General features: G+C 69.4%; 45 protein-coding genes and 11 pseudogenes (2 of these 56 cut by a window edge). 33 read left to right on the forward strand and 23 right to left on the reverse strand.

What is annotated here, in order from left to right:
• The 7 genes and pseudogenes from BTZ20_RS13555 to BTZ20_RS13585 form a co-directional block, all read right to left on the reverse strand.
• Positions 1 to 75: pseudogene (locus tag BTZ20_RS13555) on the reverse strand (nickel-dependent hydrogenase large subunit) (it extends 1,720 nt beyond the left edge of the window).
• Between the two features lie 24 nt (positions 76 to 99).
• Positions 100 to 1,153: pseudogene (locus BTZ20_RS13560) on the reverse strand (hydrogenase expression protein HypE).
• A 133-nt stretch (positions 1,154 to 1,286) separates the two neighbouring features.
• Positions 1,287 to 2,074 (reverse strand): annotated as a pseudogene (hypB, locus tag BTZ20_RS13565) (hydrogenase nickel incorporation protein HypB).
• Positions 2,075 to 2,077: 3 nt separating this feature from the next.
• On the reverse strand, positions 2,078 to 2,407 hold the full coding sequence (locus BTZ20_RS13570) for a hydrogenase maturation nickel metallochaperone HypA (RefSeq protein WP_077043697.1): 330 nt from the start codon (positions 2,405 to 2,407) through the stop codon (positions 2,078 to 2,080).
• Positions 2,407 to 3,663 (reverse strand): HoxN/HupN/NixA family nickel/cobalt transporter, encoded by a 1,257-nt coding sequence (locus BTZ20_RS13575; protein WP_083742670.1) that lies wholly within the window; start codon positions 3,661 to 3,663, stop codon positions 2,407 to 2,409. The genes BTZ20_RS13570 and BTZ20_RS13575 overlap by 1 nt, the downstream gene beginning before the upstream one ends.
• A 113-nt stretch (positions 3,664 to 3,776) precedes the next feature.
• Positions 3,777 to 5,201 (reverse strand): MFS transporter, encoded by a 1,425-nt coding sequence (locus tag BTZ20_RS13580; RefSeq protein ID WP_223263333.1) that lies wholly within the window; start codon positions 5,199 to 5,201, stop codon positions 3,777 to 3,779.
• Positions 5,202 to 5,362: 161 nt separating this feature from the next.
• Positions 5,363 to 5,725 carry a nuclear transport factor 2 family protein gene (locus BTZ20_RS13585; protein ID WP_077041733.1) on the reverse strand — a complete coding sequence of 121 codons (363 nt, stop codon included), beginning with the start codon at positions 5,723 to 5,725 and terminating at the stop codon, positions 5,363 to 5,365.
• 133 nt (positions 5,726 to 5,858) lie between these two features.
• Here BTZ20_RS13585 and BTZ20_RS13590 point away from each other — a divergent pair, with 133 nt between their 5' ends.
• On the forward strand, positions 5,859 to 6,647 hold the full coding sequence (locus BTZ20_RS13590) for a helix-turn-helix domain-containing protein (RefSeq protein WP_077041734.1): 789 nt from the start codon (positions 5,859 to 5,861) through the stop codon (positions 6,645 to 6,647).
• On the opposite strand, the pseudogene gdhA reads toward BTZ20_RS13590, so the two are convergent.
• A pseudogene (gene gdhA, locus BTZ20_RS13595) lies at positions 6,640 to 8,006 on the reverse strand (NADP-specific glutamate dehydrogenase). The gene BTZ20_RS13590 and the pseudogene gdhA overlap by 8 nt on opposite strands.
• A 205-nt stretch (positions 8,007 to 8,211) precedes the next feature.
• Here gdhA and BTZ20_RS13600 point away from each other — a divergent pair.
• On the forward strand, positions 8,212 to 9,621 hold the full coding sequence (locus BTZ20_RS13600; protein WP_077041735.1) for an NAD(P)/FAD-dependent oxidoreductase: 1,410 nt from the start codon (positions 8,212 to 8,214) through the stop codon (positions 9,619 to 9,621).
• Here the strand turns inward: BTZ20_RS13600 and BTZ20_RS13605 are convergent, their stop codons facing one another.
• Genes BTZ20_RS13605 through BTZ20_RS13635 form a run of 7 tightly spaced genes read right to left on the reverse strand, consistent with a single transcriptional unit; the run spans position 9,622 to position 14,374 of the window.
• Positions 9,622 to 9,972 carry an ArsR/SmtB family transcription factor gene (locus BTZ20_RS13605; protein WP_027501474.1) on the reverse strand — a complete coding sequence of 117 codons (351 nt, stop codon included), beginning with the start codon at positions 9,970 to 9,972 and terminating at the stop codon, positions 9,622 to 9,624.
• Entirely contained in the window at positions 9,969 to 10,640 is a 672-nt protein-coding gene (locus BTZ20_RS13610; RefSeq protein WP_077041736.1) for an urease accessory protein UreD, read from the reverse strand. Before BTZ20_RS13610 ends, BTZ20_RS13605 begins: the two co-directional genes overlap by 4 nt.
• A gap of 4 nt (positions 10,641 to 10,644) precedes the next feature.
• The gene (ureG, locus tag BTZ20_RS13615) at positions 10,645 to 11,322 is read right to left on the reverse strand and encodes an urease accessory protein UreG (RefSeq protein WP_077041737.1); all 678 of its coding nucleotides are present in this window, start codon (positions 11,320 to 11,322) and stop codon (positions 10,645 to 10,647) included.
• A 52-nt stretch (positions 11,323 to 11,374) separates the two neighbouring features.
• Positions 11,375 to 12,013, reverse strand: a complete 639-nt coding sequence (locus tag BTZ20_RS13620; RefSeq protein ID WP_077041738.1) for an urease accessory protein UreF — start codon at positions 12,011 to 12,013, stop codon at positions 11,375 to 11,377.
• Positions 12,014 to 12,029: 16 nt separating this feature from the next.
• Positions 12,030 to 13,751, reverse strand: a complete 1,722-nt coding sequence (locus tag BTZ20_RS13625; RefSeq protein ID WP_027501478.1) for an urease subunit alpha — start codon at positions 13,749 to 13,751, stop codon at positions 12,030 to 12,032.
• Positions 13,751 to 14,062: an urease subunit beta gene (locus tag BTZ20_RS13630; protein ID WP_077041739.1), complete on the reverse strand. Its 312-nt coding sequence runs from the start codon at positions 14,060 to 14,062 to the stop codon at positions 13,751 to 13,753. The genes BTZ20_RS13625 and BTZ20_RS13630 overlap by 1 nt, the downstream gene beginning before the upstream one ends.
• Before the next feature lie 9 nt (positions 14,063 to 14,071).
• A complete protein-coding gene (locus BTZ20_RS13635; RefSeq protein WP_077041740.1) occupies positions 14,072 to 14,374 on the reverse strand; it encodes an urease subunit gamma in 303 nt (100 codons plus the stop codon).
• Between the two features lie 182 nt (positions 14,375 to 14,556).
• Here BTZ20_RS13635 and BTZ20_RS13640 point away from each other — a divergent pair, with 182 nt between their 5' ends.
• From BTZ20_RS13640 to nuoN, 15 genes and pseudogenes are all read left to right on the forward strand, one after another.
• Positions 14,557 to 14,973, forward strand: coding sequence for a response regulator transcription factor (locus BTZ20_RS13640; RefSeq protein ID WP_077041741.1), 417 nt, complete (start codon positions 14,557 to 14,559; stop codon positions 14,971 to 14,973).
• A gap of 288 nt (positions 14,974 to 15,261) precedes the next feature.
• On the forward strand, positions 15,262 to 15,630 hold the full coding sequence (locus tag BTZ20_RS13645) for an NADH-quinone oxidoreductase subunit A (protein WP_077041742.1): 369 nt from the start codon (positions 15,262 to 15,264) through the stop codon (positions 15,628 to 15,630).
• Positions 15,631 to 15,693: 63 nt separating this feature from the next.
• Positions 15,694 to 16,221 (forward strand): annotated as a pseudogene (locus BTZ20_RS13650) (NuoB/complex I 20 kDa subunit family protein); the annotation flags it as partial.
• Between the two features lie 73 nt (positions 16,222 to 16,294).
• Complete coding sequence (locus BTZ20_RS13655; protein ID WP_077043698.1) at positions 16,295 to 17,014, forward strand: NADH-quinone oxidoreductase subunit C; 720 nt, start codon at positions 16,295 to 16,297, stop codon at positions 17,012 to 17,014.
• Entirely contained in the window at positions 17,014 to 18,345 is a 1,332-nt protein-coding gene (gene nuoD, locus BTZ20_RS13660; RefSeq protein ID WP_077041743.1) for an NADH dehydrogenase (quinone) subunit D, read from the forward strand. Before BTZ20_RS13655 ends, nuoD begins: the two co-directional genes overlap by 1 nt.
• A pseudogene (nuoE, locus tag BTZ20_RS29475) lies at positions 18,345 to 19,151 on the forward strand (NADH-quinone oxidoreductase subunit NuoE); the annotation flags it as partial. The gene nuoD and the pseudogene nuoE, both read left to right, overlap by 1 nt.
• 54 nt (positions 19,152 to 19,205) lie before the next feature.
• A pseudogene (gene nuoF, locus BTZ20_RS29480) lies at positions 19,206 to 20,557 on the forward strand (NADH-quinone oxidoreductase subunit NuoF).
• Positions 20,557 to 22,962 (forward strand): NADH-quinone oxidoreductase subunit G, encoded by a 2,406-nt coding sequence (locus tag BTZ20_RS13675; RefSeq protein ID WP_077041744.1) that lies wholly within the window; start codon positions 20,557 to 20,559, stop codon positions 22,960 to 22,962. The pseudogene nuoF and the gene BTZ20_RS13675 overlap by 1 nt, the downstream one beginning before the upstream one ends.
• A complete protein-coding gene (gene nuoH, locus BTZ20_RS13680; protein ID WP_077041745.1) occupies positions 22,962 to 24,296 on the forward strand; it encodes an NADH-quinone oxidoreductase subunit NuoH in 1,335 nt (444 codons plus the stop codon). Before BTZ20_RS13675 ends, nuoH begins: the two co-directional genes overlap by 1 nt.
• On the forward strand, positions 24,289 to 24,900 hold the full coding sequence (gene nuoI, locus BTZ20_RS13685; RefSeq protein ID WP_083742671.1) for an NADH-quinone oxidoreductase subunit NuoI: 612 nt from the start codon (positions 24,289 to 24,291) through the stop codon (positions 24,898 to 24,900). The genes nuoH and nuoI overlap by 8 nt, the downstream gene beginning before the upstream one ends.
• Positions 24,897 to 25,708: pseudogene (locus tag BTZ20_RS13690) on the forward strand (NADH-quinone oxidoreductase subunit J). The gene nuoI and the pseudogene BTZ20_RS13690 overlap by 4 nt, the downstream one beginning before the upstream one ends.
• Entirely contained in the window at positions 25,705 to 26,004 is a 300-nt protein-coding gene (gene nuoK, locus BTZ20_RS13695) for an NADH-quinone oxidoreductase subunit NuoK (protein WP_077041746.1), read from the forward strand. The pseudogene BTZ20_RS13690 and the gene nuoK overlap by 4 nt, the downstream one beginning before the upstream one ends.
• A 12-nt stretch (positions 26,005 to 26,016) precedes the next feature.
• A complete protein-coding gene (nuoL, locus tag BTZ20_RS13700; RefSeq protein ID WP_077041747.1) occupies positions 26,017 to 27,894 on the forward strand; it encodes an NADH-quinone oxidoreductase subunit L in 1,878 nt (625 codons plus the stop codon).
• Positions 27,891 to 29,525, forward strand: a complete 1,635-nt coding sequence (locus BTZ20_RS13705; protein WP_077041748.1) for an NADH-quinone oxidoreductase subunit M — start codon at positions 27,891 to 27,893, stop codon at positions 29,523 to 29,525. The genes nuoL and BTZ20_RS13705 overlap by 4 nt, the downstream gene beginning before the upstream one ends.
• Positions 29,522 to 31,144 carry an NADH-quinone oxidoreductase subunit NuoN gene (nuoN, locus tag BTZ20_RS13710; protein ID WP_077041749.1) on the forward strand — a complete coding sequence of 541 codons (1,623 nt, stop codon included), beginning with the start codon at positions 29,522 to 29,524 and terminating at the stop codon, positions 31,142 to 31,144. The genes BTZ20_RS13705 and nuoN overlap by 4 nt, the downstream gene beginning before the upstream one ends.
• A gap of 14 nt (positions 31,145 to 31,158) precedes the next feature.
• Here nuoN and BTZ20_RS13715 read toward each other — a convergent pair whose 3' ends face one another.
• Together BTZ20_RS13715 and BTZ20_RS13720 are read right to left on the reverse strand one after the other, a co-directional pair.
• Positions 31,159 to 31,596: a PaaI family thioesterase gene (locus tag BTZ20_RS13715; RefSeq protein ID WP_411269149.1), complete on the reverse strand. Its 438-nt coding sequence runs from the start codon at positions 31,594 to 31,596 to the stop codon at positions 31,159 to 31,161.
• A 198-nt stretch (positions 31,597 to 31,794) separates the two neighbouring features.
• The gene (locus BTZ20_RS13720; protein ID WP_411269072.1) at positions 31,795 to 32,523 is read right to left on the reverse strand and encodes a hypothetical protein; all 729 of its coding nucleotides are present in this window, start codon (positions 32,521 to 32,523) and stop codon (positions 31,795 to 31,797) included.
• 335 nt (positions 32,524 to 32,858) lie between these two features.
• On the opposite strand from BTZ20_RS13720, the pseudogene BTZ20_RS13725 reads away from it, so the two are divergent.
• The 3 genes and pseudogenes from BTZ20_RS13725 (at position 32,859) to BTZ20_RS13735 (ending at position 36,212) form a co-directional block, all read left to right on the forward strand.
• Positions 32,859 to 34,252 (forward strand): annotated as a pseudogene (locus tag BTZ20_RS13725) (FecCD family ABC transporter permease).
• Positions 34,249 to 35,340: a FecCD family ABC transporter permease gene (locus BTZ20_RS13730; protein ID WP_077041751.1), complete on the forward strand. Its 1,092-nt coding sequence runs from the start codon at positions 34,249 to 34,251 to the stop codon at positions 35,338 to 35,340. The pseudogene BTZ20_RS13725 and the gene BTZ20_RS13730 overlap by 4 nt, the downstream one beginning before the upstream one ends.
• Positions 35,340 to 36,212, forward strand: coding sequence for an ABC transporter ATP-binding protein (locus BTZ20_RS13735; RefSeq protein WP_077041752.1), 873 nt, complete (start codon positions 35,340 to 35,342; stop codon positions 36,210 to 36,212). Before BTZ20_RS13730 ends, BTZ20_RS13735 begins: the two co-directional genes overlap by 1 nt.
• Position 36,213: 1 nt before the next feature.
• On the opposite strand, the gene BTZ20_RS13740 is transcribed toward BTZ20_RS13735, so the two are convergent.
• Both BTZ20_RS13740 and BTZ20_RS13745 read right to left on the reverse strand, forming a co-directional pair.
• The gene (locus BTZ20_RS13740; RefSeq protein WP_077043700.1) at positions 36,214 to 38,781 is read right to left on the reverse strand and encodes a DUF2156 domain-containing protein; all 2,568 of its coding nucleotides are present in this window, start codon (positions 38,779 to 38,781) and stop codon (positions 36,214 to 36,216) included.
• Positions 38,778 to 40,087 (reverse strand): annotated as a pseudogene (locus tag BTZ20_RS13745) (alpha/beta hydrolase). Before BTZ20_RS13745 ends, BTZ20_RS13740 begins: the two are co-directional and overlap by 4 nt.
• A 153-nt stretch (positions 40,088 to 40,240) precedes the next feature.
• On the opposite strand from BTZ20_RS13745, the gene BTZ20_RS13750 reads away from it, so the two are divergent.
• Positions 40,241 to 40,663 (forward strand): BlaI/MecI/CopY family transcriptional regulator, encoded by a 423-nt coding sequence (locus BTZ20_RS13750; protein WP_077041753.1) that lies wholly within the window; start codon positions 40,241 to 40,243, stop codon positions 40,661 to 40,663.
• A 27-nt stretch (positions 40,664 to 40,690) separates the two neighbouring features.
• Entirely contained in the window at positions 40,691 to 41,635 is a 945-nt protein-coding gene (locus BTZ20_RS13755; protein ID WP_077041754.1) for a M56 family metallopeptidase, read from the forward strand.
• A gap of 18 nt (positions 41,636 to 41,653) precedes the next feature.
• Here BTZ20_RS13755 and BTZ20_RS13760 read toward each other — a convergent pair whose 3' ends face one another.
• On the reverse strand, positions 41,654 to 42,202 hold the full coding sequence (locus tag BTZ20_RS13760; protein WP_077041755.1) for an OsmC family protein: 549 nt from the start codon (positions 42,200 to 42,202) through the stop codon (positions 41,654 to 41,656).
• Positions 42,203 to 42,697: 495 nt separating this feature from the next.
• Between BTZ20_RS13760 and BTZ20_RS13765 the strand changes: the two genes are divergently transcribed.
• The gene (locus tag BTZ20_RS13765) at positions 42,698 to 44,713 is read left to right on the forward strand and encodes a DEAD/DEAH box helicase (protein ID WP_145982296.1); all 2,016 of its coding nucleotides are present in this window, start codon (positions 42,698 to 42,700) and stop codon (positions 44,711 to 44,713) included.
• A gap of 168 nt (positions 44,714 to 44,881) precedes the next feature.
• Entirely contained in the window at positions 44,882 to 46,339 is a 1,458-nt protein-coding gene (gene gndA, locus BTZ20_RS13770) for an NADP-dependent phosphogluconate dehydrogenase (RefSeq protein WP_077041757.1), read from the forward strand.
• A gap of 81 nt (positions 46,340 to 46,420) precedes the next feature.
• Here the strand turns inward: gndA and BTZ20_RS13775 are convergent, their stop codons facing one another.
• Positions 46,421 to 46,906, reverse strand: a complete 486-nt coding sequence (locus BTZ20_RS13775; protein WP_077043701.1) for a DUF4262 domain-containing protein — start codon at positions 46,904 to 46,906, stop codon at positions 46,421 to 46,423.
• Between the two features lie 206 nt (positions 46,907 to 47,112).
• On the opposite strand from BTZ20_RS13775, the gene BTZ20_RS13780 reads away from it, so the two are divergent.
• The 6 genes from BTZ20_RS13780 (at position 47,113) to BTZ20_RS13805 (ending at position 54,417) form a co-directional block, all read left to right on the forward strand.
• On the forward strand, positions 47,113 to 48,465 hold the full coding sequence (locus BTZ20_RS13780) for a DEAD/DEAH box helicase (protein ID WP_077041758.1): 1,353 nt from the start codon (positions 47,113 to 47,115) through the stop codon (positions 48,463 to 48,465).
• A gap of 3 nt (positions 48,466 to 48,468) precedes the next feature.
• Positions 48,469 to 49,350, forward strand: coding sequence for a DMT family transporter (locus BTZ20_RS13785; protein WP_077041759.1), 882 nt, complete (start codon positions 48,469 to 48,471; stop codon positions 49,348 to 49,350).
• 3 nt (positions 49,351 to 49,353) lie between these two features.
• Positions 49,354 to 50,790: a GuaB1 family IMP dehydrogenase-related protein gene (locus BTZ20_RS13790; RefSeq protein ID WP_077041760.1), complete on the forward strand. Its 1,437-nt coding sequence runs from the start codon at positions 49,354 to 49,356 to the stop codon at positions 50,788 to 50,790.
• A gap of 264 nt (positions 50,791 to 51,054) precedes the next feature.
• Positions 51,055 to 52,428 (forward strand): hemolysin family protein, encoded by a 1,374-nt coding sequence (locus tag BTZ20_RS13795; RefSeq protein ID WP_077041761.1) that lies wholly within the window; start codon positions 51,055 to 51,057, stop codon positions 52,426 to 52,428.
• Entirely contained in the window at positions 52,421 to 53,509 is a 1,089-nt protein-coding gene (locus tag BTZ20_RS13800; protein WP_077041762.1) for a hemolysin family protein, read from the forward strand. Before BTZ20_RS13795 ends, BTZ20_RS13800 begins: the two co-directional genes overlap by 8 nt.
• The gene (locus BTZ20_RS13805) at positions 53,506 to 54,417 is read left to right on the forward strand and encodes a 3-methyladenine DNA glycosylase (RefSeq protein WP_077041763.1); all 912 of its coding nucleotides are present in this window, start codon (positions 53,506 to 53,508) and stop codon (positions 54,415 to 54,417) included. Before BTZ20_RS13800 ends, BTZ20_RS13805 begins: the two co-directional genes overlap by 4 nt.
• Here BTZ20_RS13805 and BTZ20_RS13810 read toward each other — a convergent pair.
• Positions 54,401 to 54,940, reverse strand: a complete 540-nt coding sequence (locus BTZ20_RS13810) for a PadR family transcriptional regulator (RefSeq protein WP_077041764.1) — start codon at positions 54,938 to 54,940, stop codon at positions 54,401 to 54,403. The genes BTZ20_RS13805 and BTZ20_RS13810 overlap by 17 nt on opposite strands.
• Before the next feature lie 72 nt (positions 54,941 to 55,012).
• Here BTZ20_RS13810 and BTZ20_RS13815 point away from each other — a divergent pair, with 72 nt between their 5' ends.
• On the forward strand, positions 55,013 to 55,957 hold the full coding sequence (locus BTZ20_RS13815; RefSeq protein WP_077041765.1) for a hypothetical protein: 945 nt from the start codon (positions 55,013 to 55,015) through the stop codon (positions 55,955 to 55,957).
• A gap of 60 nt (positions 55,958 to 56,017) precedes the next feature.
• Here the strand turns inward: BTZ20_RS13815 and BTZ20_RS13820 are convergent, their stop codons facing one another.
• The gene (locus BTZ20_RS13820) at positions 56,018 to 56,386 is read right to left on the reverse strand and encodes an STAS/SEC14 domain-containing protein (protein ID WP_077041766.1); all 369 of its coding nucleotides are present in this window, start codon (positions 56,384 to 56,386) and stop codon (positions 56,018 to 56,020) included.
• A gap of 103 nt (positions 56,387 to 56,489) precedes the next feature.
• Between BTZ20_RS13820 and BTZ20_RS13825 the strand changes: the two genes are divergently transcribed.
• Both BTZ20_RS13825 and BTZ20_RS13830 read left to right on the forward strand, forming a co-directional pair.
• A complete protein-coding gene (locus BTZ20_RS13825; protein WP_077043702.1) occupies positions 56,490 to 57,107 on the forward strand; it encodes a PaaI family thioesterase in 618 nt (205 codons plus the stop codon).
• Between the two features lie 142 nt (positions 57,108 to 57,249).
• A pseudogene (locus tag BTZ20_RS13830) lies at positions 57,250 to 57,671 on the forward strand (malate synthase G) (it continues 1,761 nt past the right edge of the window).

Below are 57,671 nucleotides of genomic sequence, written 5' to 3' on the forward strand. Positions count from 1 at the left end.
CGGATCCCAGGCCATCTCCACGAGGCCGCCGGGGTCCGTCTGCTTGTGCGACGGCTCGGGGATGATCTCTGTCATCGAATTGCCTCTCGACAGGTCGGGCTACCAGGTACGTACTGCTCCCGTTTCGAGCGTGGAACCCGGATTGCGCCAACGCGGTTCCTTCTCGACCGTTCGTGCGGTCACGTGACGCAGGCGCCGGATGACGGAGCCGTAGAGCCCGGACGCCGTGCTCGAGACCAGGCCGCCGGGCGGCTCGTCCATGAACGGCATGAACTTGTCGGGGAAACCGGGCATGGTGCACCCGATGCAGATGCCGCCGACGTTCGGACATCCGCCGAGGCCGTTCATCCAGCCGCGCTTGGGGACGTTGCACTTGACCACAGGACCCCAGCACCCCAGCTTCACAAGGCATGTCGGCGACCCGTACTCGGTGGCGAACTCACCCTGTTCGTAGTAGCCACCGCGGTCGCAACCCTCGTGCACCGTGGCGCCGAACAGCCACTGCGGGCGCAGCGCCTCGTCGAGCGGGATCATCGGGGCCTGATCGGTCGCCATGTACAGCAGGTACGTCAGCGTCTCGGACAAGTTGTCCGGTTGGATCGGGCAGCCGGGACGCAGACGATCGGGATCCCGGCCTTGGACTTCCATTCCCAACCGAGGTAGTCGGGCACACCCATCGCACCGGTCGGATTTCCCGCCATCGCGTGGATTCCGCCGTACGTCGCGCAGGTTCCGGCCGCGACGATCGCGGTCGCCTTCGGTGCGAGACGATCGAGCCACTCGCTCGTCGTCACGGGTTGTCCGGTGGCCGGGTCACTCCCGAAGCCGCACCAGTAACCCTCGTCGTGCAGCTTCTCGTTCGGGATCGATCCCTCGACCACCAGCACGAACGGTTCGAGTTCGCCGCGATCGGCCTTCCAGAACCACTCGAGGAAGTCGTCGGCACCGCCGGCCGACCCGCACTCGAAATCGATAAGGGCCAGTGGACGGCGATCTTCGGCAGGCCCGGAAGGGCACCGAGGGCTATCTCCTCGATGCTGGGCTGGGTGGCAGCAGTCAGTGCCACCGAATCGCCATCACAACTGAGACCCGCGTTGATCCACAGCACGTGGATCAACGTTTCTTCGGCTTTGACTGCCGCCTCCGTTGGCATCAGTGCCGCTCTCCGGGCAGGGCTGTGCCCCTACGTCATCGGAGTCGACCCTCGGCCCACTTGTATGACGCTCATCACGGTCTACACCCGCCGGAAGAACATTGTCAATGGTCGCAAGATCATCACGGCGCCCCTACTGCGCGTCAATCCATGTGTACCAATCGATTACGCCCTCGCCCGACACCGCCGACACCGGCACGATCTGGACGTCCGGGTTCACCGACCGCGCGTGTCGCGAGCACGCCTCGAGATCGAAGTCGACATACGGCAACAGATCGGTCTTGTTGATGATCACCAGCCCAGCGGCCGCGAACATGTGCGGGTACTTGAGCGGCTTGTCCGACCCTCGGTCACCGAGATCACGACCACCTTGCTGCGCTCGCCGAGATCGAACAGGGCCGGGCAGACGAGGTTGCCGACGTTCTCCACGAACAGCAATGACCCGCTGGGCGGGTCGAGCGTGTCGAGGGCGCGCCGCATCATCTCGGCATCGAGGTGACAGCCGGCACCGGTGTTGACCTGCACCACCGAACATCCGGTGGCCTTGATCCGTTCGGCGTCGAGCAATGTCTCCTGGTCGCCCTCGATGACGGAGATCGGGCGCCCGCCGCCGAGTTCACGAATCGTTCGCTCGAGCAACGTGGTCTTGCCCGCGCCCGGCGAGCTCGTCATGTTGAAGGCCAGGATGTCGCGGGCGGCCAGCCACTCCCGGATCTCCTGCGCGAGCAGGTCGTTCTTCGCGAGCACCTTCTGCTCGAGCGAGATCGTCTCGGTCGGCGGCAGGTGTTCGTGCGGATGATCGTCGTGATGGTCGTGCGGGTAGGCGGGATCGTGTGGATGAGGATGATCGTGACCGGAATGGTCGTGGGGCACCGTGATCAACGCGCCCGCGTGGTCGCCGCATCCGCATGTTGCACACATAGCTCAGCCCACTTCCATCGACATGATCCGCAGTTCGCGGCCCGAGAGGATCTCCACGTCCACGCTCCCGCAACGGCACAGCACCACGAGATCGGTCAGCTCGAAATCCGCCCCGCAGCCCCGACAGTGCGCCCTGCCCGGCGGCTGATCGATTTCCAGGCTGGCGCCCTCCATCACCGTGCCCTCGGTCGCCAGCTCGAAACAGAATTGCATCGAATCGGGGACCACCGCGCAGAGCGTGCCCACCTCGATCGTGACCCGCCGCACCCGCCTGCCCGCCGCACGCTCGCACACCGCGTCGACGACGCTCTGGGTGATCGACATCTCGTGCATCACGGCCTCGTTCCGGCCTCGGTGGAACTCACCCTAGGACGCGGCCACCACGGGCACAACGGTTCGTCACTCGGGTGACGCCGCCTTCTCGGGGACGGCGACGTCGTTCGCTCGGGCGGCACCGCCGCAGTTCGCCCGCGCGGCACCGCCGCCGCGAGCCCCGACTCCCAGCGCGCCTGGACGCCGCCGTACTGCCACACCAGCACTGCGGTCAGCCAGGTGCCGATGAACAGCCCGACGATGATGAACCCCATCGCCCCGAGATCGAGCGCGCCGATCCACCCGAGCAGCCCGTCGGTGACGTCGAACTTCGCGGTGAGGAGCGAGATGATCTCCTGCGCACCAATGAGCATCGCGACCACCACCGACAGCCCCGTGACCACGAGGTTGTAGTAGATCTTGCGCAGCGGCCGGGCAAGTGCCCAGCCGTAGGCGAAGTTCATGAACGAGCCGTCGATCGAATCGAACAGCGACATGCCCGCACAGAACAGGATCGGCAGCACCAGGATCGAATACCAGGGCAGCCCGGTCGCCGCGGCGCCACCCGCGATGACCAGCAGCCCCACCTCGGTGACCGTGTCGAAGCCCATCCCGAAGAGCAGCCCCACCGGATACATGTGCCACGGCGCGCGGACCGCGGCGACCACCGGCTTCAGCAGCCGGTTGAGGGCTCCCCGATTGTCGAGCTCCCGCTCCAGCCGCGCCTCGTCGTAGGCGCCTCTCTTCATCTCGCGGAACACCCGGTGGATCGCGATGAACGACATCAGGTTGAGCAGGCCGATGAGCAGCAGGAAGGTCCCAGAGACCAGGGTGCCGAACACTCCCGTCCATCGCGTGAGATCGGAGTTGTCGTCGGACAGGCTCGCGGCGAGTTCCCGCACCCCGAACGCCAGCAGGGCCACGAGCACGAAGACGATCGTGGAATGCCCGAGGGAGAACCAGAACCCGACCGACATCGGCTTCTTGTTCTCCGCGACGAGCTTCCTCGTGGTGTTGTCGATGGCAGCGATGTGATCGGCGTCGAAGGCGTGCCGCATGCCGAGCGTGTACGCGGTGACGCCGAGCCCGACGCCGAATGCGGAGCCGTGGATCGTGTAGTGCCCGGGAACGACCACGGCGAACAGCACACCCCAGCCGATGACGTTGAGGGCGAGCACCGTGACCGTCATGCCGACGAGGCTGCGTCGCTCACCGCGGTCGAGCTCTCGCCATGCGCGGACCAGTCCGGTGCGGGAGAAGCGGGATGTCACGGTCATGACGTTCCTCGATGGGCGCGAGAACCGAGCCGATGCCGTCACTCAGCCTATACCTGCACAGTTGTTCACTTGAAGCCCTGGACCGCCGGTATTTGGCCGTGGCCACCACCAGGTCAGCGAAACGCAGTTGGCTGATTTGTGCCGGGTTCTCGGGCCGCGGGCCGGCGGGCGAACGTGACGCACGTGATCGCCGTGACTGCCATTGCTGCGATCCCGATCCATGCCGCGGTCGTGTAGGCGTCGTCGGTCGGGAAGAGATGCCCGCTCGGAGTGCCGGCGGCCAACACCAGGCCACCGATTGCACTCCCGAGCGAGAAGCCGACGCTGCGCACGACCTGGTTGAAGCTCATGGCGCTCGTTGTCTCATCCGTCGGGGTGACGGCCAGGATGACGGAGGGCATCGCCGCCGAGAATCCGCCGACACCGAAGCCGAGTACCGCCATCGATACCAGCAACTCGGCTAGGTTCGAGCGGGCGGCAACAAACAGGGCAAAAGCAAACAGCACGATGATGGCGCTACCGGCCAGAAGTGGCGGCGCGCCGATTCGCTCGCGCAGGCGAGGCGTGAGCTTACCTGCGACGAATCCCAGCAGCGAGAACGGAACCAGCACGAGCCCGGCAACGAAGGTGGTGAGCCCGAAGCCGTAACCGGCGCTCTCGGGTGTCTGGGCGTAGCGCGTGATGAGGGTCAGCAACAGGTACATGCCCACGCCGCCGACGAGCATCGCGGCGTTGGCTCCGGCGACGGCCGGGTGTCGCATCAGCCGGATATCGACAAGCGGCGCCGAGCTACGGCGTTCGTAGGCCGCCCAGATGCCGAGCAGGAGTGCGGCAATCGCCGCCAGAGCCACCGCGAGGCGGAGGTGTCGGATCCACAGGCCCGTCTCGCTCGCCAGGAGAAGGACGAGGAACAGCCCGCCTGCCAGGAGTAGCGCGCCAGGTAGGTCGACCCGAGCCGAGCGCCCCTCGGGTGGTACGGGCATGCTGCGCAGGGCCGCCAGGAACGCGACGGCGGTGACGAACACCCCGAGTCCGTATGCGACGCGTACACCGCCGAGCTCGGTGAGCAACCCTGCCAGCGGGTAGCCGATGCCGACACCGACGGTGGAGGCCACCGACACCAGGGCGATCGTGGCGGCCGCGCGACCTTCGGGAAGATGATCACGGGCGACGCCCATCATCAGCGCGGTCAACCCCAAGCCGACGCCCTGAGCCGCCCGGCCGACGAGCAGCCAGGCAAAGGGCAGTGGAAGCACCGTGAGCACGCTTCCCACCACCACGACCCCGAGGGTGGTGAGGATGGTGCCGCGGCGATGAGGACCGGCCCCCAAGCGGCCGAGAACAGGCGTGGCGATGGCGCCGGTCAGCAGGGTGATGGTGAGAGTCCACTGCGCGCTGGCCAGGGACACATCGAATGTGGTCGCCACGCTAGTGATCAGCGGCGCCCCGAGGCTGCCGACCGCCGCGACGACCAGGGCGATGAACACCAGCGACGGGACCAGCATCCGCGGTTCGGGCCGCCTCGACGATGGCTTCACACGCCGCAGACTACTGATCATCGACTTGACACATCCAGCGGAAGACCTGCGTGTGGCGAGCTCCACAGGCCCTCGAAGCGGTCCTCCCTGGACCGGACGACCCGGCACATATCCGCCTCCTACGAGGCAGTCGCGGTGGCCGTCCGGCCAGGAGGCACGCCTCAGGCGGAGGGCACCTTGTCGAGGAAGCCGAGCACGTGGATCAGCCGGCCGTCGGCGTCGCGCTCGATCACGTCGAACCCCTCGATCAGGTCCTCCGCACCCGCGGGCCCGAGCTGCCAGCCGAACCTCGCCTGGTCGTGGTGACCGTCGACCGGGCCATTCAGCCGGAAGCTCATCCCGGCGAACTGCTGCTGCACGGCGCCGATGGTGGCGTCGATCTCGGCCCGGCCCGTGGCCGCGGCCATCGGGTCCACGTACCGGCCGTCGGCCGCCCACAGCGCGTCGATCGCGGCGCGGCGCCGGTCCGCATCGGTCTCGTTCCACACCGCGATGTACTGGGCCGCAAGGTTTTCGAAGGTCATGTCGTCACTCCTGTCGGATGTCGCGGTGGCCGCCTCGGCCCCCGTCGGAACACAACTCTGACCGTCGCGGTGCGCCGCGTCGATTACCTCCGAGGTAATGGCGGCGCTTCCCGGGCCGCCCTAGGGTTGCCTCATGACCACCCTCATCGAGGCCAAGCCGCCGGTCGGCACGTTGCTCCGGCGGTGGCGGGAGCGACGCAGGCTCAGTCAACTGGACCTCGCGTCCCGGGCCGAGGTCTCGGCCCGGCACGTGAGCTTCCTCGAGACCGGCAGGTCCCGGCCAACCAAGGCGATGCTGCTCAAGCTCAGCGAACAGCTCGATATCCCGCTGCGGGAGCGGAACTCGCTGCTGCTGGCAGGCGGCTATGCCCCGGCGTACCCCGAGCACCAGCTCTCCGACGTGCCGATGGCCGCGGTGGCCGACGCGATCGCGGCGATCCTCGGTGCGCACCTGCCCGCCCCGGCCGTCGTCGTCGACCGGCACTGGAACATGATCGACGGCAACGCCGCGGTCGCGATGTTCACCGAGGGATGCGCGCTCCACCTGCTCGAACCGCCCGTGAACGTGCTGCGATTGAGCCTGCACCCGGAGGGCATGGCACCGCGGATCGTCAATCTCGGCCAGTGGCGCGGTCACCTGCGCAGCCGGCTCGACCACCAGATCGCCACCACCGGGGACCCGTTCCTCGCCGCGTTGGCCGACGAACTGTCGGCCTATCCCGGCGAGGCGCCGACGGACCACGACCCGGGCGCCCTGGTGGTGCCGCTCCGATTCGCCACGCCGGGAGGCGAACTGGCGTTGCTCAGCACGACGACGGTGTTCGGCACGCCGATGGACGTCACGGTCGCCGAGCTGGCGATCGAGACCTTCTACCCCGCCGACGCGCCGACAGCCGCGGCGCTCGCCGAGGGCGTCAGATGACGCCCATCGCGAGCATCGCGTCGGCCACCTTGACGAAGCCGCCGATGTTCGCACCGAGGACGTAGTCGCCCGGCTTGCCGTACTCCTCCGCGGTCGCGACACAGCGGCCGTGGATGTCCGACATGATCTTCGAGAGCCGCTCGTCGGTGTAGTCGAAATGCCAGGAGTCGCGCGAGGCGTTCTGCTGCATCTCCAGCGCCGAGGTCGCCACACCGCCCGCGTTCGCGGCCTTGCCGGGGGCGAACGCGACGCCCGCGGAACGCAGCACGCGCAACGCCTCGGGGTGGTCGGCATGTTCGCGCCCTCCGCGACCACGCGGACCCCGTTCTCGACCAGGGTCAGTGCGCCCTTCTCGTCGAGCTCGTTCTGGGTGGCGGACGGGATCGCGACCTCACAGGGAACGTCCCAGATCGAGCCGCCCGCAACATACTTGGCGGACGGAACGGTGTCGACGTAATCGCAGATCCGGCCGCGCCGGACCTCCTTGATCTCCTTGAGCAGCTCCAGGTCGATGCCGCGCTCGTCCACGATGTAGCCGGCCGAATCCGAGCAGGCCACCACGGTGCCACCGAGCTGGTGCACCTTCTCGATCGCGTAGATCGCCACGTTGCCGGAGCCGGAGACCACGACCCGCTTGCCGTCCATGCTCGTACCGGCCGTCTTGAGCATCTCGGCGACGAAGTAGGCCGCGCCGTAGCCGGTCGCCTCCTTACGCACCTGCGAGCCGCCCCAGGTCAGGCCCTTGCCGGTGAGCACGCCGGACTCGTAGGAGTTCGTCAGCCGCTTGTACTGGCCGAACAGGTAGCCGATCTCGCGGCCACCGACGCCGATGTCGCCCGCGGGCACGTCGGTGTACTCACCGATATGCCGGTGCAGCTCGGTCATGAACGACTGACAGAACCGCATGATCTCCGCGTCGGAGCGACCCTTGGGGTCGAAGTCCGAGCCGCCCTTGCCGCCGCCGATCGGCAGCCCGGTCAGCGCGTTCTTGAAGATCTGCTCGAAGCCGAGGAACTTCACGATGCCGAGGTTGACGCTCGGGTGGAAGCGCAGGCCGCCCTTGTAGGGACCGAGCACGCTGTTGTACTGCACCCGGAATCCGCGGTTGACGTGCACGTTGCCGTTGTCGTCGGTCCACGGCACCCGGAAGATGATCTGGCGCTCCGGCTCGCAGAGCCGCTCGATCAGCGCGCCGTCGGCGTAGTTCGGGTGCCGCTCCAGCACCACCGTGAGCGACTCGAAAACCTCGGCGACGGCCTGGTGGAACTCCGGCTCACCGGCGTTGCGACGGACAACTTCCTCGAAGTACTTGTCGACGCGCTCACGGACATGCCCACTCACAGCGGCCGCCCTCCTCATTGATCTGCAGGGATGGAAAGTAAAGACAATCACAAGACTTCCTCACGGCAACATGCGGGTCTCCGTGATCGCCGTCGTCGCAGTGACCGATCCCACACCCGGCCGCGGGCGCGACACGGGCAGGCGCGGACCTGACTTGCCGGGACGGGAGGTGGGCCTGGGACTACCGTGAGATCCGTCATCGAAGATCTGCGGAGGAGCGTCAATGAGCATCCAGACGGTGGAATCGCGCCGCCATCGCGTCGTGGTCATCGGTTCCGGTTTCGGCGGCCTTTTCAGTGCGCAGGCACTCAAACGCGCCGACGTCGACGTCACCCTCATCGCTCGCACCACCCACCACCTCTTCCAGCCGCTGCTCTATCAGGTGGCGACCGGCATCCTCTCGGTCGGCGACATCGCCCCCGCGACCCGCCTGGTCCTGCGCAAGCAGAAGAACACCCAGGTGCTGCTCGGCGACGTACTCGAGGTCGATCTCGAGGCCAAGACCGTCACCTCACGGCTGCTCGAACGGGAGACGGTCACCGAGTTCGACAGCCTGATCGTCGCCGCGGGCGCCGGTCAGTCCTACTTCGGCAACGACCAGTTCGCCGAGTTCGCGCCCGGCATGAAGACCATCGACGACGCACTCGAACTGCGCGGCCGCATCCTCGGCGCCTTCGAGCAGGCCGAGTTGTCCCAGGATCCTGAGGAGCGCGCCCGGCTGCTCACCTTCGTCGTGGTCGGCGCGGGCCCCACCGGCGTCGAACTGGCCGGCCAGATCGCGGAGCTGGCCCATCGCACCCTCACCGGCGCCTTCAGGAACATCGACTCCCGCGAGTCCCGGGTGATCCTGCTCGACGGCGCCCCTGCGGTGCTCCCTGTCTACGGCGGCAAGCTCAGCGAGAAGGCGGCCGGCCGGCTCGAGAAGCTGGGCGTCGAGATCCAGCTCAACGCGATGGTCACCGACGTCGACGTCGACGGCCTGGTCGTCAAGGAAAAGGACGGCACCGAGCGCCGCATCGACTCGCAGTGCAAGGTGTGGTCCGCGGGCGTGCAGGCCAGCCCGCTCGGCAAGCAGCTCGCTGCGCAGTCCGGCGCCGAGATCGACCGGGCCGGCCGCGTCCACGTCAACCCCGACCTGTCGCTGCCCGGGTACCCCAACGTCTACGTCATCGGCGACATGATGTCGCTCGACAACCTGCCAGGTCTGGCGCAGGTCGCGATGCAGGGCGGCAAGTACGCCGCCAAGCAGATCAAGGCCACCGTCGCCGGTGAGTCCCCCGAGACCCGACACCCGTTCAAGTACTTCGACAAGGGCTCGATGGCGACCATCTCCCGTTTCAGCGCGGTCGCGAAGGTCGGGAAGCTGGAGATCAGCGGTTTCATCGGCTGGGTGGCCTGGCTGGTGATCCACCTGATGTACCTGGTCGGCTTCCGCAGCAAGTTCTCCACGATCCTGTCCTGGACCGTCAGCTTCCTCGGCCGCGGCCGCGCGCAGATGGCGTCGACGGAACAGCAGGTGTTCGCGCGCAACGCCATCGACCTGTTGCAGGACTACGAGCGAGCCAAAGACGCCGGGCTGATCGGCGATCCGCTGGCGGTCTCGACCGGCGAGGAGCGGGAGAAGGCGGTCTAGCTAGCCGTTGTGTGCGTGGGTGGCGCCGAGGTCGTGCAGCATCCGGTGCACGACCTCGTCGTCCAGCGAGTAGCTCATCTTCTTGCCGTCCCTGCGCACCGCGACCCAGCCCTGGTTGCGCAGCAGCCGAAGCGCGTGCGAGACGGCCGTGGTGCTCATGTCCAGCGCCGCCGCGAGATCCGACACGTAGATGCCGGGGGCACGGTGCAGACCGAGCAGGATCCTGAGCCGGGTGGGGTCGCCGAGCAGCTCGAACCGGCGCACCCACTCCGGTAGGTCCGGCACCGCCTCGACGGCGGCGCGGGCCTGCGCGACCTGTTCCGGGTCGAACGCGGGCGGGGTACCGGTCATGAGTTCACCGTAGCCAACGCGCGGCCCAGCCGGGTCCCGAGGCTGCCGCCCGCCGCAAGGGGCATCCGCACCCACGACCCACCCGCGGGGTACCTCTCGACCACCGCGGCGCGCTCGTCGGGGAACACCAGCTCGCTCTGGACCGCCATCGGCGAGTCCAGCAGGTCGTGCCCCACCGTCCCCGCCCCCAGCTCCAGCCGGTGCCGCAACAGCGGCATCCCGTCCAGGTCCGCGTGCAGCGCCCCCGACCATCGCCCGCCGTGCTCCCCGGTGCGCCCGATCTGTGCGCGCTCGCGCACCGTCACCCGCGACGAGGACGTCAGCTCGAGCCGGGTGTGGGTCCGGTGGTCCGCGTCCGCCGCGACCACCATGGGCTCGGGGTCGAGCAGCAGCTCCGCGTCCCTGTCCACCCGAATGTCCCAGCGCGCCGTCGAGACCAACTCTTCGGCCCCTGGCAACGCGAGCGCCGCGGCGACGGTGCGCACCGTCAGGCTCGCGCCCGGCCCGACGCGCAGCACGATCTCGAGGTGGTCGCCGCCGAGCGGTGTCGCCGCCGCGGAGATCAGGTGCACGGTGTCGCGCCCGGTGATCCGGGCGGCCAGTCCCCCGCTCGCCCGGATCCGCGGGGTGCGGCCCCGCTCGGCGACGATGGTCAGTGCGGTGTGCACCCGATCAGACCGCCGCGGCCAGCTGCTCGCGCACCCAGGCCAGCACGGGGGTCGCCGCCGGGTCCGCGGTCAGCGAGATCAACGCCGTCGGCCTGCCCTCGCGGACCCGGGCCGCGTCGGTCTCCATCACGGTCAGGTCCGCGCCGACCAGCGGGGCGAGATCGGTCTTGTTGACCACCAGCAGGTCCGAGAACGTCACGCCCGGGCCGCCCTTGCGCGGCACCTTGTCGCCGCCCGCCACGTCGACCACGAAGATCTGCACGTCGATCAGCCCCGAGGAGAAGGTGGCGGTGAGGTTGTCGCCGCCGGACTCGACCAGGATCAGGTCAAGGGGCGGGTTCGCCTCGATCAGGTCGTCGATCGCGTCGAGATTCGCGGTGATGTCGTCGCGGATCGCGGTGTGCGGGCAGCCACCCGTCTGCACCGCGGTGATCCGCTCGTCGGGCAGCACCGCGTGCCTGCGCAGGAAGTCAGCGTCCTCGGTGGTGTAGATGTCGTTGGTGAGCACCGCGAGCGAGAGTTCGTCGCGCAGCTCACGACAGAGCGCGGCCACCAGCGCGGTCTTGCCGGATCCGACCGGGCCGCCGATACCCACTCGCAGCGGCTCTCCCGGCACCCGTACCCGCTTGGGTCGGTCGTGCGTGTGCTGATGTGGTTCGCCGTCGATCAGGTGCGGGGGCATGTCGATCTCCTTCGGGTGGTGCGGTTCTCGGGCAGTCGGGGTGTCATGGAGTTCACGAGGCGAACAGGGGGCGTTCTCGGTCCAGGTGCGCCTGCGCGACCACGTCGAGCACGGGGTCGGACAGGTCGGCGAGACCGGTGGCCGCGAGATCCGCGGTCCGGTCGCACAGCTCGGAGAGCGCAAAGGTGCAGGCCGCCACGTCCGCAGGGTCGAGGGCGAGCAGGCGCTGCGCGGCGATCGCGGACCCCGTCATCGTGGTGTAGACGAGAACCATCGCGGCCTCGGTGTCGCTCATCCCGCAGACCCGCGCGGCCTCGCCGGACGCCACCGCCAGGTGCGGGCGGGCACCGAGAACCGACCAGTCATGCTCGGGCCACACGTGTTTGGACAGCCGCAGGAGCCCGCGGCCCTGGGCCCGGGACGCGGCACGCCCGGCAGGGGACGGGGTCCGCGCGTCGGTCTCCGCATCGGCCTGACCCGGGGCGAGCGCACCCCCGCACACCGCCGCGGCGATCGACCCGGCGACCAGCCCGGTGCTGCGGATCCGCCTACGCAGGTAGGCGTCCAGCGTCGCGAGGTCCCTCACCAGCCCGCAGGCGATGGCCTCCTCCACGCCCCCGGAGTGCACGTGCCCTCCTGTGGGCAGCCGGGAGTCGGCCAGCGCAAGCAGGTTCGCCAGTCTCGAGGTCATCGCGTACGCACCGCCATCAAAACAGGAAGTACCGCTGGGCCATCGGCAGTTCGGTGGCGGGCTGCTCGCGCCACACCTGCCCGTCGATCCGCACGGTGAATGTGTCGGGGTCCACCTCGATATGGGGCCGAGCGTCGTTGAGCGGCATGTCCGCCTTGCCCCGCGCGCGCACATCGAGCACCGGTACCAACCTGCGGTCCACGTTCAGCCGGTCGGCCAGCCCGTCCTCGATCGCCTGCGGCGCCACGAAATGCACCGAGGTCGCGGCGGCAACCTTCGGGGCGGCGCCGAACATCGGCCTCGGCAGCACCGGCTGCGGGGTCGGGATCGAGGCGTTGGCGTCGCCCATCGCGGCCCAGGCGATGGCGCCACCCTTGATCACCGCGTGCGGACGGACCCCGAAGAACGCGGGCTCCCAGAGCACCAGGTCGGCGAGCTTGCCCACCTCCACGGACCCGATCTCGGCGTCAAGTCCGTGCGCGATCGCCGGGCAGATCGTGTACTTGGCCACGTAGCGCCTGGCCCGGTTGTTGTCCGCGGCGCCGTCGCCGGGCAGGGCCCCGATCCGGCGCTTCATCACGTGCGCCGACTGCCACGTGCGCAGCACCACCTCACCGATCCGGCCCATCGCCTGCGCGTCGCTGCCGATCATCGAGATGGCGCCCATGTCGTGCAGCAGGTCCTCTGCCGCGATGGTCGACGGCCGGATCCGGCTCTCCGCGAACGCCAGGTCCTCGGGGATGGACGGGTCGAGGTGGTGGCACACCATGAGCATGTCCAGGTGCTCGTCGAGGGTGTTCACCGTGTGCGGGCGGGTCGGGTTCGTCGAACTGGGCAACACGTGCCCCTGCGCGGCAACGGTGATGATGTCGGGCGCGTGCCCGCCGCCCGCCCCCTCGGTGTGGTAAGCGTGGATCCCGCGGCCTGCGATGGCCGCGAGGGTGTCCTCGACGAAGCCGGCCTCGTTCAGTGTGTCCGAGTGGAGCGCGACCTGGACCCCCGCCGCATCGGCGACGGACAGGCAGGCATCGATCGCCGCCGGGGTCGAGCCCCAGTCCTCGTGCAGCTTGAATCCCGATGCGCCGCCGCGCAACTGCTCCCACATGGATTCCGCGCTGACGGTGTTGCCCTTTCCGAGCAGCGCGATGTTCATCGGCCACCCGTCGAGCGCCTCCAGCATCCGCGACAGGTGCCAGGCGCCTGGCGTCACGGTGGTGGCCTTCGACCCCTCGGCCGGGCCGGTGCCGCCGCCGATCAGGGTGGTGATCCCGCCACCGAGCGCTTCCTCCATGATCTGCGGGCAGATGAAGTGCACGTGGCAGTCGATCGCGCCCGCGGTCAGGATCCGTCCGTTGCCCGCGATGATCTCGGTGGACGGTCCGACGACCAGGTCGGGATGCACCCCCGTCATGGTGTCCGGGTTGCCTGCCTTGCCGAGCGCGACTATCCGGCCGTCCCGGATCCCGACGTCCGCCTTGATGATTCCCCAGTGGTCGAGGACCACCACCCCGGTGATGACGGTGTCGGGTGCCCCTTCGGCGCGGGTCGCGCGCCCCTGTCCCATGGATTCGCGGAGCACCTTGCCACCGCCGAAGACGGCTTCCTCGCCCGCCAGCCCCGGACCGCCGGAGCGGTCCTCGGTGATCTCGATGAACAGATCGGTGTCGGCCAACCGGATCCGGTCGCCGGTGGTGGGTCCGAAGAGGGCGGCATAGCGGGGCCTGCTCAACGAGGTCATCAGCGGTCCAGCTTTCCTGGCGCGGTCAGGTTCAGGCCGTGCACTTCACGGGTGCCACCGATCGGGACCAGGCTCACGCACTGGCTCAGCCCGGGCTCGAAGCGAACGGCGGTACCCGCGGGGATGTCGAGACGGAGCCCGTGCGCGGTCGCGCGGTCGAAACGCAGCGCCGCGTTCGCCTGCGGGAAGTGCACGTGACTGCCGACCTGGATCGGCCGGTCGCCGACGTTGAGCACCTCGAGCTCTGTCCGTGGCGCGCCGGGATTCAACTCGATCTCGCCGTCGGCGCAGAGGATTTCACCGGGGATCATCTGCTGCTCCTACGCGATCGGATGGTGGACGGTCACGAGCTTGGTGCCGTCCGGGAAGGTGGCCTCGACCTGGACGTCGGCGAGCATCTCGGGCACGCCCTCCATCACGTCCTCGCGGGCGAGCACCTCGCGACCGGACGCCATCAGCTCGGCGACGGTGCGGCCGTCCCGCGCGCCCTCGAGCAGGTGGTCGGTGATGATGGCCACCGCCTCGGGATGGTTGAGGAGCAGACCCCTGCCCCTGCGACGCCTTGCGAGTTCGGCGGCGTAGCTGAGCAGCAGCCGTTCCTGCTCATGGGGTGACAGGCGCATCCGTCCTCCTTGTCATGTGCCGGGCGGGTGCCCGGAGGGGCAATGGTGCCACGCGGACCGGGAGCGATCTCATCCTCCCCGGCCGGTTGATACGGCTGTAAGAAGACCGAAACATGCAGGCAACACGCCTCTCTCGACGCAGCGACGGCCCGCGGGAGCGGATCGCCAGTAGCATCGAGCCTGTGACCGAGGCGACGGAACGCACCAGCCCGCCAGTCGTGTTGCGCGTGCTCGTGTACAGCGACAACGCGAACACCCGCGCCCAGGTCATCAGCGCGATCGGGACGCGGCCCGATCCGGATCTGCCGGAGCTGGAGTACGTCGAGGTGGCGACCGGAGCCGTCGTGATCGGGCACCTGGACGCGGGCGGCATCGACCTGGCCGTCCTGGACGGGGAGGCGACCCCCGTCGGCGGGATGGGTATCGCCAAGCAGTTGAAGGACGAGATCCGCGACTGCCCGCCGATCCTGGTGCTGACCGGCAGGCCCGACGACGCCTGGCTGGCCAACTGGTCGCGAGCCGAGGCCTCGGTACCGCGGCCGATCGACCCGATCCGCCTCGCCGAGGCCGTCGTCACCCTGCTGCGCGCCGCCGCGTAGCTCCGCGGTTCGCCGCCGGACACGCCCGCGAACCACCGAGCGCGAACTCCCCAGACCGGTAGGGTGAGATGTAGCTCACATCGACCCGAGTCGGGATAGTGCGGCTCGTTCGGCCGGAGTGATCGCGCGGGAAGTGCTTCGGATCTTGGGAGCGTGGCATGGGGCGAGCCTGGCAATTCGGACCGACGAGTCGGTCCGAGATCGACTGCCGCATCGGTCCCGCGCGCGTGCTGGAACGACCGTCCGGAACCGGGCGGCCAGGCTCGCACAGAGGGGAGCTCACCCGGCATGAACGTCTACGTGCCGATCCTCGTACTCGGAGCGATCGCAACGGGATTCGCGATCTTCTCGGTGATCGTGGCCTCGATCGTCGGCCCGAAGCGGTACAACCGGGCCAAGCTCGAGGCGTACGAGTGCGGCATCGACCCGATGCAGCAGCCTGCTGGTCGGGCCACCGGCCAGCGCATCCCCGTGAAGTACTACCTGACGGCGATGCTCTTCATCATCTTCGACATCGAGATCGTCTTCCTCTATCCATGGGCCGTGCACTTCGACGCACTCGGCCTCTTCGGTTTCGGCGCGATGGCGCTGTTCATCTTCAACGTTGCCGTTGCCTACGTGTACGAGTGGCGCAGGGGCGGCCTGAGCTGGGACTGAGCGACCGCTCGTGTAGTGCCGGAATCGATCTCACACGAAATCCGAACCGAGAAGAGTAGCGAGATGGGTCTCGAGGAGAAACTGCCGAGCGGCTTCCTGCTGAGCACGCTCGAGGGGCTGGCGGGGTTCGCCCGAAAGGGCTCCCTCTGGCCGGCGAGCTTCGGCCTCGCCTGCTGCGCGATCGAGATGATGGCCACCACGTCGGGGCGCTACGACCTCGCCCGCTTCGGGATGGAGGCGTTCCGCGCCTCGCCGCGGCAGGCGGATCTGATGATCGTCGCGGGCCGGGTCAGCCAGAAGATGGCCCCGGTCCTCCGCCAGATCTACGACCAGATGGTCGAACCCAAGTGGGTGCTGGCGATGGGGGTGTGCGCGTCCTCGGGCGGCATGTTCAACAACTACGCGATCGTGCAGGGCGTCGATCACGTCGTCCCCGTTGACATCTACCTGCCCGGGTGCCCGCCACGGCCGGAGATGCTGCTGAACGCGATCATCACGCTGCACGAGAAGATCCAGCAGATGCCGTTGGGCGCCAACCGCGAGGAGGCGGTGCGGGCCGCCGAGCAGGCCGCGCTGGCCTCCACCCCGACGTTCGATCTCGGCACCCCCGGGGTCTGCTCCGGTGAGCCACAAGGAGAACGACCGCGACGAGGGAGCCCGGCGGATCGACGCGGAGGCGACCGCGGGCCCGGAGGGTGCCGTGCCATCGGCACATCCCGAGGACGAGGAGCTGATCGGCGTGCGCCGGGGCATGTTCGGGGTGCACGGCACCGGCGACACCTCCGGCTACGGCCGGCTGATCCGCCCGGTCACCGTGCCCGACAGCGCGCCTCGCCCGTACGGCGGCTACTTCGACGAGGTCGCGGACGCCCTCGAGGCGGCGCTCACCGAGGCGGGCACGCCGTTCGAGGAGGCGATCGAGAAGGTCGTCGTCTTCCGGGACGAGCTGACCTTCCACGTCCGGCGGCAGCACCTACCGCTGGTCGCGCGGACCCTGCGCGATGAACCCGACCTCCGATTCGAGCTGTGCCTCGGCGTGAACGGCGTGCACTATCCGCAGGACACCGGCCGGGAACTGCACGCGGTCTACCCACTCCGGTCGATCACCCTCGGCCGCCTCATCAGGCTCGAAGTGTCGGTGCCCGACGGCGATCCGCACGTTCCGTCGCTGTACGGGGTGTACCCGACGAACGACTGGCACGAGCGGGAGACGTACGACTTCTTCGGGATCGTGTTCGACGGCCATCCGTCGCTGACCCGGATCGAGATGCCCGACGACTGGCAGGGCCACCCGCAGCGCAAGGACTACCCGCTCGGCGGTATCCCCGTCGAGTACAAGGGCGCGCAGGTGCCGCCGCCGGACGAGCGGAGGGCGTACAACTGATGAACGAGACCGAACAGAACCTCACCGTCACGGGACAGGACTGGGACGAGGTCGTCTCCTCCACCGCCGGAACAGCGACCACTGGTCGCTCCGCAGGCTCCGCTCCTGCCGGCGCCGAACGCATCGTCGTCAACATGGGCCCGCAGCACCCGTCCACGCACGGGGTCCTCCGCCTCATCCTCGAGATCGAGGGCGAGACGGTCACCGAGGCGCGCTGCGGAATCGGCTACCTGCACACCGGGATCGAGAAGAACCTCGAGTACCGGAACTGGATGCAGGGTGTCACCTTCGTCACCCGGATGGACTACCTGTCACCGTTCTTCAACGAGACCGCGTATTGCCTCGGGGTGGAGAGGCTCCTCGACATCACCGACCAGGTCCCGGAGCGGGCCAACGTCATCCGGGTGATGCTGATGGAGCTCAACCGGATCTCCTCCCATCTGGTGGCGCTGGCCACCGGCGGGATGGAGCTGGGCGCGATCACCCCGATGCTCTTCGGGTTCCGCGAGCGCGAGTTGATCCTCGATGTCTTCGAGGTGATCACCGGCCTGCGGATGAACCACGCATACATCCGTCCCGGCGGCCTCGTCCGGGACCTTCCGCCCGGCGCGGACCGGAAGGTTCGTGAACTGCTCGCGATCATGCCGAAGCGACTGCGGGACATCGAGTTGCTGCTCAGCGACAACGCGATCTGGAAGGCCCGCACCGTGGGGATCGGCTATCTCGATCTGACCGGCTGCATGGCACTCGGCATCACCGGTCCGGTGTTGCGGGCCACAGGCCTGCCACACGACCTGCGCAGGAGCGCGCCTTACTGCGGCTACGAGGACTACGAGTTCGACGTCATCACCGATACCGGCAGCGACTGCTACGGGCGCTACCGGATCCGGGTCGACGAGATGGCGGAGTCGTTGAAGATCGTCGAACAGTGTCTCGACCGACTGCGGCCCGGCCCCGTCATGGTCGAGGACGAGAAGATCGCCTGGCCGGCCGATCTCGCCCTCGGCAGCGACGGACTCGGGAACTCCCCTGAGCACATCGGCAAGATCATGGGGACCTCCATGGAATCGCTGATCCACCACTTCAAGCTCGTCACCGAGGGGCTCCGGGTACCGCCGGGGCAGGTTTACACGGCGGTCGAGTCGCCCCGAGGCGAGCTGGGCGTGCACATGGTCAGCGACGGCGGCACCCGCCCGTTCCGGGTCCACTACCGGGACCCCTCGTTCACCAATCTCCAAGCAGTGGCGGCCATGTGCGAGGGCGGGATGGTGTCCGACGTCATCGCCTCGGTCGCCAGCATCGATCCGGTCATGGGCGGAGCTGATCGCTGATGTTGCAGGGACGAGGCGACGAGCGCGCGACCAACGTGTCCGTGAGCGGGCCACCCGGTGCCACCGGACCGATCTTCCTCGAGCTCGGGCCGCGTCCTGACGAGAAGGGTCAGCTGGTCCGCCCCGGTGCCCGCGCGGACTACCCGCCCGACGTCCACGCCCGGTTGGCGGCGGATGCGGCGGAGATCATCGCGCGCTACGGCGAGACGAGCGCGGCCCCTGAGGCGCGCTCGGCGCTGTTGCCACTGCTGCATCTCGTCCAGGCCGAGGACGGCTACCTCACCCCCGCCGGAATCGAGTTCTGCGCAACGCGACTGGGCCTCACAGGGGCCGAGGTCACCGCGGTGGCGACGTTCTACTCCATGTACCGCCGCAATCCGACCGGCGACTTCCACGTCGGGGTCTGCACCAACACGCTCTGCGCGGTGATGGGTGGCGATGCGATCGCCGCCACCCTCGAGGAGCATCTCGGCGTCGGCAACGGCGACACCACCGCCGACGGCAAGATCACGCTCGAACGCATCGAGTGCAACGCGGCGTGCGACTTCGCCCCGGTCGTGATGGTCAACTGGGAGTTCTTCGACAACCAGACCCCTGATTCGGCCAGGGAGCTGGTCGACGGCCTCGCGGCAGGCGACGAGGTCACCCCGACCAGGGGCGCCCCGCTGTGCACCTTCCGGGAGACCGCCCGGATCCTCGCCGGGTTCCCGGATAACCGGCCCGGCGCGCTCGAGGCGGGCGGCGGCGCGGGTGATCCCACCCTGGTCGGCCTGCGAATCGCCCGCGAACTGGGCATGGAGGCGCCCGTCGCCGCTCCTCCGCCCGAGCCCGCCGCCTCCCCCGACGAGACGGACCAGCCGCTGGCCGGCGCGGCGCCGGAGCCCTCCGCCTCGCCCACCTCGTTGTCCCCCGTCCTGAGCCGGTACTGGGACGACCCCAGATCCTGGACGCTGGAGACCTACCGCAGGAACGACGGCTACCGGGCGCTGGACAAGGCCCTGCGCATGGATCCCGATCAGGTGATCGGGACCGTGAAGGACTCCGGTCTGCGCGGACGCGGGGGTGCCGGATTCCCCACCGGCACCAAGTGGGGGTTCATTCCGCAAAGCCAGGAGACGGGCGGGCCAGCGGCCAAGCCGCACTTCCTGGTGGTGAACGCGGACGAGTCCGAGCCCGGCACCTGCAAGGACATGCCGCTCATCCTGGCAACGCCGCACGCGCTGGTCGAGGGCGTGATCATCGCGGCGTACGCCATCCGCTCGAGCCGCGCCTTCATCTACCTGCGGGGCGAGGTCGTGCCGGTGCTGCGTCGTCTGCAGGCCGCGGTTGCCGAGGCGTACGAGGCGGGGTATCTCGGCCGGGACATCCTCGGCTCCGGTTACGACCTGGAGCTGGTGGTGCACGCGGGCGCGGGGGCCTACATCTGCGGCGAGGAGACAGCGCTGCTCGATTCGCTCGAGGGCCGCCGCGGACAACCCCGACTGCGCCCACCGTTCCCGGCGGTGGCCGGCCTGTACGCGAGCCCGACCGTGGTCAACAACGTCGAATCGATCGCCAGCGTCCCGCCGATCATCCTGCGCGGGCCGCAGTGGTTCCGCTCCATGGGCAGCATGGAATCGCCCGGCTTCACCCTGTACTCGCTCTCCGGCCACGTCGCCCGGCCCGGGCAGTACGAGGCGCCACTTGGCATCACCCTCCGCGAGCTACTCGAGTACTCGGGCGGCGTGCGGGCCGGACATTCGCTCAAGTTCTGGACCCCTGGCGGATCGTCGACCCCCCTCTTCACCGCCGATCATCTCGACGTCCCGCTGGACTACGAACACGTCGCGGCGGCCGGCTCGATGCTCGGCACCAAGGCATTGCAGATCTTCGACGAGACCACCTGCGTGGTCCGAGCGGTGCTGCGCTGGACCGAGTTCTACGAGCACGAGTCCTGCGGCAAGTGCACCCCTGCCGCGAGGGCACCTACTGGCTGGTCCAGATCCTCGAGCGCCTGGAGGCGGGCGACGGCACCGAGGCGGACCTGGAGAAGCTGCTCGACATCTCCGACAGCATCCTCGGGAAGTCCTTCTGCGCCCTCGGCGACGGCGCGGCCAGCCCGATCATCTCCTCCATCAAGCACTTTCGTGACGAGTACCTGGCGCATTTCGAGCTCGGCCGGTGCCCGTTCGATCCGGACCGGTCCACTCTCGATCCGAGAGGACACATCTGATGACGGTGAACACGAACAGCGACGCGACGGATCTGCCCATCCCCGAGGAGCTCGTGTCGGCCACCATCGACGGCGTCCCGATCGCGGTTCCCAAGGGAACTCTTGTGATCCGCGCCGCGGAGATGATCGGCATCCAGATCCCCCGGTTCTGCGACCATCCGCTACTCGACCCGGTCGGCGCCTGCCGCCAGTGTCTGGTCGACGTCGAGGGCCAGCGCAAGCCGCTCGCGTCGTGCACCACGACCGTCACGGACGGCATGGCGGTCCACACCCAGCTCACCTCGCCCGTCGCGGACAAGGCGCAGCGGGGCGTGATGGAACTGTTGCTGATCAATCATCCGCTCGACTGCCCGGTCTGCGACAAGGGCGGCGAATGCCCGCTGCAGAACCAGGCGATGTCCAACGGCCGGACCGAATCACGGTTCGGCGGGGTCAAACGCACCTTCCCCAAACCGATTCCGCTGTCCTCCGAGGTCCTGCTCGACCGGGAGCGGTGTGTGCTGTGCGCCCGGTGCACCCGCTTCTCCCAGCAGATCGCGGGCGACCCGTTCATCGAGTTGTTGGAGCGCGGCGCGCTTCAGCAGGTCGGCATCTACGCCAAGGAACCGTTCGAGTCCTACTTCTCGGGCAACACTGTGCAGATCTGCCCGGTCGGCGCGCTGACCGGTGCCGCCTACCGGTTCCGCGCCCGGCCGTTCGACCTGGTGTCCAGCCCGAGCGCCTGTGAACACTGCGCCAGCGGTTGTGACCTCCGCACCGATCACCGCCGCGGCACCGTGTTACGCCGGATGGCGGGCGACGACCCGGAGGTCAACGAGGAATGGAACTGCGACAAGGGCAGGTGGGCGTTCACCTATGCCACCGCCCCCGATCGCATCACCACACCGATGGTCCGCGCCGAGGACGGCACGCTGGTGCCCGCCTCCTGGCCGGAGGCATTGGCGGCGGCGGCGCGCGGTTTGAGTTCCGCAGTAGGGGGTGCCGGAGTCCTGGTCGGCGGCCGGTCCACCCTGGAGGATGCCTACGCCTACGCGAAGTTCGCGCGGGTGGTGCTCGGCACCAACGACATCGACTTCCGCATCCGGCCACACTCCTCGGAGGAGGCCGACTTCCTGGCCGCCCGTCATCGGGTGACCGTCACCTATCAGGACCTCGAGAACGCGCCGACCGTACTGCTCGTCGGGTTCGAGCCCGAGGAGGAGTCACCGATCGTCTATCTGCGACTGCGGAAGGCCGCGCGACGGGGCTCGCTCGTGGTGCTGTCGATCGCGCCGTACGCCAGCCGCGGTCTGGCGAAGATGTCGGGCCGGCTGCTGCAGACGGTGCCTGGCGGCGAGGCGGCGGCGCTCGACTCGCTGTGGGGGTCGGAGCAGTTGCGAGCGGCGGGCGCCGTGATCATGGTCGGCGAACGCCTCGCGGCCATCCCTGGCGCGCTGTCCGCCGCGATCCGGCTCGCCGATCAGACCGGGGCCCGGCTGGTGTGGGTACCCCGCCGGGCAGGCGACAGGGGCGCCCTGGAGGCGGGCGCCCTCCCTCAGCTGCTGCCCGGCGGCAGGCCGGTCGCCGATGATGCCGCCCGCAGGCAGGTGGCACAGGTGTGGGGCCTCACGGATCTGCCTGCGATGCGGGGCCGGGATTCCGCGGACATCCTCGCCGCCGCGCGCGACGGCCGGCTCGGGGCGCTGGTGGTCGGCGGCGTAGAGCCGGGCGACATGGCCGACCCGCGGGCCGCCCTGGCCGCCATCGAGGCGGCCGGTTTCGTGGTCAGCCTGGAGCTGCGCCACAGCGAGGTCACCGAGCGCGCCGATGTGGTCCTCCCCATCGCCCCGGTGGCGGAGAAGCCCGGCACCTTCCTCAACTGGGAGGGGCGCCCACGTGCCTTCGACGCGGCCCTTCCAGGCATCGGCGCCATGCCCGATCAGCGGGTGCTGGACGCCATCGCCGACCGGATGGGCACGCCGCTCGGGCTTCCGGACGCCGCGGCAGCGCGCGCCGAGCTCGCGCGGCTCGGCCCGTGGGACGGGGCGGCGCCCGCCGCGCCGGACCTCGCACCCGCCGAGCCGACGCCTCCGGGCCCGGGCGAGGCGGTCCTGGCGGGTTGGCGAATGCTGCTGGACTCCGGCCGCATGCAGGACGGGGAGCCGCACCTCGCGGGGACCGCGCGGACCCCGGTGCTGCGTCTGTCCGCCGCCACTGCCGCCGAGATCGGCTCCGCCGAAGGGGATCCGGTGACCGTCAGCACCGAGCGGGGATCGATCACCCTGCCGTTGGCCATCACGGACGTGCCGAACCGGGTGGTGTGGCTGCCGCTGAACTCCCCCGGGTCCGCGGTGTTCCGTGAGCTCGCCACCCTCCCCGGCGGCCTCGTCCGCATCCAATCCGCGACAACCGGAACGGAGCGGTGATGGACACAGGGAGCAGCTATACAGATCTGTCGGCGTTCGGCCACGATCCGTTGTGGCTCGTCCTCGGCAAGGCCCTGGCGGTCTTCGTCTTCCTCGTCCTGACCCCGCTGCTGGCCATCCTCGTCGAACGCAAGGTGCTTGCCTGGATGCAGATGCGGGTGGGGCCCAACCGGGTCGGTCCGAAGGGAACGCTGCAGAGCCTGGCCGACGGCATCAAGCTGGCGCTCAAGGAGGGCATCGTCCCGAGCGGCGTCGACAGACCGGTCTACCTGCTCGCACCGATCATCGCGGTGGTACCGGCCTTCATGGCGTTCGCCGTCATCCCGTTCGGTCCCGAGGTGTCGATCCTCGGCCACCAGACTCCGCTGCAACTCACCGATCTGCCGGTCGCCGTCCTGTACATACTCGCGGTCACCTCGGTCGGTGTGTACGGCATCGTGCTCGCCGGGTGGGCGTCGGGCTCGACCTATCCGCTGCTGGGCGGGTTGCGCTCGACGGCACAGGTGATCTCGTACGAGGTCGCGATGGGATTGGCGTTCGCCGCGGTCTTCCTGTGGGCGGGCACCATGGCCACCTCGGGCATCGTCGCCGCGCAGGAAGGCACCTGGTACGTCTTCCTGCTCCTGCCCTCGTTCCTCATCTACGCCACCTCGATGGTCGGCGAGACCAACCGAGCGCCGTTCGATCTCCCCGAGGCCGAGGGCGAGCTGGTCGGCGGCTTCCACACCGAGTACTCCTCGCTCCGCTTCGCGATGTTCATGCTCGCCGAGTACATCAACATGGCGACCGTCTCGGCACTCGCGACCACGCTGTTCCTCGGCGGCTGGCACGCACCGTGGCCACTGAACATGTGGGACGGCGCGAATACCGGATGGCTTCCCGTGCTGTGGTTCACGGCCAAGGTCTGGGGCTTCCTGTTCGTGTTCATCTGGTTGCGCGGGACGCTGCCCCGGCTGCGTTACGACCAGTTCATGAACCTCGGCTGGAAGATCCTGATCCCCGCCGCACTGGTCTGGGTCGTCGTGGTCGCCGCGATGCGGACCCTGCGGAACGAGGGGTACGGCTCCCTGCAGGTCTTTCTCTTCGGCGCGGGGACCGTCGTGGCGCTGGTCGCGCTCGGACTGGTGTGGCGACGGCTCCGGTCCGCACCGAAGCCCGCGGTAGCGCCCGCGCCGGCGGTGACCGGGGGCCCGATCGCACCCGCTGTCGAGGAGCCGTTCGACCCCATGGCGGGTGGTTTCCCGGTTCCGCCGCTACCCGGCCAGAGATTGCCCGCGTTCCGCCGCACCCCGGTATCCACGGGCGCCACCACCAAGGAGGGCGACGATGGTTGAGTTCCTAGGTCCCCTATCGGGATTCGGCGTGACCTTCCGAACGATGTTCGCGAAGCCCAACACCGAGTTCTATCCGGAGGAGAAAACGCCGACCGCCCCCGGCTTCCACGGCAGGCATCAGCTCAACCGGTACCCGGACGGGCTGGAGAAGTGCATCGGGTGCGAGCTGTGCGCCTGGGCCTGCCCCGCCGACGCCATCTATGTGGAGGGCGCGGACAACACCGAGGCCGAACGCTATTCGCCCGGTGAGCGATACGGCCGCGTGTACCAGATCAACTACCTGCGGTGCATCGGATGCGGACTGTGCATCGAGGCGTGCCCGACCCGGGCGCTGACCATGACCGACGACTACGAGATGGTCGACGACAACCGGGCCGGATTGATCTACGAGAAGGATCGCCTGCTTGCGCCGCTCGAGCCGGGCATGACCCCGCCGCCACACCCGATGCAGCCGGGGAGCACGGACAAGGACTACTACCTCGGCACCGTGGGGCCGGACGCGGAGGGCACAGGCGCGGAGCCCGCGGAGCGCCAAGACAGCACAGGCGCGGAGCCCGCGGAGCGCCAAGACGAAACGAACTCCGAAGACGGGTCGCAAGCGTGAACGCGGTCGCCGCCGCGGCGCTACTCGCCGCCGAGCCCCTCGAACGCACGTCCACGGGCGAGGCGGTCCAGTTCTGGGTCCTCGCCGTGGTGGCCGTGATCGGCGCCCTTGGCGTCGTGTGCGCCACCAAGGCCGTCTATTCGGCCATCTTCCTGGCGCTGACCATGATCATTCTCGCGGTGTTCTACATCGCCCAGGACGCGCTCTTCCTCGGGGTCGTGCAGGTCGTCGTCTACACCGGCGCGGTGATGATGCTGTTCCTGTTCGTCCTCATGCTCATCGGCGTCGACTCCTCCGACTCGCTGGTGGAAACGCTTCGCGGCCAACGGATCGCCGCGATCGCGGCGGGGCTCGGATTCGGGGTGCTGCTGATCGCGGCCATCGGCACCGCGTCCGTCTACGTGGGCGGAGGCGTCGCCGAGACGAGCGAGCTACCTGCGGGCAACGTCGAGGCCCTCGCGGAACTCATCTTCATCCGCTATGTGTGGGCGTTCGAACTGACCGGCGCGCTACTGATCACCGCGACCATCGGCGCCATGGTGCTGGCACACCGCGAGCGGTTGTGGCCGCGCGCGGACCAGCGGGAACTCTCGCGTGACCGGGTTCGCCGCTGGAGCGAGGGGCCACGGGCGGCGATCGGGTGACCCCGTTGCCGAGTCCCGGCGTCTACGCCCGCAGCAACGCGGTCGACATGCCCGCACTGCTACCGGACGGGTCGTTCGCCCCGTCGTCGGTCAGCCGCATTCTCCAGCAGCGAGACATCTCGGCACCCGAATCGGAGACACCAGGAGAGGAGGGCACGCGGTGAACCCCGAGAACTACCTGTACCTGTCCGCCCTGCTGTTCACCATCGGTGCAGCAGGCGTCCTCGTCCGCCGCAACGCCATCGTCGTGTTCATGTGCATCGAACTGATGCTCAACGCGAGCAATCTGGCGTTCGTGACGTTCGCGCGGATGCACGACAACCTCGACGGCCAGGTCTTCGCGTTCTTCACCATGGTGGTCGCCGCCGCCGAAGTCGTTGTCGGCCTGGCGATCATCATGACCATCTTCCGCACCCGACGTTCGGCCTCGGTCGACGGCGCGAACCTACTGAGGTACTGACGTGACCGGGGGATCTGGCTGCTGCCCGCCCTGCCGCTGCTCGGCGCCACGGTGCTGCTGCTCGGCGGCAGGCGAACCGACAGGTGGGGCCATCTGTTCGCCTGCGCGATGGCGTTGGCGTCGTTCGCGGTCGGTGTCGTGTTCTTCGCCCAGATGCTGGGCCGCGACACCGCCGATCGCGCCGTCTCCGAGGACCTCTTCAGCTGGCTACCTGCTGCGGGCCTGCAGGTGGACTTCGGGCTCCTGCTGGACCAGCTGTCGATCTGCTTTGTCCTGCTCATCACAGGGGTGGGCTCGCTGATCCACATCTATTCGGTCGGCTACATGAAAGACGATGTGGCCAAGCGCCGTTTCTTCGCCTACCTCAACCTGTTCCTGGCTGCGATGCTGCTCCTGGTGCTCGCCGACAACTACCTCGGTCTGTATGTCGGATGGGAGGGCGTCGGCCTCGCCTCCTACCTGCTGATCGGCTTCTGGCAGTTCAAGCCGTCGGCGGCGACCGCGGCGAAGAAGGCCTTCGTGGTCAACCGCGTCGGTGACATGGGCCTGGTCGTCGCGATCATGATGATGTTCGCGACGTTCGGGTCGATCAACTTCGCCGGCGTCTTCGCCGCAGCCGACGGGGCGAGCGAATCGGTGGTCACGGCAATCGGATTGGCGCTGCTGCTCGCGGCGTGCGGCAAGTCGGCCCAGGTTCCGCTGCAGTCCTGGCTCGGCGACGCGATGGAGGGCCCGACCCCGGTGTCGGCGCTGATCCACGCCGCCACCATGGTCACCGCGGGCGTCTATCTCATCGTCCGATCCAATGTCATCTTCGACCTCGCGCCGGGCGCGCAGCTCGCCGTCGTGGTGGTCGGCGCGGTCACCCTCCTGTTCGGCGCGATCATCGGCTGCGCCAAGGACGACATCAAGAAGGCGCTGGCGGCGTCGACGATGAGCCAGATCGGCTACATGGTGCTCGCCGCCGGCCTCGGCCCCGCGGGGTACGCGTTCGCGATCATGCACCTGCTCACCCACGGCTTCTTCAAGGCAGGACTGTTCCTCGGCGCCGGGTCGGTGATGCACGGCATGAACGACGAGACCGACATGCGCCGGTACGGCGGATTGCGGGCGTTCATGCCGATCACCTTCGTCACATTCGGGCTCGGCTATCTGGCGATCCTCGGCATCCCCCCGTTCTCCGGCTACTTCTCGAAGGACAAGATCATCGAGGCGGCGTTCGGCGCGGGCGGCACCGAGGGCATCGTCCTCGGCACCGCCGCCCTGCTCGGGGCTGGCATCACCGCCTTCTACATGACGCGGGTGATGCTGCTGACGTTCTTCGGTACGCCCCGATGGCGAACGGACGATGCGCCCCATCCACACGAGTCGCCGCGCGTGATGACGTGGCCGATGATCCTCATCGCGATCGGTTCGGTCACCTCCGGCGCGATCCTGGCCTTCGGTGGGGCGCTCCAGCATTGGCTCGAACAGGTGGTCGGCGCCCACCATCCCGATCTCGCCGTCCCCGTGTGGGTGATCACCGTGACCACCCTTGTCGTGGTGCTCGCCGGTGTCGCGGTGGCCTATCGGCAGTACGCGGGGCAGAAGATCCCCGAGGTCGCGCCGGCCGCGGTCTCCCCACTCACCGTCGCGGCCCGCAGGGATCTGTACGGCGACGCAGTCAACGAGGCGGTGTTCATGCGTCCTGGCCAACATCTGACGCGGTGGCTCGGCTATTTCGACGGCAGGGGCATCGACGGCGCGGTGAGCGGGTTGACCGCGGCGATCGGCGGCGCCTCGGCGCGGATCCGGAGGCTGCAGACCGGCTTCGTCCGGACCTACGCCCTGTACATGTTCGCTGGCGCGGGCGCGGTGGCCGCGACGATGGTGCTGGTGGGTCTGCGATGAGCCTGCCCTGGTTGACCGCGATCTGGGTGGCGCCGCTCGTCGGCGCCACCGCCGTCCTGGCGCTGCCGGTGGACAAGCACCGGCTCGCCCGGTCCGTCGGGCTCGGCACCGCACTCGTGGTGCTCGCGCTGGCCGTGTCCGTGGCGGTCGGTTTCGATCCGGCGGGCGCCCAATACCAGTACGTCGAGTCACACGCCTGGATCCCGGCTTTCGGCACCCGGTACACCCTCGGGGTGGACGGCATCGCGCTGGTGATGGTGCTGCTGACGACCGTGCTGGTACCGCTGCTGCTGCTCGCCGGTTGGAACGACGTCCCCGAGCCGGAGCCGATCGGCAGGCGCAGGATCCACTTCTACGTGGCGCTCATCCTGGTGGTCGAATCGATGGTGCTGGTGTCGTTCACCGCCCTCGACATCCTGCTGTTCTACGTGTTCTTCGAGGCGATGCTGCTCCCGATGTACTTCCTCATCGGCGGATTCGGCGGTACCGATGCCACCGCGGTGACCAGACGGGCCAGCGTGCACCGGTCCCGCGCGGCGGTGAAGTTCCTGCTGTACAACCTCTTCGGCGGCCTGATCATGCTGGCCGCGGTGATCGGCTTGTATGTGGTGACGGTGCGGGAGGGCAGCCCGCTGCCGGGTGGGACCTTCGACTTCCGCGACATCGTCGCAGCCGCCTCCACGGGCGGGCTCGGCGTCGATCCGGGCGTCCTCAACGCGCTGTTCCTCGGCTTCATGTTCGCCTTCGCGGTGAAGGCGCCGCTGTGGCCCTTCCACACCTGGCTGCCGGGCGCGGCCACCGCCGCGACCCCGGCCACCGCGGTGCTCATGATGGCCGTCGTCGACAAGGTCGGCACCTTCGCGATGCTCCGCTACTGCCTGCAACTCTTCCCCGAGTCGTCCGCGTACTTCGCGCCGCTGATCGTCACGCTGGCGGTGATCGGCATCGTGTACGGCGCGTTGTTGGCGATCGGTCAGACCGACGTGATGCGGCTGATCGCCTACACCTCGATCTCGCACTTCGGGTTCATCATTCTCGGCATCTTCGCGATGACCAGTCAGGGGCAGGCCGGCTCGACGCTCTACATGGTCAACCACGGCATCTCGACCGCTGCCTTGTTCCTGGTGGCGGGATTCCTGGTCTCCCGCCGCGGCACAAGGGCCATCGCCGCGTACGGCGGCGTGCAGAAGGTCGCCCCGGTGATGGCAGGCACCTTCCTGGTCGCGGGCCTCGCGACCCTGTCCCTGCCCGGGCTCGCGCCGTTCGTGAGCGAGTTCCTGGTCCTGGTGGGCACTTTCACCCGCTACCCGGCCGCCGCGCTGATCGCGACCAGCGCGCTGGTTCTCGCGGCGATCTACGTGCTGTGGCTGTATCAACGCCTGATGACCGGTCCGGTGACCGAGGACAACAAGCGCATCCGCGACCTGGTGCCCCGCGAACTCGCGGTGGTGGCCCCGCTGATCGCGCTGCTCCTCGTCCTCGGTTTCTACCCGAAACCGGTCCTCGACATCGTCAACCCCGCGGTCAGTCAGATCATGACCACGATCGGTCAGCACGATCCCGCACCGACCGACCCGGCCCTCACCGGCCTCGTCGCCGATCAGGACAACCACGGAGGTGCGCCCCGATGAGGTCCCACGAAGCCCTCGCCCAGGCGGCGCTGCCCGCGCCGGACATCGAGTACGGCAGGCTCGCGCCGATGTTGATCGTGTTCGGGGTGGCGGTCGTGGCGGTGATCGTCGAGGCGTTCGCGCCCACCCGGGGCCGCCTCACCAGCCACCTGGTGCTCAGTCTCGGCGGCCTCGGCGCGGCGTTCGTCGCGGTCGTGCTGCTGCGGGGAGATCACGGCACCGCCGTCATGGGCGCGGTCGTCGTCGACGGCCCCACCCTTTTCCTACAGGGCACGATCCTGCTGGTCTCGATCCTCGCGGTGTTGCTGATCGCCGAACGCAGCGGTCTGCGGGCCGAGGGCGGGGCGCGGCGGACGGCGGGCGCCTCGGTCCCGAGTCCGGCGGACGGCATCGACGCCTTCGCCCCGCAGGCGGCCGCGGTGCCCGGCAGCGTCGACGAGCTGGAGGCGACCAGGGCGGGAGTGATGCAGACGGAGGTGTTCCCGCTGACGCTCTTCGCGGTCGGCGGGATGCTGCTGTTCCCCGCGGCGGGTGACCTGCTCACCATGTTCGTCGCGCTCGAGGTGCTGTCGCTGCCCCTGTACCTGCTCTGCGGACTCGCCAGGCGCCGGCGCCTGCTCTCCCAGGAGGCAGCGCTGAAGTACTTCCTGCTCGGCGCGTTCTCGTCGGCGTTCTTTCTCTACGGCGTGGCGTTGTTGTACGGCTACGCGGGCACGGTGCGGCTCGCGGGCATCGCCGACGCGATCGCCGACGGCGGCGAGCTGCGGCCGGTGCTGGCGCTGCTCGGTGCCGGGCTGCTGAGCGTGGGCCTGCTGTTCAAAGTCGGTGCGGTGCCGTTCCATTCGTGGGTGCCCGATGTGTACCAGGGCGCCCCCACCCCGATCACCGCCTTCATGGCGGCGGCCGTCAAGGTCGCCGCGTTCGGCGCCATGCTGCGCATCTTCTACGTCGCCCTGCCGGAGCTGCGGGCGGACTGGCGTCCGATGCTGTGGGCCGTCGCCATCGCGACCATGCTGATCGGTGCCGTGCTGGCGATCACCCAGACCGACGTCAAACGCATGCTCGCGTACTCGGCGATCGCCCACACGGGATTCATCCTCACCGGCCTGATCGCCGGGAACGACGCGGGACTCTCGGCGACGATGTTCTATCTGCTCGCCTACGGGTTCAGCACCCTCGGCGCCTTCGCCTGCGTGATGTTGGTCCGGGACGGGCACCAGGAAGCTACGGAGATGGCCGGATGGGCGGGCCTCGGCCGACGCTCACCGGTGTTCGCCGCGGTCTTCGCCCTGTTCCTGCTCTCCTTCGCCGGAATCCCGTTGACCAGTGGGTTCGTCGGAAAGTTCGCGGTGTTCCGGGCCGCCGCCGAGGGCGGGGCCGTACCCCTCGTCATCGTCGGTGTGATCAGCAGCGCGATCGCCGCGTTCTTCTACGTGCGGGTGATCGTGCTGATGTACTTCTCCGACCCGACGCCGGAATCCGAGGCGACGACGGTCGTCGTGCCCAGCACCGCGACCGCAGCCGCGATCTGCCTGTGCGCCGTCGTCACGCTGATGCTCGGGATCCTGCCGCAGCCGGTGCTCGACCTGGCGGACAGGGCGGCGCAGTTCCTCCCCTGACGCGAAGCGCCGGGCTACTGGCCCCCGAGCCGGTCCGTGTCGGTGACGTTCGCGAGCCGCACCTGCCCCTTGGCCACCAGGCGATCCCGCTCGTCCACCACGGCGACCTGCCACAGCTGCTGCGTGCGGCCGCGGTGAACCGGCGTCGCCTCCGCGAAGAGGACACCATCGCGGGTGGCCCGCAGGAAGTCGGTGTTGTTGTTGACGCCGACCACATGCCCCCGGTCACCCAGCCAGATGCTGCCCGCGATGCTGGCGAGCGTCTCGACGACGGCGCAGTGCACGCCGCCGTTCATGATGCCCGCCGGCTGGTACAGCTCGGGCCTGACCGTCCACTGGGCACGGACCCGGTCACCACTGAGTTCGGTGTACTCGAGCCCCAACACCTCGCCGAATCCCTTGTTGAGGAACGGGGTTGCGGCAGCAGGGTCCATCCCGGACAGATCGCTCATCGAGGACACGTTGCTCATCTTCACACTCCATGGTTGCGGCCGGTCGAGTGAATGTACCTTTCGCCCGAAATGCCGACGGGCCCCGCACCCGAAGGTGTGGGGCCCGTCGCGGGGAAGGACCGGGAGTCTCTGCAGCCCTCAGGACTCCGGCGCGGTCCGATCATTCACGTTCCGAAAATGACTATAGGCAAGCCTGGCCTAACTTGCAAGCGCGGCGACACCACCACGGCGAAACGCCGTCCGGTCGGCACGCGCCCGGACCGGCACCCCGGCACCCTCGAAGGCGTCGAGCAGGCCCTGACCTCGGCGCATCGCGACGGACTCGCCGACGCCACCCAGGATCGGGACCAGCGTGGCGGCTCCGAGGATCGCCTCACCGACCATGGCCCACAGACGCGATCGATCGAGCGGCACGATCAGATCCAGCGCATCGAAGATCACTGCCAGCGCGGCGTGACAGCGGTGCGCGGTCCACACCAGCAGGGCGCCCTCACACGGCAGCGTCACCGCCGCGCGCGTCCCGGCCCATCGATCACCCGGCAGCACCCGCAGCACCGGATCGCTGACCCCCGCCCAGTCGATGCAGCCGTCACTGTCCATGTGCAACCACAGATTCTCCAGGCCCGGATCCCAGGCCCGCCCCTCCAGCACCACGAGCGCCGCGACCCGGCCGATCACCGCATGAATGAGAGCGGTCGCGACCGATGCGCCCGCCGCCTCCCGGTCACCGAGATCCGCCAGCGCACGCTCGACCATCCGCACCATGCGATCGCCCCAGATCCCGTCGGCGGCGGACCACCAGCGACGCTTGCCCTGGTCGGCCATCAGCGCGACGGCATACACCCGGGGATACTCCGGGTAGATGCTCCGTAGCCGGTGACAGGAGTCGTCGAGCGCGGCTGCCGGGTCATTCCCCACCTGTTTCACCGAAACGGCGGTCGATGACACTGCGAACGGGGACGCTGCGATGGATGACACTGCTCACTCCTGGGTCGGCGACATACGGACATCTCGACGAGATCAACACCGGACGACCACATGCCGGGTCGACCGCGAATGTAGGTTAGCCTAACCATTACTTGCGGGCGAGCGGGAGCCGAACCCCCGGACGGGGATAGGGTTCCGTAACCTAATCTCGCAAGCTTGCGCCTCGCCGATCAGGAGCCTCCGACCGTGACGTCCACCCCCACACCCGGTTCGGTCGCCGCTCGCCCCGGGCCGACCGAGACCCGGGGACCCACCCGACCGAGCTCTACGGTTCGCTGGAGGTCCCGACCGGACCCGCACCGCTGCAACGCCGGCTGGTCGCCGCCCTCGCGGACCTCGGCGTGGTCGCCCTCCCCTGGTCATCGGCTGGTTCATCGTCGACTCCCTGCGCGACGACAACGGCGGCGGCCAGATGGATCGCGCGGTCTTCGGCGGCGTCGCACTGATCACCGCCGCCGCCCTGCTCGTCTGGAACCGCGGCAGCAGGGAGGGCGCGACGGGACAGAGCGTCGGCAAGGGCTGGCTGGGTCTGGTCACCCGTGATGCCCAGTCCGGCCTGCCGCTCGGCACCCGCCGGGCCCTGCTCCCCCGCGCCGGCGCCGAGGTCGTCCGGCTCAAGACCGCGGTCGCGGAGGGTTTCACCCCGATCCGCCGCGACACCTCGATGGCCGCGATCCGCAAGCGCCGACTGCTCGGACTCGCCCTCCTCGTGCTGCTGCTCGCCGCGGCCGCCCTCGCCAGCGTTGCCGTCGGCGCCCGGCCGATGACCTTCGCCGAGATCTTCCACGCGCTGTTCACCCCGACCGGCCTCGACACCGACCTGGTTGTACGCACCCTGCGGGTGCCGCGCACCGCCCTCGGGATCGCCGTCGGCATCGCGCTCGGCATCGCTGGCGCGCTCATCCAGGGCCACACCCGCAACCCGCTCGCCGACGCGGGCCTGCTCGGCCTCAACGGCGGCGCCGCGTTCTTCGTGGTGCTCTCGATCTACCTGTTCGGGCTGGGCGGACCGAACGAGTACCTGTGGTTCGCCTTCGCCGGGTCCCTCGCCGCGAGCATCGTCGTGTTCGGCATCTCGTCCATCGGCAACGGCAGATCGAGCCCGCTGAGCCTCGCGCTCGCCGGTGCCGCGGTGGCGATGTTCCTCAGCGCCATGACGAACACCGTCATCCTGCTCGACCAGACCAGCCTCGACGGCTACCGGTTCTGGGTCGTCGGCTCCATCGCCGGGCGAGGACCCGAGGTGCTCTGGCAGGTGCTGCCGTTCCTGGTGATCGGCGCGCTGATCGCGATGGCGAGCACCCCGAGCCTGAACGTGCTCAGCCTCGGCGACGACGTCGCCCGCGGCCTCGGCACCAACATCGTGTTGAGCCGGACGATCGGCATCATCGCGATCACCCTGCTCACCGGCGCCGCCACCGCCGCCTGTGGCCCGATCGCCTTCGTCGGACTGGTGGTACCTCATGTCGCCCGGTCGATCACCGGACCGGACTATCGCTGGCTGGTGCCCTACGCCGGCATCATCGGCGCGATCATGGTCCTGCTCGCGGACGTGATCGGCCGCGTCGTGGTCCGCCCCGGCGAACTCCAGGTCGGCATCGTATTGGCGCTCTTCGGTGCACCGTTCTTCGTCGCGCTCGTCCGGCGCAGAAAGCTGGTGTCGCTGTGAGCCTGATCGACGACAAGGTCGAACTCCCCACCACCGTGCCGTCGCGCCCGGGGTTCCGGGTCGGGCCGGTCTCCCTGGTCCGACGCACCACCATGGTCGCGATCACCGCAGGCCTGCTGCTCGCCGCGTTCCTGCTGCTGTGCATCAACATCGGCCGCGGCGACTTCGCGATCTCGGTGCCGACTGTCGCCGAGATCCTCTTCGGCGGCGGCACCAAGGTCGAGCGATTCATCGTGATGGACCTGCGCTTGCCGCGCGCCCTCACCGCCCTGCTCACCGGGCTCGCGCTGGGCATCTCCGGCGCGATCACCCAGTCCATCCTGCGCAATCCCCTGGCCAGCCCGGACCTGTTGGGTATCACCGCCGGGGCCAGCGCCGCCGCTGTTGCCCTCATCGTGCTGGCGGGCGGCGGCAGCTTTGTCGGGCTGCTCGCGGTGCTCGGCATCCCGATCGCGGCGCTGATCGGAGGCATCGCGACCGCCGTCATCATCTACGCGCTCGCGTGGCGCGGCGGAGTCCAGGGCTACCGGGTGGTGCTGATCGGCATCGGGTTCAACGCCATGCTTATCGCCGCGATCCAGTGGATGCTGATCTCCGCCGACATCAACGACGTCGCCCGCGCGCAGGTCTGGCTCAACGGCTCCCTCAACGGCAGCGACTGGGCGCAGGTCTGGCCCGTCGCGATCGGCGTCGCGGTGGTCGGCACGATCGCGCTGATCTCCTCCTTCACCCTGGGCGCGCTGCGCCTCGGCGACGACAACGCACGCTCGCTCGGCGTCCGGCTCCAGGCCGGCCAGGCCACCCTGCTGCTGGCCGCCGTGGCGCTCGCCTCCATCGCGACGGCCGCCGTCGGCCCGATCGGGTTCGTCGCGCTGTGCGCGCCCCAGCTCGCACTCCGGATGCTGCGTACCGCCGGACCTCCGATCCTGGCCTCCGGCCTGGTCGGGGCCGTTCTGGTGGTCGGCAGCGACGTCATCGCCCGCACCATCCTCCCCGTCGAACTCCCCGTCGGCATCGTGACCTCGGCCCTCGGCGGACCGTTCCTGCTGTACTTGCTCGTCCGCAACAATCGAAAGGTGTCGGTCTGATGAGCGAGCTCACCACCGAGCACACCGTGCCCCGGCTCGCGGCCGAGGCCCTCACCGTCGGCTACGGCGACCGCGTCATCGTCGACGGACTCGACCTCGAGATCCCGACCGGCGTGGTGACGACGGTGATCGGGCCGAACGGCTGCGGCAAGTCCACCCTGCTTCGCTCGCTCGGCCGACTGCTCAAGCCGAAGTCCGGCCAGGTGCTGCTCGACGGCAAGGCCATCTCCACCCTCAAGACCAAGGACGTCGCGCGCACCCTCGGCATGCTGCCGCAGGCCCCCGTCGCGCCCGAGGGACTGACCGTGGCCGACCTGGTCGCCCGCGGACGGCACCCGCACCAGTCCTGGATCCGACAGTGGTCGGCCGACGACGAGGGCGAGGTGGCCAGGGCGCTGGCCCTGACCGGGGTGTCCGAACTCGCGGATCGACCCGTCGACCAGCTGTCCGGCGGACAGCGCCAGCGCGCCTGGATCTCGATGGCGCTCGCCCAGGGCACCGACATCCTGCTGCTCGACGAGCCGACCACGTACCTGGACCTGGCGCATTCGGTCGAGGTCCTCGACCTGGTGGACCGGATGCACGAGGAGCTCGGACGCACAGTGGTGATGGTGCTGCACGACCTGAACCTCGCCATCCGGTACAGCGACCGCCTGATCGTCATGTCCGAGGGCGCGGTCGTCGCGTCCGGCACCCCGAGCGAGGTCATCTCGGAGGAGCTTCTGCTGGAGGTGTTCGGGCTCGAGGCCCGGGTCATCGAGGACCCCGTCTCCGACCGACCGCTGATCGTGCCCATCGGGACCCGGCACGTGTACGGGTCGATCGGTGGACCGTCGGCCGCGGCCGACGCGGTGGGCGTCGGTTCGGCGTGAACTAACTCTTACCTCCACCGATCATCGTGCGCACCAGGCGAACTCCCTGCCCGATCGAGACCTCCGGCAGGTAGGCCCTGCCGATGGCGTTGCCGATGCTCGGCAGCGCCGCCGGATCGGCGAACGTCATGTGCATCGGCACGTACTCGGGCTGGAACTTCGACTTGAAGGCCAGCAGGGACCGGAACCCGTACACCGGTTCCAGGGTCTTGCCGAGCACGTCGAGGAGGCGATCCAGCACCGTCGACAGCGTGGACCGCTCGAGATCCTCCTCGGCGTCGGCCGCTGCCTCCGACGAGCCGACCTTCGCCAGCGGCGCGCCGGACAGGCTGACGAACTCGGCGCCCTCCTCCTTGAGGAGCATTGCCGCAGATGCGATCAGGAACTCCATCGCGGGCCGGAAGCCCTCTGCGCGGCGGCGCATGAAATCGAGCGTCCAGCCGACCACGCGGCCGTCCCGGTAGACGGGCATCCACGAGGTGACCCCGTGCACGGTGCGCTCGGCATCCACGGCGACCAGGCATCGCACCTGCGGGTCGTCGATCTCCTCGAGGCCGCCGAGTGTGAAGCCCATCTCCGGCATCCCCTTGTCCGCCACCCACTCCTCCGAGATGGCGGTGATCTGATCGGTGATCGCCAGCGGGGCGTCGGGGAACGAGATCCACTCGGCGCTGATCCCGTCCTTCTTGGCCCGGTTCACCGCGGTGCGCACGTCCTGGAACTTCTTGCCGGTGAACGCTAGATCGTCGAGCCGGAGCACCGTCTCCTCCGCGACCTGGATCCCGGACCACCCCATCGAGTCGGTCACCTCCCGCAGGTCTCCGGTCACGGAGTAGAAGCACGGAATCCACCCGCTTCCGGAGGCGAACTCCGCGAAGTCGGTCACGTTGCCGCGCAACCGGTCCGGCGGACCGACGGGGTCGCCGGTGGTCAGCGCGACGCCCGCGATCACCCGGTAGGCCACGTAGCTCGTGCCGTCCGGACTGAACCAGTACTTGTTGCCACGCCAGGTCGTCATCCAGGACAGCGGACTGCCACCGCTGGCGCACAACAGCTTCCGGGCCCGTTCGGTGTCCTCGGTCTCGGCGCCGTAGGCCGGCTTGAGGAACGTTGCCAGCGTCGCCACGCAGGCGACCACCCAGAACACCACTCCGGTCCACTCGAACAGCAGCGTCGTGGCCGCACTGTCGGGCAGCAGCCGCGGATCCAGCCACTGCAGGTAGACCGGTGGGATCAGGCGTTGCGGGTAGTCGGCGAGCAGACCCGCGAGTCCCGGATCCCGGTCGAACCCCTTGCGCGCCACAAGCCCACCGAGGACATACACGATGCCGAGCCCCGCGGCGACGGCCAGCAGGATCGTCCACATCCGGCGATACGTGCCCTTCGGCGCGGCGACATCGAAGAACCGCCGAGTCAGCAGCAGCACCACGAGGATCGCGAGCGGCGTCAGGAACGGCGTGATGGTCCGGTACAGGTTCGGCGAGTCGAGGCCGTAGAAGAGCGAATCCTCGCCGACCGATTCGATGAACCTGACGACGTAGTTCGCCACGGACAGCGCGAGCAGGATCGCGTGCACGACCACCGCCGCGATCCACGCGAACCGCCTGCCCCGGCGCAGGCCGTCCGCGAGCACCAAAAGGAAGACCGAGGGCATCAGGCTCAAGAGGGTCGGCCCGACCCCACCCAGTCGCAGCCCCAGCAGCCCGCGCCTGCACGCCTCACTGTTCGACGCGCCCGCGCAGATGGCCCGCACCTCGTCAGGAGTCCATGGCACCCCGCGGAACAGTTCACGCAGCACGGCCAACGGTCCGACGGCGTTGGGCGAGAGGGCAGCCAGCGCCGGGCCGAGCGCGCCGGCCGCGACCACGATCGCGACGAGCACCCGGCCCTCGCGACGGGTCCCCGCGAGCCGAGCCCCGCGCGCCGACCGGCCGACGATCCAGGGACCGAGGACCAGCCCGACCACCGCCGCGGCGAGCCGGATGATGTCCTCGAGGTGCCCGCCGAACAGTGCGAGGGTGATCAGCAGCGCGAGCAGCCCCACCCGGGTCCGCCGCCGCCACAGCGTGTCCATCCGCGAACTCGCCACCATGGCCACGCCGACGATCCACGTCGTCGGGCCGACCGCGGCCCCGATGTGCAACCGGAAGCCCCACCCCTCGTCGACCAGTTTCACCAGCGCGGCCACCCCGATCCCCAGCAACGCGCCCAGCACCTGGGTGCTCGCCGCCGCCACCGCGAAGCGGCCCGAGCCGATCCGGTGCTCGATCGGTGCGGCCACCAGCAGGACCAGCATCGTCGCGACCAGATACCCGGCCAGGCCCGGTGCCCAGAGCCCGGCGGTGAGCGCTGTCCAGAGCCGACCGTCCTCGAACGCCCCTATCCCCGCCGCGAAATGACGGTCCACGTACCGCGACGGTCCCGACAGCAGGCTGCCGGTCGCCGCACCGAGGACCCAGATCAGGACCAGCAGCCCGATGCTGACCGGCGCGCCGGACGCCCCCGACCTGGCCAGCTCGAGGAGCCTGCGGGTCTGCCGGGTGGCCGCCGTCGCCGTCGCCTGAGTCACGAAATCAGCCCCATCCTCGTCGCCAACCACCCGAGCTCGCGTTCGAGCCCGGCCGACCACACCGCAAAGCTGTGTCCCCCGGCAGTTCCACGTACTGCACGTCCATCCCCGCGGCCTCGGCCGCCTGGTGCACCCGCTTGGCCCCCGGCCGATACTCGCCGTCGTCGCTGCCGACGACGAACACGCCAGCCGTGTCCGGGTACCTGCGCGCGGCCATCAGGTCCATCGGGTTCACCGCCGTGAACTTCGACGCATCACCGCCGAATGCCTCGTCGACCGTGCGGGCCCGATCCCCGAGCGTCGGCTCCTCCTGACCGGACAGGTCGAGGAACGTCGGATACACCTCCGGATGATTGGTGGCCATCTGCAGCGAACAGGTGCCGCCGTAGGACAGGCCGCCGATCGCCCAGGTCCGCGGGTCACGGTTCACCTCGAGATGCGACTTCACCCAGTCGGGTACGTCCTCGGCGAGGTAGGTCGCCACGTTGCCGAGTTTCGAGTCGAGGCAGAGGGGATTGGCGAGCTGGGACCCGGTGCCGTCGGCGACCACCACGACCGGGGCCAGGCCGCCGTGCTGGGCGGCGAAGTCGTCCATCGTCTGCGCCAGCCGTCCCCCGTTGAACCAGTCCGCAGGGGAACCCGGCTGCCCGGCCAGCAGGACGAGCACCGGCAGCTCGGGCCGGGGGTCGGCGAAGTAGGCGGGCGGGAGGTAGATCTGCGCGTCCCGCGCCCCGAAGCCCGACGCGACGCCGGGAATCGACACGGTGGTCACCCTGCCCTCGGTGGGCAGGTCGGCAGGCGGCCGCCACACCGACTCGAGCGGGATACCGGTGATCGGGTCGGGCGTGGGCGGCGGGACCTCGCCGAAGGCGATCTCGTTGGGATTCGGGAGGCCGAGGACATCGCGCACCGTCGGGTACGCGGCGAAGACCAGGTTGATCTGCGCGCCTGCCGCCGCGGCCACGGCAACCGTCGCGAGCACGGAGACCACCGCCCGCCACACCCGCCGGTCGAGGAGCAGCCGCGCCACCAGCAGCGCCACCGCGAGGATCCCGAGGCCGATCCAGACATAGATCTCGGTCTCGATCGGATCGGGAAAGGGCCGCCACCACTTCTCGACGACCACCCAGAGGGCAACGGTGCACCCGAGCGCGACCGCCGTGGCAAGCGGGATGGCCCGGTGCCGGTACCGACGCGGGTCCGTGGTCGGGGCCAACAGCAGCCAGAGTCCGCCGACCGCGCCGAGGGCCGCGATGAACCACGGCAGCGGGCCGGAGGTCAGTGACCAGCGAAGCAGCCAATCCACAGGTACGCCTCTCGACGGGTGACAGCAGACTATTCCCTCCGGCGTCCCCGGGCCGGTACCGAAACGAGCACATCCACACATAGCACGGATCCGGGGATTTCGTACTACGAGTAGTAGTACGCATCTGCGTCGGACAGTCCGTACACTGTTCCTATGGCAGGACTTGGGGAACTCGAGCGCGCAGTCATGGACCACCTCTGGTCCAGTTCCGAACCGCAGACCGTGCGACAGGTGCACGAGGCTCTCGCCACGCGCCGCGAGCTGGCGTACACGACCGTGATGACGGTCCTGCAGCGTCTCGCGAAGAAGGACCTGGTGATTCAGCAGCGCGACGATCGCGCGCACCGCTACGTGCCCGTGCACGGCCGCGACGAGCTCGTCGCGAGCCTGATGGTCGACGCGCTTCAGCAGGCGGACGAGTCCGACGGACGGGTCGCCGCACTGGTGCATTTCGTCGGGCAGGTGGGCGCCGACGAGGCGGCCGCGCTGCGTGAGGCTCTCGCCGCGCTCGAGGCGTCGGAGGCGTCCAAACCCACCCTCCGGAGCGTCGATCCGGGGACCGATCGCGCCAGCTGACCCCACAATGTGGATGATGGGTGGGCAATGAACCCCACCACCGCACTTGCCTTCGCGCTGCTCGCATTGTTGCTTGCAGGGCCGGTGCCAGCCCTCCTCTCCCGGGCCACCTGGCCCTACCGGGCGCCAAGGGCGGCGCTGGTGCTGTGGCAGGCCATCGCGCTCGCGGCAGTGCTTTCGGCGTTCAGCTCCGGACTTGCGATTGCGACGGAACTGCTCGTGCCCGGCCCCGACGGCAGGCCGACCACCGCGCCCACCGCCGAGATCGACGCGCTCGGGCTCCCGCTGTGGATCGCCTATGTGGTGGTGCTCGCGCTCACCCTCCTGATCGGCGCGAAGCTGGTGTTCTCCATAGCCTCGGTCGGCGTGCGCACGCGCAGGCGCCGCGCCCGGCACCGCATGCTCGTCGATCTCCTCGACCAGCGCGACCCGCAGCGTGGACGCAACTCGAACCTCCGGGTGCTCAGCGCCTCCGAACCGATCGCGTACTGCCTGCCGGGCCTGCGCCAACGGGTGGTGCTCAGCGAGGGCACCCTGGCGAACCTCCAGCGGGAGGAGATCACGGCGATCCTGATGCACGAGCGCTCCCACCTGCGCGCCCGGCACGACCTGGTGCTCGAGGCGTTCACCGCGGTGAACGAGGCCTTCCCCCGGGTGGTCCGCAGCAAGTCCGCGCTCGGCTGCGTACAACTGCTCGTCGAGATGCTCGCCGACGACTCGGCCCTCAAGGTCACCGGCCCCACTCCCCTGGCCCGCGCGCTCGTCGCCTGCTCGGGTTCCAGCGCCCCCGTCGGCGCCATGGCGGCAGGCGGTCCGCACACCCTGACCCGGATCAAGCGGCTCGGGGGCGACGGCAACGATCTGCAGCTCGCGGCCGCCGCGTATCTCGCGTCGGTTGCCATCCTCGTGGTGCCGACGATCGCCGTCGCGGTGCCCTGGCTGGTCGAGCTCAGCCGCCTGTTCCGGGGCTGAGCCCGACCCTTCGCCGCGTCAGGCGACCTGGAGCACGGTCCGCACCGGGGTCGGATTGCGGGTCAGGTCCAGCACCGGGCAGTGCTCGTCGACCACCTCCTGCAGCTCCGCGTATCGCTCGGCGCTCTCCGGTCCGGTGAGCGTGACGGTGACCCGCACCTCGCCGAAGCCGGGGCGAACCGCCCCGTCGAGGCCGAAGAAGCCCTGCACGTCGAGGTCTCCCTCCGCCGTGGCGGTGATGTCCTCGATCTCGAGGCCGAGCTTGTCCGCCCAGAACCGATAGGTCACCACCTGGCAGGACAGCAGCGCCGCCAGGTAGTACTCGACGGGATTGGGCGCGGTGGATCCGCCGCCGAGCGCGGGCGGCTCGTCCACCTCGACGGTGTGCTTGCCTGCTCGGACGGTGCTGGCGACGGCGTCGTGCGCGGTCGCGTTCGCAGTGAACCGGACCCGGGCGTTGGCGCGATCCTTGCGGACGGCGTCGGTGGTCGCGCGGATGATGCCGCCCAGGTGCGAGGTCGCGGTATCGGGGTTCGGGGTCGTGGGCGCAGCATTGATCGTGGACATGGAATTGTCTCCTTGCGCAGGATGTGGGTGAACGTCGCAGGATTCGACTCCGCGAGCGACGGTCGCGGTTCAGGTCGGATCAGCGGCCGCGACAAGCGGCGGCACACACCAGCGCAAGATCGATGTGCCGACGACGGACGAGGGCCATAGCCGCATCGGTCACGTGGGTGTCGGTCACGAGGCGATGCTAACCGGTGAATCCTGGTGGTGCACAGGGACTCCGCGCGCTCCAACGGCAGGCCAACGGGCAGTTGCCCACGTCACAACCCTGCTGACGTGTGGTTTTCCTGCGCCTCGCGTACACTTAACGACGGCCGCAATCGCGGTCCACCAATTGATTGTTCAGGCACCCAGCCCCGCCCCCGGCCGTAATGTCACCGGGAAAGGCCAGGCGAAAATGTGCCCTGGCTCGTCTCTTTGCGTGCTGCATGACAGCTCGCGCTCCGCGACGCGCCCGACGTCCGGAGAGGTATCCGCGTGACCGACGCTGTCCACATGTCTTCTGCTGCCCCTGTTTCCCCCGAGGAACTGGCGCCGCTCGAGTCCCCCTCGCCCGCCGAGGAGACCCCCACCATCACCTTTGCCGAGATCGGCCTGCCCGCACCCGTGGTCGCCGCCCTCGCCAAGAACGGCATCACCGTGCCGTCGCCGATCCAGGCGATGTCCGTGCCCGACGCGATCGCGGGCAGGAACGTCCTCGGTCGCGCCCAGACCGGATCCGGCAAGACCCTCGCCTTCGGCCTGCCGATGCTGGCCCGGCTCGCGCAGCACGAGGACCGTCCCGCTGCCAAGCGGCCGCGTGCCCTGGTCCTGGTGCCCACCCGCGAGCTCGCGATCCAGGTCGTCGACTCGCTCTACCCCTACGCGTCCTCGGTCGGCGTGCGGGTGCTCGCCGCGGTCGGCGGTATGCCGTTCACCAAGCAGGTCGAGCAGCTGCGCCGCGGCGTCGACATCCTCGTCGCCACCCCCGGCCGTCTCGGCGACCACCTGCGTCAGGGCACCTGCATCCTCGACCAGGTCGAGATCACCGCGCTCGACGAGGCCGACCAGATGGCCGACATGGGCTTCCTGCCCGAGGTCCGCTCGATCCTCGGCGAGACCCGGCCCGACGGTCAGCGACTGCTGTTCTCCGCGACCCTCGACCGCGAGGTGCAGTCCCTGGTCCGGCAGTTCCTGGCCGACCACGTGACGCACTCGACAGAGGACGGCAAAGCCAGCGTCGACACCATGGAGCACTACGTGCTCCTCGTCGATCGCGGCCAGAAGGACGTCGTCCTCGCCGAGATCGGCGCCCGTGACGGCCGCACCATCATGTTCGCCCGGACCAAGCTCGGCTGCGAGGGCATCACCGATCGTCTTCGCGCGGTTGGTATCCCGGCCGAGTCGCTGCACGGCGGCAAGGCCCAGAACCAGCGCACCCGCGTCCTCGAGCGCTTCAAGAGCGGCCGCACCCCTGTGCTGGTCGCCACCGACGTCGCGGCCCGCGGCATCCATGTCGACGGTATCGACCTGGTCGTGCATGTCGATCCGCCCGCCGATCACAAGGACTACCTGCACCGCGCCGGCCGGACCGCCCGCGCGGGCGAGAAGGGCACGGTCGTCGCGATCGTGCTGCCGAACCAGCGCCGCCTGGTCCGCAAGCTCACCGGGATGGCGGGGGTTGACGCCACCGCGGTGAACGTCGCGCCCGGTTCCGAGGAGCTGGCCACCATCACCGGCGCCAAGGCACCGAGCGGCGAACCGGTCCGCGAACAGAACTTCAAGAGCGATCGCTTCGGCGACCGGCCCCGCCGTGAGGGCGGCTACCAGGGCAGCCGTCCCCGCCGTGAGGGTGGCGGCTACCAGGGCAGCCGACCCCGCTCCGAGGGTGGCTACCAGGGCAACCGTTCCGAGGGTGGTTACCAGGGCAACCGGCCGCAGCGCGAAGGCGGCGGCTACCAGGGCAGCCGACCCCGCACCGAAGGCGGCTACCAGGGCAACCGCTCCGAGGGTGGCTACCAGGGCAACCGTTCCGAGGGTGGTTACCAGGGCAGCCGTCCCCGCACCGAGGGTGGTTACCAGGGCAACCGGCCGCAGCGCGAAGGCGGCGGCTACCAGGGCAGCCGACCCCGCACCGAAGGCGGCTACCAGGGCAACCGCGCCGAGGGTGGCTACCAGGGCAGCCGTCCCCGCACCGAGGGTGGTTACCAGGGCGAGCGCAAGTACAACGACCGCCCCCAGCGCAGCGAGGGCGGCTACCAGGGCAGCCGTCCCCGCACCGAGGGCGGCTACCAGGGCAACCGCTCCGAGGGCGGTCACCAGCGTTCGCACGGCAGCCGTCCCTACGGCGACCGCCCGCAGGGCGATCGTCCGTACGGCGACCGTCCGAACCGCGACTCCGGCAACGGCGAGCGCAGCTACGGGGATCGCCCCCAGCGCAGCGGCGATTCCTCGCGTTCCGGCGGCGGCTTCCGCAGCCGGACCGAGCGCCGCTCGTACGACGGATTCGAAGGCCCCCGGGGCGATCGCTGATCGCTGAGCGCCCACTCGCTCGACACAGACACCCAGACGCCACCGGCCGCACACGCGGTCGGTGGCGTCTCGGCTATCCGGGCACGCGACGGACGGCACCCGCCCCCGTCGCCAGGTATCGGGACCCCGCGCTTTTCTTCGCGGGCCCAGCAAGGGAAGGTGTACGGCATGACCGAGAACAGCAGCACGACCGCCCGCGCGCAGATCGGCGTCACCGGACTTGCCGTGATGGGCTCCAATATCGCCCGCAACTTCGCCCGGCATGGACACACCGTGGCACTGCACAACCGGAGCGTCGCGAAGACCGACGCCCTCATCGCCGAGCACGGCGGTGACGGAGACTTCGTCCGCACCGAGACCGTCGAAGAGTTCGTTGCGGCACTACAGAAGCCGCGCCGCGTCCTGATCATGGTGAAGGCGGGCGACGCCACGGATTCGGTGATCGAGGAGCTCGCCTCCGCGATGGAGCCGGGCGACATCATCATCGACGGTGGCAATGCGTTGTACACGGACACGATCCGCCGCGAGGCCTCCCTCCGTGACCGCGGACTGCACTTCGTCGGTGCGGGCATCTCCGGCGGCGAGGAGGGCGCGCTCAACGGCCCGTCGATCATGCCGGGCGGCCCCAAGGAGTCGTACGAGTCCCTCGGACCGCTGCTCGAGTCCGTGGCAGCTCAGGTCGACGGCACCCCGTGCTGCACCCACATCGGCCCCGATGGCGCAGGCCACTTCGTGAAGATGGTGCACAACGGCATCGAGTACGCCGACATGCAGCTGATCGGCGAGGCCTACCACCTCTTCCGCGACGCGCTCGGCCTCGACGCCGGCCAGATCGCGGACGTGTTCACCGAGTGGAACGCCGGCACCCTCGAGTCCTACCTGATCGAGATCACCGCAGAGGTGCTGCGCCAGAAGGACGCCAAGACCGGTCAGGCGCTCGTCGACGTGATCGTCGACGCCGCCGAACAGAAGGGCACCGGCCGCTGGACGGTCAAGTCGGCGCTCGACCTCGGGGTCCCGGTCACCGGCATCGCCGAGGCGGTCTTCGCCCGCGCCCTCTCCGGTTCGCGCACCCAGCGCGCGGCCGCCCAGGCGGCGGGCCTCGCGGCCGGCACGCTCGGCGAGAAGCCGAGCGATGCAGCGCAATTCACCGAGGACATCCGCGCCGCCCTCTACGCGTCGAAGATCATCGCGTACGCGCAGGGCTTCGACCAGATCGCGGCTGGCAGCGCCGAGTACAACTGGGACCTCAAGCCCGCCGACCTGGCCACCATCTGGCGCGGCGGCTGCATCATCCGCGCGCAGTTCCTCAACCGCATCAAGGATGCGTACGAGGAGAACCCGGGCCTGCCGAGCCTGATCCTCGCCCCGTACTTCCGGGAATCCATCGAGGCGGGCATCGACAGCTGGCGCCGCGTCGTCGCGACGGCGACCCTGCTCGGCATCCCGGTCCCCGGTTTCGCCTCCTCCCTGTCGTACTACGATGGCCTGCGTGCCGAGCGCCTGCCCGCCGCGCTCACCCAGGGGCAGCGCGACTTCTTCGGCGCCCACACCTACGAGCGCACCGACCGTCCGGGCAAGTTCCACACGCTCTGGAGCGGCGACCGCACCGAGGTCGAGGCGTAGCAACCGCCGACGTGCCACGAGCCCGGCCTCCCGGGGCGCACACCGAAGGGTGTCCGCCGACGGGACGCCGGGCTCGACTCGTCAGGCCACCATCCGGCCGCCAGGCGGCGGCCCCAGCAACGGCTGCACGATGGTCGAGCTGATCTCGGCCTCCCACGGCATCAGCCCCTGACAGTCGGCCCAGACCGCCTGGACCGCGGACACGTCTCCTGGCCCGTACAACGCGACCGCGCGCAACAACCAGGACTCGTACTCGCGCGCCCGGATCAGGCACACCTCGAGGCCGCCGACCTCGAGCCGCTCCCCCGTCCCGAGCCGATCGCCGTGCCACAACCGATGGGCGAGCCCGCCAAGAACCGCCACCGACTCGTCGGCGGCCCGGCCGGTGACGATCACCTCGGGACAGCCGATCTCGGTCAACCCGACCGTGTAGCAGAAGGCTGGATGGACGCCCCGCTCGTCCACGGAGGACTCGACGTACTGCAGCGCCCATCCGAATCTGTCGATGGTTCGCAGCATCCTTCGGTGCGCCTGCTCCGGCGTCATCCCCTCGCAGATCTCACACATGACCACCCTCCCGACATCGAATGTATGTTCGATGCCGATCATGCGCCATGCCACCGACACCATGCGCCCACGGGGATGTCACATGGGACGCATGCAGGACAAATGATGGAACCCATGCGTCGGAGCGGTAACCTCACTGCACGCGCCGACGACGTTCCGTGAGATCGGGGGCGCCCCGCGGCCCAACACTCGGAGGCAACCGCGACATGTCCGACCCAGCCACCACAGGACCCGCAGCCACGTTCGCGGGCCTCGGCCTTCCGCCACTGCTGGTGCAGTCGCTGAACCGGGAGAAGATCACCGCCCCGTTCCCGATCCAGGCCGCCGCGATCCCCGACATCCTGGCCGGGCGGGACGTGCTCGGGCGCGGGCCCACCGGGTCCGGCAAGACCCTCGCCTTCGGGCTGCCGATGCTGGTCCGGCTCAAGGGAGCACCCAGCGCACCTGGGCGGCCCCGCGGGCTCGTGCTCGCGCCGACAAGGGAACTGGCGGCGCAGATCGAGAAGGCCCTCGACGAGTCCGCACTCTCGCTCGGACTGCGCCTCGCCTGCGTGGTCGGCGGACTCCCCATCAAGGCACAGGCACAGCGGCTCGCGCGCGGGGTTGACCTGCTGGTGGCGACGCCCGGCCGGGTGGCCGACCTGATCGCCCAGGGCGCCGCGTCACTCGCCGATGTCCGCGTGACCACGATCGACGAGGCCGACCACATGGCGGAGCTCGGGTTCCTGTCGCAGGTCACCACCCTGCTCGACCAGACGGCGAAAGACGGGCAGCGGCTGCTCTTCTCGGCGACCCTTGACGGCGGAGTGGACGACCTCGTCCGGGACTACCTGCACGATCCCGTCGCACACGCCACCGCGCCGGTGGCCGCCTCGGTGGCCACGATGGCGCACCACCTGCTCCACGTCCGCAAGGCCGACAAGTGGGTCGTGCTCGCCCAGATCGCCTCTCGCAGCGGCAAGACCCTGCTCTTCGTTCGCACCAAGCACGGCGTGGACCGGGTGGCCGAGGAGCTACGGGCGGCAGGCGTCGTCGCGGGAGCGCTGCACGGCGACAAGACACAGAGCAACCGCACCCGCACCCTCGCGGCGTTCGCCGACGGCGACACCCCGGTACTCGTCGCCACCGATGTCGCGGCCCGCGGCATCCACGTGGACGGGATCGACCTCGTCGTCCACGTCGACCCTCCCGCCGAGGCGAAGGACTACCTTCATCGCGCCGGACGGACCGCTCGCGCAGGCGAATCCGGGACGGTGGTGACCCTGGTGACCGACGACCAACGCGCCGAGGTCGCCGCGCTCACCGCGAAGGCAGGCGTGGACGTCGTTGGCGTCGAGGTGCGCCCGGGCGCACCCGAACTGGTCGCCCTCACCGGCGCCCGCGAGCCGACCGGCGTCCCGGTGCCCCCGCCCTCCGCACCGGCGCCGACGGCACCGAAGGAGCGGGCCACCGGACCGGGTGCCCGCGGCAGGCGTCCGGGCGCGACCACGGTTCGCTCCGGCGGGCGGCGCGGCAGCGGCGCAGGGGCGCACGGCCACCGCAACCGAGGAGGACGCTGAGCGATGTCCGGAACCCCGCTACTGGCAGTCGCGTTCGCGCTGATCGGTGCGCTGCTGTTCGCCTGCGGCTCCGTCGCGCAGCAGAGCGCGGCGGCCGGGGTCGCCGAGGACGAAGCCCTGCTCGCCGAGCTGGTCAGGAGCAAACGATGGTGGGCGGGACTGCTCGGCGACGGCGGCGGGTACGTGTTCCAGGCGATCGCGCTCGGCGTCGGGTCGGTGCTCGTGGTGCAGCCACTGATCGTGGCCTCGCTATTGTTCGCACTCCCCCTCTCCGCCCGGTTCAGCGGTTCCCGGATGACCGCGCGCACCTGGGCGATGGCATTGGCGCTTGCGGCGGCGCTCGTCGTGTTCCTGATCGTCGGAAATCCGACCGAGGGCCACAATTCCGCGGCGATCGCCGACTGGCTGATCCCGCTCGCGGGAGTCCTCGGGCTGGTCGCCGCGGCGGTCGCGGCCGCGCTGGCCCGGATCCGCCCCGGCCCGCGGGCCCTGCTGCTCGGATTTGCCAGCGGCGCGCTGTACGGCGTCGCGGTCGCGCTGACCAAGTCCGTCATCGACCTGCTGCACCTTGGCCCGGCGGCCGTGCTCGGCAACTGGACCACCTGGGCCCTGATCGCCGCCGGACTCACCGGGTTCTACCTGCAGCAGCGCGCGTTCCACGCGGGCTCGCTCTCGGCATCGCTGCCCGCCATCACCATCGCCGAGCCGCTGGTGGCCGCCTTCCTCGGGTTCGCGGTGCTCGGTGAGCGGCTACGGGTGCACGGCCCCGGGATCGCGGTGATCGCGGTAGCGGTGCTCGTCATGGTCGTCACCACGGTCGGGCTGTCCCGATCCCAGGCCGAGGTGACGACCCACGCCCAGTCGTCGCAGCCGGTACTCTCGTAAGACGTGCGCTTCCTCGACGGCCAGCAGCCGCCCTATGACCTGACCTACGACGACGTCTTCATGGTGCCGAATCGCACCGACGTCACCTCGCGCTTCGACGTGGATCTGTCCACGCTCGACGGATCGGGCACCACCATCCCGATCGTCGTCGCCAACATGACCGCGGTCGCCGGGCGCCGGATGGCCGAGACCGTCGCGCGCCGCGGCGGGATCGTGGTCATCCCTCAGGACATCCCGGCCTCCGCGGTCGCCGAGACCGTCGCGTTCGTCAAGAGCCGCCACCTCGTGGCCGACACCCCGGTCACCCTCGGGCCCGAGGACTCCGTCTCCGACGCGATCGCGCTGCTGCCCAAGCGCGCGCACGGCGCCCTTGTCGTGGTCGAGAACGACCGGCCGATCGGCGTCGTCACCGAGGCCGCGTGCGCGGACGTCGACCGGTTCGCCCGGCTCCGCTCCGTCGCCATCACCGACTTCGTCACCGCGCCCGTGACGGCCTCCCCGCGCGAGGTCTTCGAGCTGCTCGAGACCAAGCACGACCCGATTGCGGTCATCGTCAACGAGGACGGCACCCTGGCGGGCGTGCTCACCCGCACCGGCGCGATCCGGGCGGGCATCTACGAACCGGCCCTCGACGCGGACGGCAAGCTGCGCGTCGCCGCGGCCGTCGGCATCAACGGCGACGTGGCCGCGAAGGCGAAGGAACTGGTCGCAGCGGGCGCGGACGTCCTCGTGATGGACACCGCACACGGTCACCAGCAGAAGATGCTCGACGCGCTCGGTGCCGTCGCGGCGCTCGACCTCGGCGTGCCGCTGGCGGCGGGCAACGTCGTCTCGGCGGCAGGCACGAGGGACCTCATCGCCGCGGGCGCGAACATCGTCAAGGTCGGCGTCGGTCCCGGCGCGATGTGCACCACCCGGATGATGACCGGCGTCGGCAGGCCCCAGTTCTCGGCGGTGGCCGAGTGCGCCGCGGCCGCACGGGAACTCGGCGCCCACGTGTGGGCGGACGGCGGCGTCCGGCACCCCCGCGACGTGGCACTGGCCCTCGCAGCCGGCGCGTCGAACGTGATGATCGGTTCCTGGTTCGCCGGCACCTACGAGTCCCCTGGCGATCTGCGGATGGACCAGGCGGGCAACGCATACAAGGTGAGCTTCGGCATGGCGTCCAAGCGCGCGGTCGCGGCAAGAACGGCCACCGACAACGCGTTCGATCGCGCCCGTAAGGGACTCTTCGAGGAGGGCATCTCGAGTTCCCGCATGCGCCTGGACCCGGACCGCCCCGGCGTCGAGGACCTCATCGACCACATCTGCTCCGGCGTGCGCAGCACCTGCACCTACGCAGGCGCCCGCACGGTCGAGGAGCTGCACGAGAAGGCGCTGCTCGGAGTCCAGTCCGCGGCCGGGTTCGCCGAGGGACGCCCGCTGCCGGCGGGCTGGTAGCGAGCCGACACACCGGCGCACCACCTCTACTACCGGGCACGGTCCCCGTGCCCGGTAGAATCGTGGTCTGCACGCGCCCACGCGCAGCGAAAGCCTGCGCACAACAGGAAGGAACAAGGTGCCTGAGGCACCCACTCTGACCGTCGTCGACTCGACCGAGTCCGGCGACGAGAGCACCTCTACGGAGGGCTCCTCTACGGAGCCGGGCGACAAACCCGGCGCACATCCCCCACTGTTCGGACCCACGCTCGGCGGCGATAGCTGATGGAGATCGCACTCACCGTCTTGAGCCTCATCGGGTTCGCGGCCCTGACCGCAGGCACCGCGTTGTTCGTGGCCGCGGAATTCTCGCTCACCGCGCTCGAGCGCAGCACCGTCGACGCACACGCACGCAACGGCGACCGGCGCTCGCGGCAGGTGCAGCACGCACACCGCACGCTCTCGTTCCAGCTCTCCGGCGCCCAGCTCGGCATCACGATCACCACGCTGATCACCGGCTATCTCGCGGAGCCGGTGCTGGCCAAGCTGATCGATCCGCTGTTGACAGCCGTCAACATCAGCGAATCCGTTGCCAGCGGCATCTCGCTGACCCTCGCCCTGGTGCTGGCCACCTCGCTGTCGATGATCTTCGGCGAGCTGGTGCCGAAGAACCTGGCCATCGCCCGCCCGCTGCAGACCGCGCGCGCCACCGCGGGCCTGCAGGCCGGGTTCTCGGCGGTGTTCAAGTGGGCGATCAACGGGCTCAACGGGTCCGCCAACTGGGTGGTCCGACGGCTCGGCATCGAACCCGCCGAGGAACTGCGCTCGGCACGCTCCCCCCAGGAACTGGGCTCGCTGGTGCGTACCAGCGCTCGCCGCGGCGCGCTCGACGCCGGGACCGCGCTGCTCGTCGATCGCTCGCTGCGATTCGGCGAACTCACCGCGGAGGAGCTGATGACCCCGCGGGTGAAGGTCGAGACCCTCGAACTCCGCGACACCGTCGCCGACCTGATCGAGGCCGCGTCCCGAACGGGCTTCTCACGGTTCCCGATCGTCGACGGCGACCTGGACGACACGGTCGGCGTCGTGCACATCAAGCACGCGTTCACGGTGCCCGCCGCCGGCCGCACCTCCACGCCGCTGATCACCCTCGCCCAGAAGGTCCCGGTGGTGCCGTCGAGCCTCGACGGCGACGAGCTGATGGAGCGCGTCCGGGCAGACGGCATGCAGGTCGCGCTCGTGGTCGACGAGTACGGCGGCACCGCGGGCATGGTGACCATGGAAGACCTGATCGAGGAGATCGTCGGCGACGTCCGCGACGAGCACGACGAGCCGGAGATCGAGGTGCAGCGCAGCGGCGACAGCTGGATCTGCTCGGGCCTGCTGCGCATCGACGAGGTCTCCCAGACCACCGGTTACTCGGCACCCGAGGGCGAGTACGACACCCTCGGCGGCCTCGTCCTGGCCCACCTGGGCCGCATCCCCGAGGTCGGCGACCAGGTGGCGCTGCCCCATCCGGACGACGACGGCCGCTCGGCAGGCGGCTGGATAGCCCGGGTCGCCGCGATGGACGGCCGCCGGATCGACCGGGTGGTGCTGACCCCGGTCGCCGACCTGGCCGACCACTCGACGGAGACGAAGGAGCACGGCGATGAGTGACCTGTTCGCGGTCGCCCTGACCGTTCTCCTGCTGGCGGGCAACGCGTTCTTCGTGGCCGCCGAGTTCGCGCTGATCTCAGCGCGACGCGACCGGCTCGAGGCCCTGGAGGCGCAGGGCAAGAAGCGGGCGCGCACGGTGATCAAGGTAGGCGAGAACCTCTCCCTGATGCTGGCGGGCGCGCAGCTCGGCATCACGATCTGTTCGATCCTGCTCGGCCGGGTCGGCGAGCCCGCGATCGCGCACCTGATCGAGGCGCCGTTGGACGCCCTCGGCGTGCCCGCCGGGTTCCTGCACCCGATCGGGTTCACGCTGGCACTCTCGCTGGTGGTGGTGCTGCACATCCTGCTCGGCGAGATGGTGCCGAAGAACATCGCCATCGCCGGGCCGGAACGCAGCGCGATGCTGCTGGTCCCCATGCACCTGGCGTTCATCCGGCTCGTCCGCCCGCTCATCGCGTTCTACAACTTCTGCGCGAACGCGTCGCTGCGGTTGATGCGGGTCCAGCCGAAGAACGAGCTGGACACGACGGTGTCGGCGCTGGAGCTTGCCGAGATGATCGGCGAGTCCCGGTCCGAGGGACTGATCGACGAGGAGGAGCACCGGAGGCTGACGTTGGCGCTGCACACCGCCGACCGGACCGTCGCGGATGTGCTGATCCCGCTCGACAAGGTGCGCAGCGTGCCGTTGACAGCGAACGGGACCACGCTCGGCGCCGTCGAGGAGGCGGTGATCGAGACCGGCTACTCCCGCTATCCCGCGCGGCTGGCCGACGGAACGCTGGCCGGGTACCTGCATCTCAAGGACGTCCTCGACGAGGTCGGTGACGTCCACGCGGGGCCGGACACGGTGATCCCCCGCTCGGACGTGCGCCCGCTGCCGCAGGTGCAGGTGCAGACCCCGCTCGACGAGGCGCTCGGGACGCTGCGCCGCGCGAGCAGCCACCTGGGGTCTGTGGTCGACGAGACCGGGCAGACGATCGGCATCGTCGCGCTGGAGGACCTGGTGGAGGAGTTCATCGGTACCGTTCGCGACGGCACCCACCGGATCGACGACGCGGTGCCGGGGCAACGGACACCGTGACACAGCCGGACCTCCGGAGCGGTCCACTCGTTCTCACACAGGACGAGTGGACCGCCCGCCGCGACGCGCACCGGGACCGGGTGGACGCCCTGATAGGGGCGCACCTGTCCCGGCAGACGCGCGGCGAGAAGCACCCGGTGATCGACTTCCTGTTCACCTACTACAGCCTGCGGCCCGCGCAGCTGCGACGCTGGCACCCTGGCCTGGGAGTGCGACTGACCGGGCCCGCGGCGCGCGAGTACTGGGACTACTCCGGGTACCACCGGTGTGGCGACGACGCCGAGGCCGATCCACGCGTGCTGACCCAGCGCCGCTCGATGCTCGAGTTCACCGAGCGCCTGCTCGCGGGCACCGCCGCGCGGCCAGCGCAGCTCGGCTGCTTCGGCCTGCACGAGTGGGCGATGGTGTACCGCGGCGGCGCGGAAGCGGTCCGGCATTCGGGCACCCCGCTCCGGCTCGGGCCGGACGGCACCGACGCGGTGGTGGAGTCGATGAACCTGCGCTGCACGCACTACGACGCGTTCCGGTTCTTCACCCCGGACGCGGTGGGCCGCAACGACACCGCATTGCGACGCGAGGACCAGGCGGCGCGGGAACAGCCGGGCTGTCTGCACGCGGGCATGGATCTCTACAAGTGGTGCTACAAATTGGCGCCGCTGGTCGACTCCGACCTGCTGCTGCGGTGTTTCGAACTGGCGATGGCCGCGCGGGAACTCGACATGCGGGCGAGCCCGTACGACCTGAGCGCGCTCGGCTACGAGCCGGTGCCGATCGAGACCGCGGTGGGCCGGGCGGACTACGTGCGGGCGCAGTCGGCGCTGGCGGAGCTGGCCGCGCCCCTGCGGGCGGAATTGCTGGACCGCTGCCGCTCGTTCCTGCACCGGACGTCGTTCAGCGAATCCAGCTGAGTCCTCCTGCCTCGATTCGCTGAGCGGTGCGTTCGAGCCAGTCGATGTCGTGCCGGAGACGCGACAGCAAGTACTGCGCCTCGATCATGTGGACTTCGGGTTCGGCCGGGTCCATGGCGGCCTGTTCGAGTTCGCGGACGGCTTCCCTGATGAGCTCGACCCGCCTCTCGAGAACTGTGGCGGCTTCCGCGGGCTGCAGGATCCCGAGGTACGCGAGTGCGGTGACGAATGTGGGACCGCCGGTCGGGTCGCCTTCGCGAAGTTGCTGCCGCACCCGCTCGGCGAGTGCCGCCACACCCGATTCTGTCACCGCAATGGCGGCGCGATCGTTTCCGCTCGCCGCCGTGACCCAGCCGTCTGCGGTCAACCGGTCCAGGAGTGTGTAGACGGTCGCGTTGCGCACCTGGAGGTACTCATAACGCCGCGTCAGTTCGCGGAACAGCGCGTAGGCGTGGCGCGGCTGCTCGACCAGGAGGCCGAGGATGGGCAACACGAGGGGGTTGTCGAGCGCGTTCTTGGGCACAGACGAAGCCTATCCAATGCCCGTATACGGCTAGTAGTCTATGGTTAGCCGTATACGGCTAATGGAGGTGACATGATTTTCGGGATCTGGCCTGGCGTCGTCGCGGCGGACCTTGTCGACTTTCGCCCACTCGACTGCCCACCGGAAGACACCACTGCGACGCTGTCGGCGCTGCGCAACCTGCAAGGTGACGCGCCCGCCTTCTACGTGCGTTGCTATCGACATTTCGGGGTCGGCGTACAGCGGGGTACGGCGACCCCCCGAACCCCCGGCCGCCCCGAGTTGTACGCGGGAGACGGGCGCCTGATCGACCTGGTCGCCTGCTACCAGAGCCCGGAGCCGGACCCGAGTGGCTTCGCTGAGTTCGTCCGCGAAGCTGTCCGAGACGTCGCCGAGTGGGGTGGCGGCAAGGTGCAGGTCGGCGAGGAGTTGAACATGCCCGCACCACAGGACGGAGGCAGCCCGGGATGCTTCGACGCCGTTGCGGCCGGCATCGCCGCCGCACTCGAGGAACGTGAGCGACTCGGCGTCGACGTCGAGATCGGGGTGAACTCGGCAGGCATGGCAGATCCGGTCTTCTGGCGGCGGATGGCCGACGCGGTCGGCACAGAACTCCTCGCGACACTCGACTACATCGGCCTGGACGCTTTTCCCGACGTGTTCCATCGCGTCCCGCATGATCAGCTCGCCGCATCGGTCACCTACCTGCTGGAGCGTTTCCGTTCTGTCACAACAGACGCCGGGGTCCCCGAGAGCACTCCGATCCACATCACCGAAACGGGGTGGCCGACCGGTGCCGATCGGGACGAGACAACTCAGCGCGTAGTCCTGGAGACCGTGGCCGACGCCGCTCTCGATTCCGGCGTCGGCGTCACGGCCTACGAGTTCTTCGGGCTGCGAGATGGCAACAGCGACGCGGGATGGACCAGCCGTTTCGGACTCCTGCGCGACGACTACACACCCAAGCCCGCCTTTCACGCCGTCCGCAACCTCGTCGCCGGCCGATCTGAAGCCTGATCGCGAATGTGCGCGACGCGCGTCCAGCCACCGCCGGCCAACCAAGGTCGGCCCGCCCGATCAGCCGCCCTGCGACGCCCACTCGATCGCGGCCTGCTCCTCGGCGAGCGCGAAGGCCCGCACCTCGCAGGGGAACAGGAAACTGATCAGGTGGATGGCCTTGCCGATCCACTCGTGATCGGTGACCAGCGCGATGCGACCCCAGCTGTGCCGTGGACGGGACTCGAGCTCGGCGTCCTGCCACAGCGCACCGGCGGTGTAGCGGCTCAGATCGTCGCCGAGCACATAGACGATGTTGACCTTCTCGTGCTCGGCGATCTTCGCGTCGATGGCCGGGTCGAGGACGTCCCTGTAATCCTGCGCGGTCACCGTCCCGCTCGCCCGGAAACCCAGGGTGCCTGCGGGCAGGTTCTCCATGGTCTCGATCACGGATCCATGGTTTCACAGCTCGAGTCCCGGTGCGACGCAACGCGAGAGTGCCGAGGGCACCGAATCACTCGCGTCCTTCGGACGCGTGCTGCACGATCACACGGTGAAGTTCACCCGAGAAGACATCGACACCCAGGAACTCGATCGGCGCCGGGCGCTCTACGGCCCGCTCACCGCGGCGGTCCGCGACCTCGTCGACGCCACCATTCGCACCGAGGTCGACGAGGCGGTGATCCGCGAGGTCCAGGCCACCATCGTCGACGCCACCGCGAAGCTGCGCGCCACCCAGATCGACGGCGGGTTCGGGATGCGGTTCACCGCCGACGGCGAGTCGATCGCCTGGGGCAACGCGGGGATCGGCCTGCGGAACGCGATCGCTCCCCCGCTGGTCATCGAGTCCGACGACGCCGGCCTGCACTGGACCGAGGTCACCCTCGGCGCCGCCTACGAGGGCCCGCCGGGGCTGGTGCACGGCGGGATCTGCGCGCTGGTGATGGATCACCTGCTCGGCACCACCGCCAGTTCGATCGAGCCGCGGTTCACCGGCACCCTCACGCTGCGCTACCGGCGCGGCACCCCGCTCGGACCGCTGCGCGCCGAGGCCCGCATCGATCGCAACGAGGGCCGCAAGACCATCGTGGTCGGGACCCTCTCGGACGCCATGGGTGTCACCGTCGAGGCCGAGGGGATCTTCATCGGGCCCGCCGTGCCGCCCGCCTAGCGGATCGCCGCCGCGCCCCAGGAATACCGGCCGAATCAGTACGGTTGGACTGTTAGCCCACCAGGACAAACAGCTAGACGATTACCGCCGAGTAACATCTAGTCCGTCTACATGAGGCATTCCCAGAGAAGTGAGGCATTTCATGACTGAGCGCGTGCAGGTCGGTGGTCTTCAGGTCGCCAAGGTTCTCCACGATTTCGTGGGCACCGAAGCTCTCCCGGGTACCGGCGTAGACGCAGACGCGTTCTGGGCGGGTGCCGTCAAGGTCATCGAGGACCTCGCCCCGAAGAACAAGGCGCTGCTGGCCAAGCGCGACGACCTGCAGGCGCAGATCGATGCCTGGCACCGCGACCACTCCGGCCCGGCCTTCGACGCCGCCGAGTACAAGGCGTTCCTGCAGGAGATCGGCTACCTGCTGCCGACGCCTGCCCCGTTCAGCATCGAGACCGAGAACGTCGACGCGGAGATCGCGACGACCGCGGGCCCGCAGCTCGTGGTGCCGGTGCTCAACGCCCGGTTCGCACTCAACGCCTCGAACGCCCGCTGGGGCTCGCTGTACGACGC

Source organism: Rhodococcus sp. MTM3W5.2 (assembly GCF_001984015.1).
In the GTDB taxonomy this organism is placed as follows: Bacteria; Actinomycetota; Actinomycetes; order Mycobacteriales; family Mycobacteriaceae; genus Rhodococcus_G; species Rhodococcus_G oryzae.

Coding starts and splice junctions, on each gene's coding strand:
- BTZ20_RS13780 (WP_077041758.1), top strand. CDS start 47,113: ATGTCCGACCCAGCCACCACAGGACCCGCAGCCACGTTCGCGGGCCTC.
- BTZ20_RS13760 (WP_077041755.1), bottom strand. CDS start 42,202: ATGTCCACGATCAATGCTGCGCCCACGACCCCGAACCCCGATACCGCG.
- BTZ20_RS13795 (WP_077041761.1), top strand. CDS start 51,055: ATGGAGATCGCACTCACCGTCTTGAGCCTCATCGGGTTCGCGGCCCTG.
- BTZ20_RS13800 (WP_077041762.1), top strand. CDS start 52,421: ATGAGTGACCTGTTCGCGGTCGCCCTGACCGTTCTCCTGCTGGCGGGC.
- gndA (WP_077041757.1), top strand. CDS start 44,882: ATGACCGAGAACAGCAGCACGACCGCCCGCGCGCAGATCGGCGTCACC.
- BTZ20_RS13675 (WP_077041744.1), top strand. CDS start 20,557: ATGACGGTGAACACGAACAGCGACGCGACGGATCTGCCCATCCCCGAG.
- BTZ20_RS13755 (WP_077041754.1), top strand. CDS start 40,691: ATGAACCCCACCACCGCACTTGCCTTCGCGCTGCTCGCATTGTTGCTT.
- nuoI (WP_083742671.1), top strand. CDS start 24,289: ATGGTTGAGTTCCTAGGTCCCCTATCGGGATTCGGCGTGACCTTCCGA.
- BTZ20_RS13715 (WP_411269149.1), bottom strand. CDS start 31,596: ATGAGCGATCTGTCCGGGATGGACCCTGCTGCCGCAACCCCGTTCCTC.
- BTZ20_RS13645 (WP_077041742.1), top strand. CDS start 15,262: ATGAACGTCTACGTGCCGATCCTCGTACTCGGAGCGATCGCAACGGGA.
- BTZ20_RS13705 (WP_077041748.1), top strand. CDS start 27,891: ATGAGCCTGCCCTGGTTGACCGCGATCTGGGTGGCGCCGCTCGTCGGC.
- BTZ20_RS13815 (WP_077041765.1), top strand. CDS start 55,013: ATGATTTTCGGGATCTGGCCTGGCGTCGTCGCGGCGGACCTTGTCGAC.
- BTZ20_RS13575 (WP_083742670.1), bottom strand. CDS start 3,663: ATGACCGTGACATCCCGCTTCTCCCGCACCGGACTGGTCCGCGCATGG.
- BTZ20_RS13585 (WP_077041733.1), bottom strand. CDS start 5,725: ATGACCTTCGAAAACCTTGCGGCCCAGTACATCGCGGTGTGGAACGAG.
- nuoD (WP_077041743.1), top strand. CDS start 17,014: ATGAACGAGACCGAACAGAACCTCACCGTCACGGGACAGGACTGGGAC.
- ureG (WP_077041737.1), bottom strand. CDS start 11,322: ATGCCCCCGCACCTGATCGACGGCGAACCACATCAGCACACGCACGAC.
- BTZ20_RS13590 (WP_077041734.1), top strand. CDS start 5,859: ATGACCACCCTCATCGAGGCCAAGCCGCCGGTCGGCACGTTGCTCCGG.
- BTZ20_RS13635 (WP_077041740.1), bottom strand. CDS start 14,374: ATGCGCCTGTCACCCCATGAGCAGGAACGGCTGCTGCTCAGCTACGCC.
- BTZ20_RS13735 (WP_077041752.1), top strand. CDS start 35,340: ATGAGCGAGCTCACCACCGAGCACACCGTGCCCCGGCTCGCGGCCGAG.
- BTZ20_RS13630 (WP_077041739.1), bottom strand. CDS start 14,062: ATGATCCCCGGTGAAATCCTCTGCGCCGACGGCGAGATCGAGTTGAAT.
- BTZ20_RS13785 (WP_077041759.1), top strand. CDS start 48,469: ATGTCCGGAACCCCGCTACTGGCAGTCGCGTTCGCGCTGATCGGTGCG.
- BTZ20_RS13620 (WP_077041738.1), bottom strand. CDS start 12,013: ATGACCTCGAGACTGGCGAACCTGCTTGCGCTGGCCGACTCCCGGCTG.
- BTZ20_RS13600 (WP_077041735.1), top strand. CDS start 8,212: ATGAGCATCCAGACGGTGGAATCGCGCCGCCATCGCGTCGTGGTCATC.
- BTZ20_RS13765 (WP_145982296.1), top strand. CDS start 42,698: ATGTCTTCTGCTGCCCCTGTTTCCCCCGAGGAACTGGCGCCGCTCGAG.
- BTZ20_RS13625 (WP_027501478.1), bottom strand. CDS start 13,751: ATGACCTCGTTGAGCAGGCCCCGCTATGCCGCCCTCTTCGGACCCACC.
- BTZ20_RS13750 (WP_077041753.1), top strand. CDS start 40,241: ATGGCAGGACTTGGGGAACTCGAGCGCGCAGTCATGGACCACCTCTGG.
- nuoN (WP_077041749.1), top strand. CDS start 29,522: ATGAGGTCCCACGAAGCCCTCGCCCAGGCGGCGCTGCCCGCGCCGGAC.
- BTZ20_RS13605 (WP_027501474.1), bottom strand. CDS start 9,972: ATGACCGGTACCCCGCCCGCGTTCGACCCGGAACAGGTCGCGCAGGCC.
- BTZ20_RS13775 (WP_077043701.1), bottom strand. CDS start 46,906: ATGTGTGAGATCTGCGAGGGGATGACGCCGGAGCAGGCGCACCGAAGG.
- BTZ20_RS13570 (WP_077043697.1), bottom strand. CDS start 2,407: ATGCACGAGATGTCGATCACCCAGAGCGTCGTCGACGCGGTGTGCGAG.
- nuoH (WP_077041745.1), top strand. CDS start 22,962: ATGGACACAGGGAGCAGCTATACAGATCTGTCGGCGTTCGGCCACGAT.